At 38.7% G+C, this 56,794-nt stretch carries 55 protein-coding genes; 45 read left to right on the forward strand and 10 right to left on the reverse strand.

What is annotated here, in order from left to right; genetic code table 11:
- Positions 1 to 339: 339 nt before the first annotated feature.
- The 6 genes from HMPREF2634_RS10185 (at position 340) to HMPREF2634_RS04795 (ending at position 4,363) form a co-directional block, all read left to right on the forward strand.
- Positions 340 to 633, forward strand: coding sequence for a hypothetical protein (locus HMPREF2634_RS10185; protein ID WP_232043644.1), 294 nt, complete (start codon positions 340 to 342; stop codon positions 631 to 633).
- Between the two features lie 54 nt (positions 634 to 687).
- Entirely contained in the window at positions 688 to 891 is a 204-nt protein-coding gene (locus HMPREF2634_RS04780; protein ID WP_051148118.1) for a hypothetical protein, read from the forward strand.
- Positions 892 to 893: 2 nt separating this feature from the next.
- Positions 894 to 1,046 carry a hypothetical protein gene (locus tag HMPREF2634_RS10190; protein WP_232043643.1) on the forward strand — a complete coding sequence of 51 codons (153 nt, stop codon included), beginning with the start codon at positions 894 to 896 and terminating at the stop codon, positions 1,044 to 1,046.
- Positions 1,047 to 1,103: 57 nt separating this feature from the next.
- A complete protein-coding gene (locus HMPREF2634_RS10195) occupies positions 1,104 to 1,379 on the forward strand; it encodes a hypothetical protein (protein WP_021001849.1) in 276 nt (91 codons plus the stop codon).
- Positions 1,369 to 2,289, forward strand: a complete 921-nt coding sequence (locus HMPREF2634_RS10200) for a hypothetical protein (RefSeq protein ID WP_235044310.1) — start codon at positions 1,369 to 1,371, stop codon at positions 2,287 to 2,289. Before HMPREF2634_RS10195 ends, HMPREF2634_RS10200 begins: the two co-directional genes overlap by 11 nt.
- 382 nt (positions 2,290 to 2,671) lie before the next feature.
- Positions 2,672 to 4,363 (forward strand): phospho-sugar mutase, encoded by a 1,692-nt coding sequence (locus HMPREF2634_RS04795; RefSeq protein WP_021001847.1) that lies wholly within the window; start codon positions 2,672 to 2,674, stop codon positions 4,361 to 4,363.
- Between the two features lie 53 nt (positions 4,364 to 4,416).
- Here the strand turns inward: HMPREF2634_RS04795 and HMPREF2634_RS04800 are convergent, their stop codons facing one another.
- Positions 4,417 to 5,385 (reverse strand): NAD(P)/FAD-dependent oxidoreductase, encoded by a 969-nt coding sequence (locus HMPREF2634_RS04800; RefSeq protein ID WP_021001846.1) that lies wholly within the window; start codon positions 5,383 to 5,385, stop codon positions 4,417 to 4,419.
- Between the two features lie 126 nt (positions 5,386 to 5,511).
- On the opposite strand from HMPREF2634_RS04800, the gene HMPREF2634_RS04805 reads away from it, so the two are divergent.
- From HMPREF2634_RS04805 to HMPREF2634_RS04885, 17 genes are all read left to right on the forward strand, one after another.
- Positions 5,512 to 8,055 carry a M1 family metallopeptidase gene (locus tag HMPREF2634_RS04805; protein WP_021001845.1) on the forward strand — a complete coding sequence of 848 codons (2,544 nt, stop codon included), beginning with the start codon at positions 5,512 to 5,514 and terminating at the stop codon, positions 8,053 to 8,055.
- A 159-nt stretch (positions 8,056 to 8,214) separates the two neighbouring features.
- A complete protein-coding gene (locus tag HMPREF2634_RS04810) occupies positions 8,215 to 8,958 on the forward strand; it encodes a DeoR/GlpR family DNA-binding transcription regulator (RefSeq protein ID WP_041784124.1) in 744 nt (247 codons plus the stop codon).
- Positions 8,955 to 9,866, forward strand: a complete 912-nt coding sequence (pfkB, locus tag HMPREF2634_RS04815) for a 1-phosphofructokinase (RefSeq protein ID WP_070836363.1) — start codon at positions 8,955 to 8,957, stop codon at positions 9,864 to 9,866. The genes HMPREF2634_RS04810 and pfkB overlap by 4 nt, the downstream gene beginning before the upstream one ends.
- Positions 9,863 to 11,812: a PTS fructose transporter subunit IIABC gene (locus tag HMPREF2634_RS04820; RefSeq protein ID WP_021001842.1), complete on the forward strand. Its 1,950-nt coding sequence runs from the start codon at positions 9,863 to 9,865 to the stop codon at positions 11,810 to 11,812. Before pfkB ends, HMPREF2634_RS04820 begins: the two co-directional genes overlap by 4 nt.
- A 160-nt stretch (positions 11,813 to 11,972) precedes the next feature.
- On the forward strand, positions 11,973 to 12,347 hold the full coding sequence (locus HMPREF2634_RS04825) for a DUF1149 family protein (protein ID WP_003024043.1): 375 nt from the start codon (positions 11,973 to 11,975) through the stop codon (positions 12,345 to 12,347).
- 3 nt (positions 12,348 to 12,350) lie between these two features.
- Entirely contained in the window at positions 12,351 to 13,199 is an 849-nt protein-coding gene (locus HMPREF2634_RS04830) for a DegV family protein (RefSeq protein WP_021001841.1), read from the forward strand.
- Between the two features lie 10 nt (positions 13,200 to 13,209).
- Positions 13,210 to 13,977: a 4-hydroxy-tetrahydrodipicolinate reductase gene (gene dapB, locus HMPREF2634_RS04835; RefSeq protein ID WP_021001840.1), complete on the forward strand. Its 768-nt coding sequence runs from the start codon at positions 13,210 to 13,212 to the stop codon at positions 13,975 to 13,977.
- A complete protein-coding gene (locus HMPREF2634_RS04840) occupies positions 13,974 to 15,173 on the forward strand; it encodes a CCA tRNA nucleotidyltransferase (protein WP_070836365.1) in 1,200 nt (399 codons plus the stop codon). Before dapB ends, HMPREF2634_RS04840 begins: the two co-directional genes overlap by 4 nt.
- Positions 15,170 to 17,035 carry an ABC-F family ATP-binding cassette domain-containing protein gene (locus HMPREF2634_RS04845; protein WP_057489703.1) on the forward strand — a complete coding sequence of 622 codons (1,866 nt, stop codon included), beginning with the start codon at positions 15,170 to 15,172 and terminating at the stop codon, positions 17,033 to 17,035. Before HMPREF2634_RS04840 ends, HMPREF2634_RS04845 begins: the two co-directional genes overlap by 4 nt.
- A gap of 306 nt (positions 17,036 to 17,341) precedes the next feature.
- Entirely contained in the window at positions 17,342 to 18,388 is a 1,047-nt protein-coding gene (pheS, locus tag HMPREF2634_RS04850; protein ID WP_041331712.1) for a phenylalanine--tRNA ligase subunit alpha, read from the forward strand.
- Positions 18,389 to 18,392: 4 nt separating this feature from the next.
- Positions 18,393 to 18,920, forward strand: a complete 528-nt coding sequence (locus HMPREF2634_RS04855) for a GNAT family N-acetyltransferase (RefSeq protein WP_049517548.1) — start codon at positions 18,393 to 18,395, stop codon at positions 18,918 to 18,920.
- A 123-nt stretch (positions 18,921 to 19,043) separates the two neighbouring features.
- Positions 19,044 to 21,449, forward strand: coding sequence for a phenylalanine--tRNA ligase subunit beta (pheT, locus tag HMPREF2634_RS04860; RefSeq protein WP_057489702.1), 2,406 nt, complete (start codon positions 19,044 to 19,046; stop codon positions 21,447 to 21,449).
- 90 nt (positions 21,450 to 21,539) lie between these two features.
- Positions 21,540 to 22,322 carry a nucleotidyltransferase domain-containing protein gene (locus HMPREF2634_RS04865; protein WP_003024059.1) on the forward strand — a complete coding sequence of 261 codons (783 nt, stop codon included), beginning with the start codon at positions 21,540 to 21,542 and terminating at the stop codon, positions 22,320 to 22,322.
- 143 nt (positions 22,323 to 22,465) lie between these two features.
- Positions 22,466 to 23,017: a TMEM175 family protein gene (locus HMPREF2634_RS04870; RefSeq protein WP_041784122.1), complete on the forward strand. Its 552-nt coding sequence runs from the start codon at positions 22,466 to 22,468 to the stop codon at positions 23,015 to 23,017.
- 162 nt (positions 23,018 to 23,179) lie between these two features.
- Positions 23,180 to 23,335, forward strand: a complete 156-nt coding sequence (locus HMPREF2634_RS10095; protein WP_162490627.1) for a hypothetical protein — start codon at positions 23,180 to 23,182, stop codon at positions 23,333 to 23,335.
- A gap of 233 nt (positions 23,336 to 23,568) precedes the next feature.
- Positions 23,569 to 23,988, forward strand: a complete 420-nt coding sequence (locus HMPREF2634_RS04880; RefSeq protein WP_171004443.1) for a hypothetical protein — start codon at positions 23,569 to 23,571, stop codon at positions 23,986 to 23,988.
- Between the two features lie 31 nt (positions 23,989 to 24,019).
- Positions 24,020 to 24,709 (forward strand): pyrimidine 5'-nucleotidase PynA, encoded by a 690-nt coding sequence (locus tag HMPREF2634_RS04885; protein WP_021001833.1) that lies wholly within the window; start codon positions 24,020 to 24,022, stop codon positions 24,707 to 24,709.
- Between the two features lie 48 nt (positions 24,710 to 24,757).
- On the opposite strand, the gene HMPREF2634_RS04890 is transcribed toward HMPREF2634_RS04885, so the two are convergent.
- The 4 genes from HMPREF2634_RS04890 to gorA all read right to left on the reverse strand — a co-directional run bounded on the left by HMPREF2634_RS04890 (position 24,758) and on the right by gorA (position 28,252).
- Entirely contained in the window at positions 24,758 to 25,138 is a 381-nt protein-coding gene (locus HMPREF2634_RS04890) for an MFS transporter (protein WP_003024070.1), read from the reverse strand.
- 101 nt (positions 25,139 to 25,239) lie between these two features.
- Positions 25,240 to 25,713, reverse strand: a complete 474-nt coding sequence (locus HMPREF2634_RS04895) for a GNAT family N-acetyltransferase (protein WP_003024073.1) — start codon at positions 25,711 to 25,713, stop codon at positions 25,240 to 25,242.
- Positions 25,714 to 25,868: 155 nt separating this feature from the next.
- Positions 25,869 to 26,405, reverse strand: a complete 537-nt coding sequence (locus HMPREF2634_RS04900) for a biotin transporter BioY (protein WP_021001832.1) — start codon at positions 26,403 to 26,405, stop codon at positions 25,869 to 25,871.
- 497 nt (positions 26,406 to 26,902) lie between these two features.
- Positions 26,903 to 28,252, reverse strand: coding sequence for a glutathione-disulfide reductase (gene gorA / locus HMPREF2634_RS04905; RefSeq protein ID WP_021001831.1), 1,350 nt, complete (start codon positions 28,250 to 28,252; stop codon positions 26,903 to 26,905).
- A 259-nt stretch (positions 28,253 to 28,511) separates the two neighbouring features.
- Between gorA and HMPREF2634_RS04910 the strand changes: the two genes are divergently transcribed.
- From HMPREF2634_RS04910 to HMPREF2634_RS04920, 3 genes are read left to right on the forward strand one after another with little or no spacing between them, the layout of a single operon-like run.
- Positions 28,512 to 29,666, forward strand: coding sequence for an efflux RND transporter periplasmic adaptor subunit (locus HMPREF2634_RS04910; protein WP_021001830.1), 1,155 nt, complete (start codon positions 28,512 to 28,514; stop codon positions 29,664 to 29,666).
- Positions 29,650 to 30,342 (forward strand): ABC transporter ATP-binding protein, encoded by a 693-nt coding sequence (locus HMPREF2634_RS04915; protein ID WP_003024078.1) that lies wholly within the window; start codon positions 29,650 to 29,652, stop codon positions 30,340 to 30,342. The genes HMPREF2634_RS04910 and HMPREF2634_RS04915 overlap by 17 nt, the downstream gene beginning before the upstream one ends.
- On the forward strand, positions 30,342 to 31,619 hold the full coding sequence (locus HMPREF2634_RS04920) for an ABC transporter permease (protein WP_018543525.1): 1,278 nt from the start codon (positions 30,342 to 30,344) through the stop codon (positions 31,617 to 31,619). The genes HMPREF2634_RS04915 and HMPREF2634_RS04920 overlap by 1 nt, the downstream gene beginning before the upstream one ends.
- 103 nt (positions 31,620 to 31,722) lie before the next feature.
- Here the strand turns inward: HMPREF2634_RS04920 and HMPREF2634_RS04925 are convergent, their stop codons facing one another.
- Entirely contained in the window at positions 31,723 to 31,893 is a 171-nt protein-coding gene (locus HMPREF2634_RS04925; protein ID WP_003024081.1) for a DUF3042 family protein, read from the reverse strand.
- 77 nt (positions 31,894 to 31,970) lie between these two features.
- Between HMPREF2634_RS04925 and miaA the strand changes: the two genes are divergently transcribed.
- The 9 genes from miaA to recJ all read left to right on the forward strand — a co-directional run bounded on the left by miaA (position 31,971) and on the right by recJ (position 40,539).
- Positions 31,971 to 32,855: a tRNA (adenosine(37)-N6)-dimethylallyltransferase MiaA gene (gene miaA, locus HMPREF2634_RS04930; RefSeq protein WP_057489701.1), complete on the forward strand. Its 885-nt coding sequence runs from the start codon at positions 31,971 to 31,973 to the stop codon at positions 32,853 to 32,855.
- Positions 32,848 to 34,086 (forward strand): GTPase HflX, encoded by a 1,239-nt coding sequence (hflX, locus tag HMPREF2634_RS04935; RefSeq protein WP_003024084.1) that lies wholly within the window; start codon positions 32,848 to 32,850, stop codon positions 34,084 to 34,086. The genes miaA and hflX overlap by 8 nt, the downstream gene beginning before the upstream one ends.
- Positions 34,079 to 34,708, forward strand: coding sequence for a hypothetical protein (locus HMPREF2634_RS04940; RefSeq protein WP_057489700.1), 630 nt, complete (start codon positions 34,079 to 34,081; stop codon positions 34,706 to 34,708). The genes hflX and HMPREF2634_RS04940 overlap by 8 nt, the downstream gene beginning before the upstream one ends.
- Before the next feature lie 10 nt (positions 34,709 to 34,718).
- A complete protein-coding gene (rnz, locus tag HMPREF2634_RS04945; RefSeq protein ID WP_057489699.1) occupies positions 34,719 to 35,648 on the forward strand; it encodes a ribonuclease Z in 930 nt (309 codons plus the stop codon).
- A gap of 46 nt (positions 35,649 to 35,694) precedes the next feature.
- Entirely contained in the window at positions 35,695 to 36,303 is a 609-nt protein-coding gene (locus HMPREF2634_RS04950) for a histidine phosphatase family protein (protein WP_021001825.1), read from the forward strand.
- Between the two features lie 9 nt (positions 36,304 to 36,312).
- The gene (locus HMPREF2634_RS04955; protein ID WP_021001824.1) at positions 36,313 to 37,068 is read left to right on the forward strand and encodes an SDR family NAD(P)-dependent oxidoreductase; all 756 of its coding nucleotides are present in this window, start codon (positions 36,313 to 36,315) and stop codon (positions 37,066 to 37,068) included.
- A gap of 9 nt (positions 37,069 to 37,077) precedes the next feature.
- Positions 37,078 to 37,815, forward strand: a complete 738-nt coding sequence (locus HMPREF2634_RS04960) for a class I SAM-dependent methyltransferase (RefSeq protein ID WP_003024095.1) — start codon at positions 37,078 to 37,080, stop codon at positions 37,813 to 37,815.
- Positions 37,793 to 38,209, forward strand: a complete 417-nt coding sequence (locus HMPREF2634_RS04965) for a GNAT family N-acetyltransferase (protein WP_021001823.1) — start codon at positions 37,793 to 37,795, stop codon at positions 38,207 to 38,209. Before HMPREF2634_RS04960 ends, HMPREF2634_RS04965 begins: the two co-directional genes overlap by 23 nt.
- Before the next feature lie 95 nt (positions 38,210 to 38,304).
- Entirely contained in the window at positions 38,305 to 40,539 is a 2,235-nt protein-coding gene (gene recJ, locus HMPREF2634_RS04970) for a single-stranded-DNA-specific exonuclease RecJ (RefSeq protein ID WP_021001822.1), read from the forward strand.
- A gap of 135 nt (positions 40,540 to 40,674) precedes the next feature.
- On the opposite strand, the gene HMPREF2634_RS04975 is transcribed toward recJ, so the two are convergent.
- Genes HMPREF2634_RS04975 through HMPREF2634_RS04985 form a run of 3 tightly spaced genes read right to left on the reverse strand, consistent with a single transcriptional unit; the run spans position 40,675 to position 42,554 of the window.
- Positions 40,675 to 41,472 carry a hypothetical protein gene (locus HMPREF2634_RS04975; RefSeq protein WP_003024102.1) on the reverse strand — a complete coding sequence of 266 codons (798 nt, stop codon included), beginning with the start codon at positions 41,470 to 41,472 and terminating at the stop codon, positions 40,675 to 40,677.
- 17 nt (positions 41,473 to 41,489) lie between these two features.
- Complete coding sequence (locus HMPREF2634_RS04980) at positions 41,490 to 42,185, reverse strand: ABC transporter ATP-binding protein (protein ID WP_003024105.1); 696 nt, start codon at positions 42,183 to 42,185, stop codon at positions 41,490 to 41,492.
- Between the two features lie 3 nt (positions 42,186 to 42,188).
- On the reverse strand, positions 42,189 to 42,554 hold the full coding sequence (locus tag HMPREF2634_RS04985) for a GntR family transcriptional regulator (protein WP_021001820.1): 366 nt from the start codon (positions 42,552 to 42,554) through the stop codon (positions 42,189 to 42,191).
- A 155-nt stretch (positions 42,555 to 42,709) separates the two neighbouring features.
- Here HMPREF2634_RS04985 and HMPREF2634_RS04990 point away from each other — a divergent pair, with 155 nt between their 5' ends.
- The 7 genes from HMPREF2634_RS04990 (at position 42,710) to HMPREF2634_RS05020 (ending at position 51,441) form a co-directional block, all read left to right on the forward strand.
- The gene (locus HMPREF2634_RS04990) at positions 42,710 to 45,811 is read left to right on the forward strand and encodes a DNA polymerase III subunit alpha (RefSeq protein WP_070836367.1); all 3,102 of its coding nucleotides are present in this window, start codon (positions 42,710 to 42,712) and stop codon (positions 45,809 to 45,811) included.
- Between the two features lie 82 nt (positions 45,812 to 45,893).
- Complete coding sequence (gene pfkA / locus HMPREF2634_RS04995) at positions 45,894 to 46,904, forward strand: 6-phosphofructokinase (RefSeq protein ID WP_003024110.1); 1,011 nt, start codon at positions 45,894 to 45,896, stop codon at positions 46,902 to 46,904.
- Between the two features lie 58 nt (positions 46,905 to 46,962).
- Positions 46,963 to 48,465 carry a pyruvate kinase gene (gene pyk / locus HMPREF2634_RS05000; protein WP_003024114.1) on the forward strand — a complete coding sequence of 501 codons (1,503 nt, stop codon included), beginning with the start codon at positions 46,963 to 46,965 and terminating at the stop codon, positions 48,463 to 48,465.
- 153 nt (positions 48,466 to 48,618) lie between these two features.
- Positions 48,619 to 49,176, forward strand: a complete 558-nt coding sequence (lepB, locus tag HMPREF2634_RS05005) for a signal peptidase I (protein WP_021001818.1) — start codon at positions 48,619 to 48,621, stop codon at positions 49,174 to 49,176.
- 142 nt (positions 49,177 to 49,318) lie between these two features.
- On the forward strand, positions 49,319 to 49,960 hold the full coding sequence (locus HMPREF2634_RS05010) for an amino acid ABC transporter permease (RefSeq protein WP_041784120.1): 642 nt from the start codon (positions 49,319 to 49,321) through the stop codon (positions 49,958 to 49,960).
- Positions 49,961 to 49,969: 9 nt separating this feature from the next.
- Positions 49,970 to 50,599: an amino acid ABC transporter ATP-binding protein gene (locus tag HMPREF2634_RS05015; protein WP_003042623.1), complete on the forward strand. Its 630-nt coding sequence runs from the start codon at positions 49,970 to 49,972 to the stop codon at positions 50,597 to 50,599.
- A 38-nt stretch (positions 50,600 to 50,637) separates the two neighbouring features.
- A complete protein-coding gene (locus HMPREF2634_RS05020) occupies positions 50,638 to 51,441 on the forward strand; it encodes an amino acid ABC transporter substrate-binding protein (protein WP_070836369.1) in 804 nt (267 codons plus the stop codon).
- 259 nt (positions 51,442 to 51,700) lie between these two features.
- On the opposite strand, the gene HMPREF2634_RS05025 is transcribed toward HMPREF2634_RS05020, so the two are convergent.
- A complete protein-coding gene (locus HMPREF2634_RS05025) occupies positions 51,701 to 52,903 on the reverse strand; it encodes a cation diffusion facilitator family transporter (RefSeq protein ID WP_021001815.1) in 1,203 nt (400 codons plus the stop codon).
- Positions 52,904 to 53,056: 153 nt separating this feature from the next.
- Here HMPREF2634_RS05025 and pcrA point away from each other — a divergent pair, with 153 nt between their 5' ends.
- From pcrA to HMPREF2634_RS05040, 3 genes are read left to right on the forward strand one after another with little or no spacing between them, the layout of a single operon-like run.
- Positions 53,057 to 55,339 (forward strand): DNA helicase PcrA, encoded by a 2,283-nt coding sequence (gene pcrA / locus HMPREF2634_RS05030; protein ID WP_021001814.1) that lies wholly within the window; start codon positions 53,057 to 53,059, stop codon positions 55,337 to 55,339.
- A gap of 19 nt (positions 55,340 to 55,358) precedes the next feature.
- Entirely contained in the window at positions 55,359 to 55,757 is a 399-nt protein-coding gene (locus HMPREF2634_RS05035) for an NUDIX hydrolase (RefSeq protein WP_003032515.1), read from the forward strand.
- Between the two features lie 24 nt (positions 55,758 to 55,781).
- Positions 55,782 to 56,681 (forward strand): helix-turn-helix transcriptional regulator, encoded by a 900-nt coding sequence (locus HMPREF2634_RS05040; protein WP_021001813.1) that lies wholly within the window; start codon positions 55,782 to 55,784, stop codon positions 56,679 to 56,681.
- Positions 56,682 to 56,794: the final 113 nt, after the last annotated feature.

The following is a 56,794-nucleotide window of genomic DNA, read 5'->3' on the forward strand; positions in this document are numbered from 1 at the left end:
CTAAATGTGTCTACTTTTATAAGTATAATGCATAATAGTAAAAATGTGGAGGAGAATATGGAAAAGAGTACAGAAACTATTGAAGCTATTTTAGAGGCATATCAACAAGCTGATGATGATGCAACAGAAATTTTATCTTATATTTAATTCTATTTCTAAACCAGTGGAACTAAAAGAATCATCCTTACCCTCATTGGTTAAAAATCTCGAAAATAAGGAATCAGATGTTACAAAAAAATATATGAGTTATGCATCCATAGTCGGGGAACGGTCGCAGCAGCAGTAGGAACTTCGGTTACCACAGGAATGTTTTCCATCGGGCTAGCTACTGGAGGGACAATGGCAGTTGGCGGACTGGGATTAGGAATGATTACTGGATTAAATATTGTATCGATTCCAGCATTGGCATTGCCACTCGCATTAAAAATGTTAAGGAATGCAAAAGTAAAAAGATATCAAAAAGATAACCAAGAATCAATGAGGCAAAAGAAGAAACTTGAAGAAGGAAAAAAGAAACTTACCATTTGGATTTCTAATTTACAACAGCGTGTAACAGAATTAGATGAAATAATACATAAAGATATGAGTAATAAATTCACTGAATACAAAGAAAAAACAAAGAAATTTGCATAAGATATTTCAATACAGATTGATGATTTTCTTAATGTAGATGTAAATAAGAGAATTTTGAAATATAACGAAGTTATTTTGAAGCAGTATAAATTACAAAAAGACTTGGAAGAAAAAGTAGATTTTTTGTTTGATGCATATAATAAAATGCATACTGAAAACCAAGAGTTAGAAAGGCAGATAAATTGTTTAGTTAAACTCTTGAATGCTATAAATTGCCCAGCATCTGTAATCAATAAGGCCTTGAATGAGGAGACATAAATATGATTTCTTATAGAGAAAAAGAGATGATAATGGTCATGAAATTTATGGCTGATCATTCTAGTGATTTTGCAGAACAGCTTATGGATACTCATAAGAAGATGACTGGTAGCGAAGCGGTTGTCGAATCAATTAATATACTTCCTGAGATATAGAATTATGCCTCTTTAGTAGAGTATGTTAACAGCCAAGGGTATGATACGATTTTAAGAATGGAAGATTTGTTATCTGAGGAGGATCTGGCTCAACTTGAGAAAGAATACGATGATAATGAAAGTGAGTTCAAAAGTCAAACAGGTTTGAATAAAACTGATGCTCTTTTTATTCTTATTGCAGTAGTATTGCAAATGATTCGTCAATTCTTACAACCCTCTGTTAATTTTGATTTGTTCAAAAATAAGAAGGATAGACCGTCACACAATACTACCGCTGATGAGGCTAAGAAATCTGTATATGATAAAGACAAAAGCAAGTACTATGAAGAATAAGGCGGAGAGCGACAAAACAAAGGGCTCAAGATATTATCATGCCTCACTTCAAGAAATAGCAGATATAAATCATGTTCCATACGATGTGGTGAGTGGTACAAGAAAATTTAATGTGAAGCTTAGCGGAACGAATCATAGAGCCAAGACATTAGGACATGATCCTTGGTTGGGTTATTTATTTGGAACTTGTAATATTTTAACAAATACTATGTCACTTGGAAAAGACAATGCATTTCGTACATTACATGTAGGAAAGGACACATCGGGTAAGCCAGCTGCTATAGTTGAGGCAAATCCGATAAAGATGTTTGAATATACGGTAAAAAGATATAAAAAATCAAAGGCAACAATAGGTCTAGCATTTATTAAGCAAGCCTACCATATTAAATCTGACGAGTATTCGAAAGAAGGATTAAGCTTACCATTTTTGCAGTTGTTGGTAGATTCGGATATTATCAAGGAATTATGTGAGTCAGGAATAGACTATGCGAAATTGGATTTTTGGGGATCAGTCGGAGTTCAGATAGCATTAGCAGAGATGATTAATTACGTAATTTCTGTTGCTCACAGAATTACGATTATTTGCGAAGAAAATAAAAAGAATAACGAAACGATAACTAAAGATCAGTTACTTCAATCACTAAAGAAAAATGTAACTTTACATGAAGTGAGAACAAGAAAAGTTATTATAATTTCTGAAAGCATAGCGTCTTTGGTAAATGCTGGTATTGTACTTATTACAGTAAAGAGAGGAGCTGGAGATTTGGTGAAAAAGGTTGATATTGGGGGATATATTTCAACTATTTTTCACTTGTTTAATGATATTAGATTTATTACAAAAATAAAAAAAGATTTTATTGCAAAAGCTATTGAAGAAAATTATCAAGACAAATTAGTACAAGTTAAGTAGTTTCTAATATGTCTCCTGTAATATTGCTACTATGATATCAAGCTTTAGCAGGAACCAGACTATGAATTCGAGAAAGTTCATCCTGCAGTCTTGTTTTTACATGCGCATTACGTTGAGTCTGTTGATCTATTATCTAAGCTAGATGTTGCTTATCAGGATATTCTTGCATTAGATGAGAATGATATTCAATTTATTGATTAAAATTTACCTAATCAACAATCACCCACAGAGAGATAAAATCTGTGAAGTTTACATATAAATAACTGTTTTAAACAAAAAACTGCAAGCGTTTTAAAGAAAAATTGGAAAAAGGATTGATAAAAACGAAAAGGTAGTATAGAATGGAATTATTGAGAAATAATATATTAAAAGGAGTCGTTATATGGACTACAAAGAAGTTTATGAACAATGGCTAAACAATGATTTTTTCGATGAAGAAACAAAAGCTGATTTGTTATCTATTAAGGATGATGAAGCTGAAATTGAAGATCGATTTTATAAGGGACTTGAATTTGGAACAGCTGGTCTTCGTGGGAAATTGGGTGCTGGTACCAACCGCATGAATAAATATATGGTAGGAAAAGCAGCACAAGCATTGGCTGAAACACTAAAAGATCATGGTGAAGAGGCTGTTAAAAGAGGTGTTGCAATCAGCTATGATGTTAGATACAAATCAAAAGAATTTGCTGAACTAACATGCTCTATTATGGCTGCACACGGAATCAAAACATATATTTACAATGGCATTCATCCTACGCCAATGTGCTCGTATGCAATTAGAAAATTGCACTGTAAAGCAGGAGTTATGGTAACGGCTAGCCATAATCCACAAGAATACAATGGCTATAAAGCGTATTGGGAAGAAGGTTCACAGATTTTAGATGATATTGCAGGACAAATTGCAGGTCATATGGATGAAATTGTGAATTTTGAAGACATCAAATCCATTCCTTTTGAAGAAGCCTTGGAAAGCGGTCTTGCAAATTATATTGATCCATCTGTCGAAGAAGATTACTACCACGAAGTTCTCAATCTAACAATCAATGAAGATGTTGATAAATCTATCAAGGTTGGCTATACGCCTTTGAATGGTACAGGAAATATTCCGGTTAGAGAAATTTTAAAAAGAAGAGGATTTGAAAATATCTATGTCGTAAAGGAACAAGAATTTCCTGATCCAGATTTTACAACAGTTGGTTATCCCAATCCAGAATTTCCAAAAGCATTTGCCTATTCTGAAAAGCTTGGAAAAGAAAATAATTGTGATATTTTGATTGCCAATGACCCAGACTGCGATCGTGTTGCGCTGGAAGTAAGAAATGCAAACGGTGATTATGTCTTTTTAAACGGAAATAAGATTGGTGCTTTGCTTTCTTATTATATTTTCTCACAACGTTCTGCTCTCAATATTTTACCTGAAAATCCTGTCATGGTGAAATCTATTGTTACAGGTGATTTATCTAGAGCGATTGCGAAGAAATATGGTATTGAAACAGTAGAAACCCTGACTGGATTTAAAAATATTTGTGGCAAAGCCAACGAATATGATCGTACTAAAGAAAAAACGTATGTTTTCGGTTACGAAGAAAGTATCGGTTTCTGTTATGGAACATTTGTTAGAGATAAAGATGCTGTCAGTGCTTCTATGATGATCGTGGAGATGGCTGCTTACTTTAAGAAACAGGGTAAGACTCTGTTAGATGTTTTAAATGATATTTATGCAGAATTTGGTTTCTATAATGAAAGACAAGTTTCTCTTGAGTTAGAAGGTGTAGAAGGTCAAGAGAGAATCGCTCGAATGATGGAAGAATTTAGAGAACATCCGTTGACAACAATTGGAGCAATGGAACTTGAAAAAGTGATTGACTTTAAAGATGGCTATCTTGATTTTCCAAAACAAAACTGCTTGAAATATTACTTTAAAGATGGTTCATGGTATGCACTCAGACCGTCAGGGACCGAACCTAAAATCAAACTATACATCTATTCAATTGGTAAAGACGAAAAGGAAAGTGTTGAAAAACTTGACCTCATCGAAAAGGCTTGCCGAGAAAAAATGGATAGTGTGAAATAAGCACATATAAAAACATGAGGTTCTTCAAAAGAGAACCTCATGTTTTTTGCTTTTTAAAGACTGGTCGAATGTTTTGGCTGTATTTTTTGGTCGGGATAGATATAATTCATGGCGTTGTTGATAGCTGTAGGAGCTTCACCTAGCCCTGTGGCTATCAAGTCAATCTTTCCATCATAGCTACAGCAATCTCCAGCAGCATAGATACCTGCGACAGAAGTTTCTTGTTTGCTATTCACAATAATCTTGTGACGATTGAGCTCTAGTCCCCATTTTTTTAAGTTTCCAACAGATGATTTGAAGCCATAATTGACAAAAAGTTGGTCAAGTGGCAATATTTCTGTCTTATCGCTTTTTACTTTAGTGATTTCAAGATGAGTAAGTTTGTTTCCTTCACCGATAAGCTTGCTTGGAATAAATGGTGTTTTAATCGTGACAGTAGAAGCTTTTAGTTCATTGACACTGTGCTCTAAAGCACGGAAATTATCCCTGCGGTGAATGATGCTGGTCGGTGCAATCTTATCAAAAGCTATTGCCCAATCAACAGCAGAGTCGCCACCGCCTAGAACAATAATATTTTGCCCAGCATATTGATTGATATTTGATACGTGATAGTGAATGTTTTCAAATTGGTCTACATTTTCTAGTTCAAGCGGACGTGGTTTAAAGGCACCACCTCCCATAGCAATCAAAATGGCTTTTGAGATATGTTTCCCTTTGCTAGTTGTTAAGGTAAATAATTCATCGTTTTTTTCAATATCTAATACAGTCTCATTGAGATGTATGCTTGTTTCAAATGTTTTTACTTGATCAATCAAACGCTCAACCAATTCTTCTCCTGTTAGATTGGTAAAACCAGGAACATCCAGAATTTTCTTTTCAGGATAGAGAATAGCTGGCTGTCCACCGAGCTGAGGTAGCGAATCAATCAAATTCACTTTTGCTTGACGCATGTGAGCATAAAAAGCAGCAAAAAGACCCACAGGCCCCCCACCAACAATCGTAATATCAAAAATTTCAGACATGATTTCTCCTTAAAATAGTAACGTATTTCTATTTTATCACAAAATGAGGAAAACGATAGAGAAATTGTGTTAGGACACGTGAATTATGTTACAATAGTTACAGATTATATTATTAAGGAGATATACATGCAAGCAGTTGCACATTTTATTGAAACATTTGTTCCAGAACATTATGATATTTTTTTAGATTTGAATCGGGGGCAAAAAACATTCACAGGTAAGGTCAGCATTAGCGGAGAAGCAAAAGGTGAAAAAATTTCTCTTCATCAGAAGGATTTGACAATCCAGTCCGTTGAGGTAGCTGGCGAAGCTCGTCCTTTCTCTGTAGATAATGAAAATGAAGCAGTTTACGTTGAGCTTGGTCAAGCAGGAGTTGTTGAAGTAACGCTGACTTATACAGGTAAAATTACAGATAATATGACAGGGATTTATCCTTCTTACTATACTGTTGATGGAGTCAAAAAAGAAGTTCTTTCTACTCAATTTGAAAGTCATTTTGCACGTGAAGCCTTTCCAAGTGTAGATGAGCCAGAAGCAAAAGCTACATTTGACCTTTCTTTGAAATTTGACCAAGAAGCAGGAGAAATCGCACTTTCAAACATGCCAGAAGTTGATGTAGAAAATCGAAAAGCAACTGGCATCTGGAAGTTTGCAACGACTCCTCGCATGTCGTCTTATCTTTTGGCGTTCGCGGCTGGTGATTTACAGGGTGTTACAGCAAAAACGAAGAATGGTACCTTGGTCGGCGTGTACTCTACCAAAGCTCACCCTGTTTCAAATTTGGAATTTGCTTTAGATATTGCAGTTCGCTCTATTGATTTTTATGAAGAATACTACGGAGTAAAATATCCGATTCCTCAATCTCTGCATGTAGCTTTGCCAGACTTTTCTGCAGGAGCTATGGAAAATTGGGGCTTGGTCACTTATCGTGAAGTTTATCTTTTAGTAGATGAAAATTCAACTGTTACAAGCCGTCAGCAAGTAGCTCTTGTGATTGCTCACGAATTGGCTCACCAATGGTTTGGTAATTTGGTTACAATGAAATGGTGGGATGACCTTTGGCTCAATGAAAGTTTTGCTAATATGATGGAATATGTCTGTGTGAACGCTATTGAGCCGACTTGGAACATTTTTGAGGACTTCCAAACAAGTGGCGTTCCTCTGGCTCTAAAACGGGATGCGACTGACGGTGTTCAATCTGTCCATGTGGAAGTAAAACATCCAGACGAAATCAATACCTTGTTTGACCCAGCAATTGTCTATGCCAAAGGAAGTCGTCTCATGCACATGCTTCGTCGTTGGTTAGGAGATGAAGCTTTTGCAAAAGGTTTGAATGCTTATTTTGCTAAACACCAATACAGTAATACGATTGGTCGTGACTTGTGGAATGCTCTCGGTGCAGCTTCAGGACGTGATGTGGCAGCCTTTATGGATTCGTGGCTAGAACAACCAGGCTATCCTGTTTTGACAGCGATTGTGGAAAATGACACTCTCAAAATTTCTCAAAAACAATTCTTTATTGGTGAAAAAGAAGAAAAAGGTCGTCTATGGGTTGTACCATTGAATAGTAATTGGACTGGTATTCCAGATACTTTAGAAACCGAAACGCTTGAAATTCCAAATTATGCAGCTCTGGCAGCGCAAAATGAAGGAGCACTTCGTTTCAATACAGAAAATACGGCGCATTACATTACTGATTATCAAGGGGAATTGTTGGATAATATTTTAGCAACTATTACGGACTTGGATAATACAAGTAAGTTGCAAGTGGTGCAAGAACGTCGTTTGTTGGCTGAAGCTGGTTTCGTTTCATTTGCAGACTTGATTCCAGTGGTTAAAAAATTGACCAATGAAAGATCTTATCTTGTAGTATCTGCAGTGAAGTCTGTGCTAACTAGTTTGAAGACTTTTGTGGACGAAGGGACAGAAACAGAGGCAGCCTTTAAAAAATTACTCGTTAAGCTGAATCAAGCTAACTTTGACCGACTTGGTTTTGAAGCGAAAGACGGTGAAACAGATGAAGATGAATTGGTACGTCAAATCGTTGTGGCAAATATGATTGCAGCTGATGATGAACAAGCGAGCCAAAAAGCGAGCCAAATCTTTGAAACCTACCAAGAAAACATGGAAAAACTTCCAGCAGCCACTCGCTTGCAAATTTTGATTAACCAAATCAAACACCATGAGACAAAAGAATTGACCGATCAATATCTATCAACCTACATTACAACGGTTGACGGTAACTTCCAACGTCAATTGGCTTCTGCTCTATCTTATACGAAGAATGAAGCAACTCTAGCGCATCTTTTAGAAGAATGGAAAAATAAAGATGTTGTGAAACCACAGGATTTAGCAATGAGTTGGTATTTTACTTTCTTACAACATGATTTCACACAAGGAACTGTCTGGACCTGGGCGCGTGACAATTGGGATTGGATTAAGGCAGCTCTTGGCGGAGATATGAGCTTTGACAAATTTGTCATTTATCCAGCAAATATCTTTAAAACGCGTGAACGCTTGGCAGAATACAAGGCCTTCTTTGAACCACAATTATCTGATTTGGCAATTAGCCGTAACATCAGCATGGGAATCAAAGAAATTTCCGCTCGTATTGATTTGATTGACAAAGAAAAAGCAGCTGTTGAAGCAGCAATCAAAGCTACAGTATAACAGTATAGAAAAGAAAAGGTTGAATGCGAATTTCAGCCTTTTCTTATTGCATTTTGCTGTTTTATTAAAAAAGTGATAGTTTTTGAAAGAAAATGCTTGACTTTGAAATGAATTGGTGTATAATAAATCTGTAAACGATTGCAGGAAGAGGTGAGGTCTATCTTAAAATCAGAACGCAAACAGGTAATTTTAGAGGAAATCAATCATCATCAAGTTGTTTCTCTGGATAGCTTAGTTCGTTTGTTAAATACGTCTGAATCAACAGTTCGTAGAGATTTAGACGAATTGGAAGATGAAAGAAAGCTGCGCCGGATTCACGGTGGAGCAGAAAGCATTCATTTCCTTCAAGAGGAAGAAAGCAATCAAGAAAAATCTATCAAAAACGTTCAAGATAAATTGCGAATTGCTCAAAAAGCGGCGGAATTGATACAAGAACAGGATGTTATTTTTATTGATGCTGGAACGACAAATGAATTGTTAATCAATGAGCTTTCAAGCAAACATATGACGGTTGTAACCAACTCCATTCACCATGCTACAAAGTTAGTTGAGAAAAACATTCCAACGGTTATTATCGGAGGAGTTGTCAAAAGCTCAACAGATGCTAGTATCGGTGGTGTTGCTTTGAACCAAATCGGTCAGTTGAATTTCAATAAAGCTTTTATTGGTATGAATGGAATTGATGAAAATTTCTATACAACGCCTGATATGGACGAAGGAGCAGTCAAGCGAGCGATTCTTGAAAACGCCAAGCAGACCTACATCTTAGCTGATGCTTCAAAAATCGGTCATTCCTCTTTCGTGAAAGTCGCCCCTATCAAACGTGCTAGCATTATTACGAGTGCATGTGCCAATGAGCAATTGGAAAAGATAAAAGAAAAAACGGAGGTTATTGAAGTATGATTTATACTGTTACGCTTAACCCTTCTATTGACTATATTGTTCGTTTGGATAAGGTCAATGTTGGAAGCGTGAATCGTATGGAAAGCGATGATAAATTTGCTGGTGGCAAAGGCATCAATGTCAGTCGTGTGCTCAAACGTTTGGGAATTGATAACACAGCGACTGGCTTTATAGGTGGTTTTACTGGAAAATTTATTACTGATACCTTGGAAAATGAAGCGATTGCGACTAATTTTGTTCAAGTGTTAGAGGATACGCGTATCAACGTCAAGATTAAAGCAGATGCTGAGACAGAAATCAATGGAACGGGTCCGACCGTCTCACCAGAGCGATTGGCAGCATTAAAAGATATTCTTTCAGGGCTGTCAGAGAAAGATACAGTTGTCTTTGCAGGGTCAAGCAATAAAAATTTAGGAAATATCGTCTACAAAGAGTTAATTAGCCTGACGAGACAAACTGGAGCACAAGTCGTTTGTGATTTCGAGGGACAAACACTTATTGATTCACTGGAATTTCAGCCATTATTGGTCAAACCAAACAATCATGAACTGGGTGATATTTTCGGAGTGAAGCTGGAAAAGCTGGATGAGATTGAGAAATATGCTCGTGAAATTCTAGCCAAGGGAGCCCAACATGTCATTATTTCTATGGCAGGTGACGGTGCCTTGCTGGTGACTCAGGACGGAGCATATTTTGCAAAGCCAATCAAAGGAATCGTAAAAAATTCTGTTGGGGCTGGTGACTCAATGGTTGCAGGCTTTACTGGTGAATTTGTTCGTTCAGGAAATGCTGTTGAAGCTTTTAAGTGGGGAGTAGCTTGCGGAACTGCAACAACCTTCTCTGATGATTTGGCGACAGCCGATTTCATTAATAAAACGTATGAAAAAGTAGAGGTAGAAAAAATATGAAGATTCAGGACTTACTGAGAAAAGATGTAATGTTGCTTGATTTACAAGCGACTGGAAAAACAGCTGCTATTGATGAAATGGTTCATTGTTTAGTTGACCGTGGTTATGTGACAGATTTTGAAACATTCAAAGAAGGAATCTTGGCTCGTGAAGCTTTAACGTCAACAGGCTTGGGCGACGGGATTGCCATGCCACACAGTAAAAATGCGGCAGTCAAAGAAGCAACCGTTCTTTTTGCAAAATCAAACAAAGGTGTGGATTATGAAAGTTTAGACGGGCAACCGACAGATTTGTTCTTCATGATTGCTGCACCAGAAGGAGCGAACGATACTCACTTGGCTGCACTTGCAGAATTGTCACAGTACCTGATGAAAGATGGATTTGCAGACAAACTTCGTCAAGTAACTTCACCAGATGAAGTGATTGCATTATTTGACCAAGCATCTGAAAAAGCAGCAGAACCTACAACGGTAGCACCGGCAACCAAAGATGGTGATTTCCTTGTTGCGGTAACAGCATGTACAACGGGAATTGCACATACTTATATGGCGCAAGAAGCTCTTCAAAAGGTAGCGGCTGAAATGGGAGTTGGTATCAAGGTTGAAACCAACGGTGCTAGTGGTATCGGAAACAAACTGACCGCAGAAGATATTCAAAAAGCAAAAGCGGTTATTATTGCGGCTGATAAAGCTGTGGAAATGGATCGATTTGACGGCAAGCCATTGATTAACCGCCCAGTTGCTGACGGTATTCGTAAGACAGAAGAGTTGATTAACTTGGCATTGTCAGGAAAAGCAGAAGTATATCATGCAGCCAATAAAGCAGCTGCGTCCTCTTCAGCGAATGCAGCAGGCGGTTTCTACAAACACTTAATGAGTGGTGTTAGCCAAATGCTTCCATTCGTTATTGGCGGTGGTATCATGATTGCGGTGGCATTCTTGATTGACCAAGCAATGGGAGTACCAAAAGATCAATTGGCAAATCTCGGTACTTATCATGAGTTGGCAGCTATGTTTAAGAATATTGGTGGCTTGGCCTTTGGCTTTATGCTTCCTGTACTTGCTGGTTATATCGCTTATTCTATTGCTGAAAAACCAGGTTTAGCGCCAGGTTTTGTAGCAGGTAGTATGGCTTCAGCAGGTCTTGCTTTTGGTAAAATTCCATTTGCAGAAGGTGGGAAAGCAACTCTTGCACTTGCTGGTGTACCTTCTGGTTTCCTTGGAGCCCTAGTGGGTGGTTTCCTTGCAGGTTACGTTGTAAACTTCCTTAAAAAAGCCTTGAGTGGTCTTCCAAAATCGCTTGAGGGTATCAAGTCCATTCTACTTTATCCATTGTTGGGAACCTTGCTAACTGGCTTCTTGATGTTGTTGGTGAATATTCCAATGGCAGCTATCAATACTGGCTTGAATAGTTTCCTAGAAGGCTTATCTGGTAGTTCAGCTGTCCTCCTTGGACTCGTTGTAGGTGGTATGATGGCTATTGATATGGGCGGTCCCTTCAACAAAGCGGCTTATATCTTTGGTACAGGAACTCTTGCAGCAACTGTTTCAACAGGTGGTTCAGTTGTAATGGCAGCGGTTATGGCTGGTGGTATGGTTCCACCTCTTGCAGTCTTTGTCGCAACCCTTCTATTCAAAGATAAATTCACTGAAGAAGAACGCAATTCAGGCTTGACAAACATTGTTATGGGACTATCCTTCATCACTGAAGGTGCTATTCCATTTGGTGCTGCTGACCCTGCCCGTGCCATTCCAAGCTTTATGGTTGGTTCAGCTTTAGCAGGCGCACTTGTCGGCATGGCTGGTATTAAACTCATGGCACCGCACGGAGGTATCTTCGTTATTGCACTTACTTCAAATGCCCTTCTCTATATCATCTTCATCTTGATTGGCGCAATTGTAAGTGGTGTGTTATTCGGAGCACTTCGTAAACCATTGAATAAATAATGATGAGTTTCATCGTTCTAGGAGTTGGAGAATAATTCTCTAGCTTCTTTTTTAATCTAAAAGAAACATTGAAAGGAGATGATTTTCATACTGATTAAAATAGTCAGGCGCTGGAAAATATGTTATAATTTTAATAACGCATATTTTGAGGAGAAATGAAATGGAATTACAACGCGAAAAAGAATTTGTCAGTCAATATCACTATGATGCACGTAATTTAGAGTGGGAAAAAGAAAACGGAACCCCAGAAACAAAAGTGGATGTCAATTTTCAATTGTTAAATCAAGATCAAGAAGGACAAGTAACTTCTATCGTTGTAATTGTGAGTTTTATGATTGTCTTTGATGCTTTTGTAATTAGTGGAACAATTTCACAAGTCAACCATATCATGGGACAAATTGTCAATGAGCCAAGTGAATTTGAGCAGGACGAAGTGGAACAACTAGCTCGTCCAAGTTTGTCCGTCTTAAATCGTTTGACCTATGAAGTAACAGAAATCGCCTTGGATTTGCCAGGTATCAATTTGGAGTTTTAATGCATGAAATTAGCCGTAATTACTGATTCGTCAGCATATTTGGATAGCAAAGTCATCGAAAATGAGCATTTATTTGTCTTAGATATTCCCGTTAGTATCGACGGGATTGAGTACATCGAAGGAAAGAATCTTTCTGCTAGCGAATTTTATCAAAAAATGGCAGCCTCTAGTGAATTACCAAAGACTAGCCAACCGAGTATCGCCAGCTTAGTGAACACTCTGTCTTTAGTAGAAGGGCAAGGTTATACTCATGTTATTGGTCTGTTTTTATCGAGTGGCATTTCTGGCTTTTATCAAAATATCCAGTATTTGAAAGATGAATTTCCAAGTTTAGAAATTGCTTTTCCAGATTCAAAAATCACAAGTGCGCCGCTTGGAATGATGGTGGAGCATATTTTAAACTGGGCTGAACAAGGATTAGCGTTTGAGCAAATTCTGAGCAATCTTGACGTTCAAATCAAGGGAATTGGTGCCTTCATCATGGTAGATGACTTAAATCATTTGGTGAAAGGCGGTCGTTTGTCGAATGGCGCTGCAATTCTGGGAAACTTGCTCAGTATCAAACCAATTCTTTACTTTAATGAAGAGGGCGTCATTGAGGTTTATGAAAAGATTCGTACCGAGAAAAAAGCTACGAAACGCCTGATTGAGATTGTCAAAGAGCAAACTGCACAAGGAAATTACCAAGTGATGATTATTCATGGAAATGCACTGGAAAAAGCAGAACATTTACATCAATTATTGTTAGAAGATGGTGTTTCTGGAGAGATTCCGATTGCGACATTTGGTAGTGTGATTGGAACTCACTTGGGTGCTGGAAGTATTGCCTTAGCCTATATTCCGATTATTTAAGGAGGATTCCATGAGTATAAAGGTCATTATTGCTGGTTTCAAAGGAAAAATGGGACAAGCTGCTTATAACATGGTGACAGAAGATCCTGCATTAGAGCTCGTTGGATTGCTTGACCCACTTACTCCAGAAAAAGAAGTAGCTGGTGTTCCCGTTTTTAATCAGAAAGAAGATTTGAGTGGCATAGAAGCGGATGTATGGGTTGATTTTACAACTCCTAAAGTGGCGTATGAAAATACTCGTTTTGCATTAGAGCATGGTTTTGCACCTGTGGTCGGAACGACTGGATTTACATCGGATGAAATCAAAGAGTTAGTTGAGTTTTCTCGTCAAAAAGAGCTAGGAGGCTTGATTGCTCCTAATTTTGCTGTGGGAGCGGTTCTTTTGATGCAATTTGCAACGCAAGCAGCTAAATATTTTCCAGATGTGGAAATCATTGAATTACATCATGATCAGAAAAAGGATGCGCCGAGCGGCACAGCGATTAAAACAGCTGAATTGATCAGCAAGGTTCGCCCCAAGAAGCATCAAGGTGCAATGGACGAAAAAGAGTTATTACAAGGAGCACGTGGTGCAGAAATGGACGGCATGCGCATTCATTCGGTTCGTTTACCAGGATTGGTGGCTCATCAAGAAGTCATCTTTGGCGGTCAAGGTGAAGGACTGACACTTCGTCATGATTCGTACGATCGTAAGTCTTTCATGACGGGGGTGAATTTAGGTATTAAGGAAGTGGTCAAGAAAAAAGAGCTTGTCTACGGATTGGAATATTTGTTATGAGATTAAAAAATCTGCCTTCTGAATTTCAGGAGGCTTTACCAGTATTAAAGAAGATTAAGAATGCCGGTTTTGAGGCGTACTTTGTCGGTGGTTCAGTCCGCGATGCTTTATTGAATCGACCGATTCATGATGTGGATATTGCGAGTTCTAGTTATCCAGAAGAAACCAAACGTATTTTTGAGCGAACGATTGATGTCGGTATTGAGCATGGGACAGTTTTAGTCTTAGAAGATAATCATGAATACGAAGTGACGACTTTTCGGACAGAGGATATCTATGTAGATTATCGCAGACCGAGCCATGTCACGTTTGTTCGTTCTCTCGAAGAAGATTTAAAACGGCGCGATTTCACGATCAATGCTTTGGCTTTGGATGAAGCAAGGAATGTGATTGATTTATTTGAAGGGTTAGCTGATTTAGAAAATCAGATCTTACGTGCTGTAGGAATACCTTCGGAACGTTTCAACGAAGACGCCTTGCGCATTATGCGAGGATTTCGTTTTCAGGCAGCTTTAGGGTTTGATTTGGACACAGATACATTTCAGGCTATGAAACTGTGTGCACCACTATTAGAAAAAATTTCTGTAGAGCGGACTTTCATTGAATTTGACAAACTACTGACAGCGTCTTATTGGCGTAAAGGATTGAAAAGTCTGCTTGCCAGTGGTGCAACAGACTATTTGCCTGACATGCGCAGCAGCCAATCTCAGTTGGAAAAGATGTTTGATGTTAAAGCAGATTTTCAATTTACGAGTTCAGAGCAAGCTTGGGCTACTCTTTTAATGACTCTTCAAGTAAAAAATGTTAAAAAATTCCTCAAGCATTGGAAAACTTCAAATGAATTTCAAAAGCGCGTAGAGCAAATTGTCACGATTTATAATATTCGCCAAAGGCATTTTCTGGATAAGGAAGAATGCTATCGTTTTGAACTGGACCTGATGATACAAGCAGAAGAAATTCGTCAAGCACAGGGATTAGCTGTTGATTTTGAAAAGATTCATTCTACTTATGATTCACTAACGATTCATGATAAACATGAAATTGTCGTCAATGGTGGTCTGTTAATCAAAGAATTTGGCTTTAAGCCGGGTCCTGCTTTAGGACAGCTCTTGACTGAGATCGAGACAGCTATTGTGAATGGTACCTTGGACAACCGTCTGGAGGCTATTTTGGCTTTTGTAGAGGAGAGAAGATGAGTGACTTTATTGTTGAAAAGTTGACTAAAACGGTGGGAGATAAGACTGTTTTTAAAAATATTTCCTTTATTATTCATGGTTTGGATCGGATTGGCTTGATTGGGGTTAATGGAACTGGAAAAACGACCCTTTTGAATGTTCTGTCTGGAAAATCTGGATTTGATGGGGACGTTAATCCTTTTTCAGCTAAATCGGGCTATAAGATTGGCTACTTAACCCAAGAACCGCACTTTGATGACGACAAAACGGTACTAGATACGGTTTTATCAAGCAATCTGCGAGAAATGCAGCTCATTCGTGAGTATGAGTTATTGCTGTCTAACTATGATGAAAGCAATCAATCTCGTTTAGAGAAGATTATGGCTGAAATGGATGCTCTTCAAGCATGGGAAATTGAAAGTCAAGTTAAGACCGTTTTGTCTAAGCTGGGTTTGACCGACTTATCTGCTAAGGTCGGCGACCTGTCAGGTGGTTTGCGACGCCGAGTGCAATTGGCGCAAGTCTTGTTAGGAGACGATGACTTATTGCTCCTTGATGAGCCGACCAACCATTTGGATATTGATAGTATCGAATGGCTGACGAATTTTTTGAAAAATTCCCAAAAGACAGTTCTTTTTATTACCCATGACCGCTATTTTTTAGACCATGTTTCGACGCGGATTTTTGAATTGGACAGCGGAGATTTGCTTGAATATCAAGGAAATTATCAAGATTACGTCCGTTTGAAAGCAGAACAAGACGAGCGAGATGCTGCCTTTCTCCATAAAAAACAACAGCTTTATAAGCAGGAATTGTCCTGGATGCGTCGCCAGCCACAGGCTAGAGCAACCAAGCAGCAAGCTCGAATCAATCGTTTTCAAGATTTGAAAAAGGATTTGTCTGATCAAGCGACTCAGAAAGACTTAGAAATGAATTTCGAAACCAGTCGTATTGGGAAGAAAGTGATTGAATTTAAAGATGTGGGCTTTGCTTATGGTGACAAGAAGATTCTTTCTCATTTCAATTTGTTAGTTCAAAATAAAGATCGGATTGGGATTGTGGGGGATAATGGTGTTGGAAAATCCACCTTGCTCAATCTAATTGCTGGGAAATTAGCACCTCAATCTGGTCAACTGACCATTGGTGAGACAGTTCGTGTGGCTTATTTCTCACAGCAAATTGAAGGGTTGAATGAGTCCAAACGCGTTATCAATTTCTTGCAGGAGGTCGCAGAAGAAGTTAAGACATCTGCGGGGACGACATCAATTGCCGAACTCTTGGAACAATTTCTCTTTCCTCGTTCCACTCATGGAACTTTGATTGAAAAATTATCCGGAGGAGAGAAAAAGCGGCTCTATCTTCTCAAGTTATTATTGGAAAAGCCGAATGTTTTGCTGTTGGATGAGCCGACTAATGACTTAGATATTGCGACATTAACGGTGCTGGAAAACTTTTTGCAAAGCTTTGCCGGCCCAGTTATGACTGTTAGTCACGATCGGTATTTCCTTGATAAAGTAGCAGATAAGATTTTAGCCTTTGAAGAGGGAACTATCAGAGAATACTTCGGGAATTACACGGATTATTTAGATGAAAAAGCTTTTGAGCTAGAGAGCTCTGCCATTTCCCAAAAGTCGGAAAAGGAAAAAGTAGCTAAAGTGCGAGAAGAAAAGAAGCGCTTAAGCTACTTTGAAAAACAGGAGTGGGAGTCTATTGAGGGAGATATAGAGAAGCTTGAGGAGGACATTGCAGCTATTGAGCGGGAAATGCAGGAATATGCTTCGGACTTCGGTCGGCTCGCTGAACTCCAAAAAGAGTTGGATGGCAAAAACGATTTACTTTTGGAGAAATATGAGCGCTATGAATACTTGAGCGAGTTAGTATAGAATTGACTACTGTTTATAATGTGTGTCGAATACAATTGCATTTTTAAACAAGGTCTATTTACAAGTCCTATAAAATTTGGTATAATATCAACTAATTAAATAAGAATCCGCAAGACTAGTAGCTTAGGGGAAGTTTGACAGGGAGAAGAACCAGAGACTGAGAGTTCTTTAGATGAAAACTAGGTAAATTCACTTGCAAAGGGATTTAGAATTAAGGTCTGGAAAACCAGATGAAAACGGATGGTACCGCGTGTCGACGCTCCGCTTATGGAGTCTGATAAGCGGTTTTTTATATTTGGAGGAATTATGTCAACCATTGAAGAACAATTAAATAAGCTTAGAGAAGAAACTCTGGCGTCGCTGAAAAAAATTTCAACTGAAAATGAAAAAGAAATGCAGAATCTGCGTGTTTCTGTCCTTGGAAAGAAAGGCTCTTTAACAGAAATTTTAAAAGGTATGAAAGATGTCTCTGCTGATATGCGGCCGATTATCGGGAAACATGTCAATGAAGCACGAGATGTGTTGACTGCTGCTTTTGAAGAATCTGCAAAATTACTAGAAGAGAAAAAAGTTGCTAATCAGTTGGCGAGTGAGTCAGTAGATGTCACCCTTCCTGGTCGGAAAATTCCTACTGGGAATCGTCATGTTCTTAGCCAAACAAGTGAAGAAATTGAAGATATTTTCATCAGCATGGGCTATCAAGTCGTAGATGGTTTTGAAGTTGAAACAGACTATTACAACTTTGAGCGGATGAATTTACCAAAAGACCACCCAGCACGTGATATGCAGGATACTTTCTACATTACAGAAGAAATTTTGCTGCGTACTCACACCAGTCCTGTTCAAGCTCGTGCTATGGACGCTCATGATTTTTCTAAAGGTCCTCTGAAAATGATCTCGCCAGGGCGTGTGTTCCGACGGGATACGGACGATGCGACGCATTCTCATCAATTTCATCAAATTGAAGGTTTGGTTGTCGGGAAAAATATTTCTATGGCAGACCTTCAAGGAACATTGCAGCTCATTGTGCAAAAAATGTTTGGAGAAGACCGCAGTATTCGTCTGCGTCCGTCTTATTTTCCATTTACAGAGCCGTCTGTTGAGGTGGATGTTTCTTGCTTTAAATGCGGTGGGCAAGGATGCAATGTCTGCAAAAAGACTGGCTGGATTGAAATTATGGGAGCTGGAATGGTACACCCACGCGTCCTTGAAATGAGTGGCATTGATGCTGATGTTTATTCTGGTTTTGCTTTTGGGCTGGGTCAAGAACGGGTGGCTATGTTGCGCTACGGTATCAATGACATTCGTGGCTTCTATCAAGGAGATGTTCGGTTCTCAGAACAATTTAAATAAATGTATGTTAATAAAAGTAAAAGAAGAACAGGTTGAAGTTCTAAGAGCACTAGAAGTGCAGACTTATCTAGAAACTTTTGGCCCTTACATCAAGGCAGAAGACATGCAAGATTATTTTGCGCATGAGCTCTCACTTGAGCGGATTCAGAAGGATTTGGCACTGGTAGAGTCAGAGACCTATTTTGCGTTAGATGAAACAGAGAAGATTGTTGGTTTTCTCAAATTTAACTGGGGGCAGGAACAGACTGAACCAGTAGAGGCAGACTATTCAATGAGGAATGCTTTTGAGGTGCATCGTATCTATGTTTTGAAACCGTATCAAGGACAAGGTTTTGGCAAGGAAATGTTTGAATTTGCCCTGCAGGAAGCTATGAAACGAAAATGTTCATGGGTGTGGCTAGGCGTTTGGGAAAAGAATTTTAAGGCCCAAAACTTTTACTTTAAATATGGTTTTGAGCGTTTTAGTGAGCATGAATATGCGACTGGTGAAACGGTTGATATTGACTGGCTCATTCGGAAAGAATTAAATTAAGCGAAAAAGCACTTGGCTTGGGCACTTGTCCCAGCCTCAAAAAGAAAGGAAATAATATGAGGCAAAATTTTTGAGCAGAAACAGTAGTTCTCAAAGATTTCTATGCACTCATATAGATGAATTATGCTAGTAAGTTATAAATGGTTAAAAGAACTAGTTGACGTAACTGTTCTGAGTGAAGAATTAGCTGAAAAAATGTCAACGACAGGGATTGAAGTAGAAGGGGTTAGCTCTCCTGCTGAGGGGTTGTCAAAAATTGTAGTTGGTGAAGTGGTTAGCTGTGAAGAGGTTCCTGAGACGCACCTACATGTCTGTCAAGTGAATGTTGGCGAAGAAGCGCTTCGACAAATCGTTTGCGGCGCTCCAAATGTACGAACGGGAATCAAGGTTATGGTAGCTCTTCCAGGAGCTCGTATTGCAGATAATTACAAGATTAAAAAGGGAAAAATCCGTGGGTTAGAATCCCTTGGAATGATTTGTTCCCTTGGAGAATTAGGCATTTCGGACTCGGTTGTTCCAAAAGAATTTTCTGACGGTATTCAAATTTTGCCAGAAGAAGCTGTACCGGGGGATTCCGTTTTTCCTTATCTTGACTTGGATGATGAAATTATTGAGCTTTCTATCACGCCGAACCGTGCAGATGCACTTTCAATGCGTGGAGTAGCGTATGAGGTAGCAGCTATCTACGACAAGTCGGTTCATTTTAAAGATTTTCCGTTGTTGGAAACACAAGAGCAAGCTGGAGAACAACTTTCTGTTGCGATTGAAACGGACAAGGCTCCTTTTTATGCAGCACGTATTTTGGAAAATGTAACCATTGCTCCAAGTCCGCAATGGCTTCAAAATCTGCTTATGAATGCAGGGATTCGTCCTATCAACAATGTGGTAGATGTGACAAATTATATTCTACTTTACTTTGGACAACCAATGCACGCCTTTGATTTAGATACTTTTGAGGACAATCAAATTGTGGTGCGTGAAGCGTGTGCGGGCGAAAAATTAGTAACCCTTGATGACGAAGAGCGCGAATTAGAAACGAGCGATCTTGTGATTGCGGTAGCAGATAAGCCAGTCGCTCTTGCTGGTGTCATGGGTGGAGCTGCAACGGAAATTTCTTCTCAATCAAGCCGTGTAGTGCTTGAAGCAGCAGTTTTTGACGGAACTTCCATTCGTAAGACGAGCGGACGTCTCAATCTTCGTTCAGAATCATCCTCTCGTTTTGAAAAAGGAATTAACCTAGCGACAGTAACAGAAGCTCTAGATGCTGCGGCTAGCATGATTGCAGACCTTGCAGGTGCAACGGTACAAGCCGGTATCGTCTCAGCGGGTCAAGTGGACACATCAGATGTTGAAGTTGTTTCAACATTATCAGATGTCAATCGTGTACTTGGAACGGAATTAACCTATACAGATATTGAAGATGTTTTCCGTCGCCTTGGTTTTGGTCTTACTGGCGATGCAGAGAAATTCACGGTCAGCGTACCACGTCGCCGTTGGGACATTCACATTGAAGCAGACCTTTATGAGGAAATTGCGCGTATCTATGGTTATGATAAATTACCAGCAACTCTTCCAAAAGGTGACGGAACAGCTGGCCAATTGACAGAAACCCAAAAACTTCGTCGCAAAGTTCGTACAGTTGCAGAAGGTGCTGGTTTGATAGAAGTTATCACCTATGCTTTGACTACTCCTGAAAAAGCTGTGCAATTTAGCACTAATCCAAGTAACTTGACAGAGCTGATGTGGCCGATGACAGTAGATCGCAGCGTTCTTCGTCAAAATATGGTAGCTGGCATTTTGGATACTGTTACCTATAATGTAGCACGTAAAAATAAGGACTTGGCTCTGTATGAAATCGGAAAAGTCTTCGAGCAAACGGGGAATCCACAGGAAGAATTGCCAACTGAAATCAACAGCTTTGCCTTTGCTTTGACAGGTTTGGTTACTGAAAAGGATTTTCAAACTCCAGCTGTACCAGTTGATTTCTTTTATGCAAAAGGAATTTTGGAAGCACTTTTTGACCGTCTGGGTCTAAAAGTAGAGTACACAGCGACACAAGCATTAGCTGGTATGCACCCAGGTCGTACAGCGACTATTTCACTAGACGGACAAGTCGTTGGTTTTGTCGGTCAAGTTCATCCAGTAACTGCTAAGGATTATAATATCCCAGAAACGTATGTAGCAGAAATCAACTTGACAGCGATTGAACAAGTAATGCAACCAGCAAAACCATTTGTAGAAATTACCAAATTCCCAGCTGTAACACGTGATATAGCACTGCTTCTGAAAGCAGAAATCAGTCACAAAGAAGTCGTTGAAGCTATTGAGGCTGCTGGTGTGAAACGCTTGACAGATATCAAATTATTTGACGTCTTCTCAGGTGAAAAACTGGGACTCGGCATGAAATCAATGGCTTACACCTTAACTTTCCAAAATCCAGAGGATACTCTGGAAGATGAGGAAGTAGCTCGTTATATGGAAAAAATCCAAAAGTCTCTTGAAGTAACGATTGGTGCAGAAGTGCGGTAAGACATGAAAAGCTCCTAAATTGAAGTTTAGGAGTTTTTTCTTGTAGTAATATAATGTATAATAAGGAAAAGTTTTATATCGGAGGAGAAAATGACAGTTTTTACACAACTTTGGAAAGCATTTTCCAATTTACCAGAAGTGATAGCGATTGCCTTAGGCGGATCTCGTAGCGGAGAAACTTATGATGAGACTTCGGACTATGATTTATATATTTACTGCACGAGCATTCCAGATGAAGACAGTCGGAAGTTGATTTTGACCCAATATTGTTCTTATATGGAAATAAGCAATCAATTTTGGGAATTGGAAGACGACTGTACCTTAAATAATGGCATTGATATTGATATTCTTTATCGGAATATTCGTGATTTTGCGCGAGATATTGAAAATGTTGTCGAAAAGCACCAAGCAGGAAATGGCTACACCACTTGCTTTTGGCACAATTTAAAAACCTGCAAGATTCTTTATGATGCTAATGGAGAGTTCGGAAAATTGAAAAAACGGTTTGACATTCCTTTTCCTCAAAAATTAAAAGACAATATCATTTCACGAAATTTTAGTTTGTTAACCGGACATTTGCCGTCCTACGATATGCAGATTTTAAAAGCAGCAAAACGAAAAGACTTTGTCAGTGTCAATCATCGTGTAGCAGCCTTTTTAGAATCCTATTTTGACATCATTTTTGCAGTTAATGAATTGACCCACCCCGGCGAGAAGAGAATGATATCATATGCAGCAGCGCATGCGAACCTTCTTCCTAATCAATTTGAGCAATCTTTAAATACTTTACTAATGAGCATTACTGCTAGCCCTGAAATTCTTGAAAAACAATTAAAAGATATGATTGCAAATTTAGCAGAAATTTTATCATAAAATTCTCTGCAAATTGAATTGTTGAGGACTAAAAAACGGCTTAAGCCGTTTTTTAATGCTTTTGATTTACAACTGTAAAAGTGGTATAATGTCACATATTTTAAAGAACTATTTAAAAGGAGAGAAAAATGAATCGTCAAGTAATGGGTAAAGAGCGTTTGGGAGCTTTTATTGATGCGGTGATTGCTATTATTATGACCATTTTGGTATTGGAACTGGAAAAGCCGAAAACCTTTGATTTACAAGGTCTATGGGAGTTCCGAACTAATTTTTTTGCCTATGGATTGTCCTTTTTCTGGCTTGGGGCTATGTGGACAAACTTTCACTCTTCATCGCAGGTAGTGGAGAAAATTAGTCAAAAAACAGTCTGGACTGCTATAATCATGCTTTTCTTTTCATCATTTTTCCCTTATACAACAAAATTAGTGGCTTCAAATTTTAACAATGCTACTATGCAAGTATTTTATGGAGTCTTTGTTCTGTTGATTTCATTCTCAGTCCTTTGGTATTATCACACATTGGTCGAAGTCAATCAAACAGCAGAAATTGAACAATTGAATATCAGTTGTTTGCATTGGATGAAGTGGGACATTGCAATTAAGATTTTAGGAATCATTCTTTCGTTGACGATTTTCCCAGCTGCAGAAATTTTTTCAGTGCTTATCACTCTTTGTGCACTTGTCATTCCCAATTAATTTAGATTATAAATGAAGAGAGTGTTGTTCCAGCTTTTTTCTAATAAGCCCAAAATTTGAAGATGAAGTAGCTGATTATGAAAAACACTGTTTGTTAATACTGTATGATATAATAAGTCTAGCAAATTATAACTAGGAATAGTGTGGAAGTTCAAGATAACAATGGAACAAAAAGAAACAATTATTGAGCTCTTGAAAAGTAGGTCAATGAAACAACGTGAACTTGCTGAATCTATCTACGGAGAGGAAAATCACACATTGAATATCTTAGATGAATTAAAAAAAACTAGAGACAGAAGAAATTATTATTCGTCATGACGATAGACATACCTATGATTCTTTAGCAGACTCTGCTCTTTCTGTTTTACAGACTTCTCGAAGTACCATGCTTGTGCCTAGACCAACTGTCATGGAAGTTGAAAAGTATTTGCAAGAGTGGGCTAACCTTGAAAGCTATAAATTACAAGAAACTGCATTAGATCGCTTGTTTTTTGAACTATCACCGAAAAATACAGATATTTCAGATATTCTGTTAAAGGTTGCAACACTAAATGACTTTTATAGTACTAATATTTTTTTCAATATTTCCTGTAGCAAAACATATTTTATCACTTGACATTGATGAGAGGTTAAAGAGTGGTGATATTTTTCTAGTAAATGAAATTCAAAATATAACCATAAAAGAAGGTGTGCAGCGAAAATTCTATTCTTTTGCAACTAAGCATTGCTCGCATCACAATCCTTTAGCGTATCCCATATACGATAGTTATGTTGAAAAGGTGTTGAAGTACTTTAGAAAAACAGATTATTTTGCAAAGTTTAAGAATGCTGATTTAAAGGATTACCAGCAATTCAAGAACCTAATTCTGACCTTTAGAAGTTATTACGGACTAGAGCAATTCAATCTTAAACAGATAGACCAATATTTATGGCAGCTGGGAAAAGAATATTTTCCAAATAATTATAAATAGTTTGTATCCCCTAGAAAGGAAAACGACAAAATTGTATTATAAATATCTACTATTTGATCTTGACCATACCTTGTTAGATTTTGATTTGGCGGAGGATTTGGCTTTGACTGCTTTTCTAAAAGAGCAGAGTGTGGCTGATATTCAGGCTTATAAAGACTACTATATTCCTATGAATAAAGCTCTTTGGCGGGACTTGGAACAGGAAAAACTGACCAAATCTGAACTGATTAATACGCGCTTTTCTCGTCTCTTTAACCACTTTGGTATGGATAAGGACGGTGCCGAGTTGGCTCTCCATTACCAGCAGCATATTGCCCAGCAAGGTCAGACCTATACTGGAGCTAGTGAGCTCTTGGATGTTTTGACAGAGGCGGATTATGAACTTTACGCTGCTACCAATGGTATCGGCTTCATTCAGACTGGTCGACTGTCTCACTCGGATATCTCCCCCTATTTTAATCAGATTTTCATCTCTGAGCAACTCCACACGCAAAAACCCGATGCTCTATTTTTTGAAAAAATAGCAGAGCTAATACCAAATTTTGATAAAAATCGAACTCTAATGATTGGAGATTCTTTGACAGCAGACATAGCGGGCGGAAACAATGCAGGCATTGATACGGCTTGGTATAATCCTAAAAGTTTGAGTAATCATACGCAAGCGAAACCGACTTATAATTTTCAGTCCTATCAAGATTTGTTGGATTTGCTGATAAAATAATGAGACAGAGATCATACCACCTCTGTCTTATTATTTTATAGTTTATTTTCATGCTATCCAAGCCATTAGAGTAGAAGCTAGAATGGCTAGAAAAATAATGACTACCATGGCTTTAGGAGTGCCATCTGAAAAAAGAGCGAGGAGCAAGGAAGAAAGAATCCCACTTCCGTATTGGAGAGAGCCAAGGAGAGCGGCTGCTGAACCTGTCATCGAATCCTCTGCGCTATTGAGAGCTGCGGCATTTGAACATGCTGCAACGATACCATTGGTACTAAAAATGAGAAGCATAGGAAAGACGACTGCCCAAAGACTACGAAAATTTCCAATATTAAACAGTAGTAGTAAAAGAGCAAAAGCAAGAGCACAGCTAGTGGCAATGTGCAAGAGATTTCGTAGAGAAAAACGATCAACTAACCGACGATTAAGCATACTGATGATTGAAACCCCGATAATATTGATACCGAAGAAAAACCCGTAATGTTCTGCTTTGTCGCCGTTTTCTTCTCTTCTCTCTTACTCATGAACTTTTCCTATTTTTTAAAAACTTTTTCCATGATAGTTTCTTGTGGTTTAAAACCTTGATGTTCATAAAACCGTAAGGCACCAGCGTTATCATTCCATACATTAAGGGTTAAGTTGTAACAGCCCATTTCTTGGGCAAATTTTTCTGCAAAATGGCAAAGCTGCTCACCAATTTTTTGACCACGAGCATTTTCATCAATACAAAGGTCTTCAATGAAAAGTGTTTTGATAGGTGTCAATACGAGACTGTGTGGTTCTTTAATGATGCAAAAGAGGTGACCCAAGATTTTACCTTCTTCATTTTCATAGACAAAGATTGGTGTATGTTCTTGAGACATCAGTGTTTTCAATTGTTCATCGTTGAATTTGCGACCACTCTCTTGGAAAATGTCTGGTCGGACGTTGTGATGAACAAGCAAGATTTGCTCTAAGAGATTATTGAGTGCTGGAATATCGCTTGGGACTGCTTTTCTAATAGGCATGGTGAGCTCCTTTTGGTGACCGTCGGTTATTTTTTTTTAAAATATAATAGGACTGTTGGTCATTTTTGTCAAGAAGAAAATGAAAAAATCTTTTTGAGCAATGTAAAAAGAACCCACAACACGTGAGTTCTAATAATGGGAGTGAGACAACTTTATCAATTTTTAAAGTAGGGATGATCTTTTAAGCTTTTAAAAATAGGTCTACTGATAAAGCTAATTGCAATCAGTTTTATGAAATCTGGTAAAATGAAGGGGATGACTCCGACTGTAATAGCTTTATCAAGTTGAAAACCTGCTAGAAACATTAAACCAAGTACACCACCGACAAAAACCAAAGCATCTCCGAGTAGATTTGATACGAATATCGTTAAAAAGCTGCTATTTTTGGAAGTTAGACTAGCTGTTATTAGGGCGTAGAACAAATAAAACCAGAGATAACCTGCATTGGGACCGACAAGTGCTTGAAATCCACCGCTTCCTCCTGCAAAAACAGGAAGACCGATAGCGCCTAAGAGAAGATAAAGAGCGACTGCTAATAGAGCTTCTTTTCGATGAAAAATAGTAGCCACTAAGCCAATTGCCATATTTTGCAAAGCAAAAGGAACTGGACCGATAGGAATAGTAATCTGAGCAAAAACGGCTATCAAAGCTGCGCCAATTGCTGGTAAAACGAGTGTAAATGATTTTTTCATAATTGTAACCCTTTATTTTATGATATGGTAACTATTATAAAACAAATAAGAGAAATGTCAAGGGTTAAATAAAAAGGCAAAAGCATAGACTGAATTCACCTTTTTATCAAAATATTTACTTTTTCCGCGATATTGCTTTCCTTTTATGTTTACTGCGAAGGAATAATATCAAAAATGCAATTAGTCCAAAGACATTTAAAAAGATAAGTAAGACAGTTGTCAGAATTGTTTTGGTCTTTTGCATAAAAGTACCTCCTCGTAAAATCGCTTTAATATTATCATAACAAACTGTACCTCTTTATTAACTAAAAAATCACAGGAAAAAGGAATCTTACAAAAATGTAAGATTAGCGGATAAAATGAAAGAATAAGTTATGGAATGAGAAGAAGTTATCGTGTAAACTAAAATAGTCAGAGACGTTGGCAGCCATTCTGACTATTGAGATAAAATTGGAAAAACTCTGGGAGGAAGATATTTATGAGAAGCGTCTCTACGATTAACGCATGGTGACAAACTCTTCTGAACCGGTTGGGTGAATGGCGACAGTCGCATCAAAATCTGCTTTGGTAGCTCCCATTTTGATAGCAACTGCAAAGCCTTGAATCATCTCATCAACTCCATAGCCAATTCCGTGGAGACCAATGATTTTCTCATCTATCCCCATTGTAATGAGCTTGAACTTGGCTTGTTGTCGGTGTTGGGTGACAGCTGAATACATGGAAGCAAAGTTAGAAGTGTAAATATGGATACTTTCTGCTCCGTATTGTTGAATCGCCTGCTCTTCGGTCAAGCCAACTGTACCAATCGCTGGGTGAGAGAAGACAACAGTTGGAATGTTAGAATAATCCATTTTAGCTTCAGTTTTTCCATTAAATAAGCGTTCGGCTAAGGTACGACCTGCTTTGATAGCAACAGGGGTTAATTCTTTTTCGCCTGTAACATCTCCTAGAGCATAAATACCCGATGTTGCTGTATTTTGAAATTCGTCAACTGCTATAAAGCCACGAGAATTTAGGGTAACACCAGCCGCCTCTAAATTCAACCCTTTGGTGTTTGCAGTCCGCCCAGTTGCCCAGATGACGTGTTGAGCGGTGTGGCTCGTTCCGTCCTCGAAGGTAATGCGAATCGCTCCGTTTTCAAGTTTTTCAAGCCTTTCTGGTATTTTGTGCGTATGTAGAGTAGGACCTGATTTCTTCATTTCTTCCACAAGACCATCGATGATATAAGAATCAAAATTGCGGAGAGGACGATCTCGACGAACGAAAAGGTCTGTTTTTACACCCAGAGCATGAAGAAGTCCAGCTAGTTCAACTGCGATATAGCCGGCACCAAGAATGGCAACGGATTGAGGGAGTTTTTCCCATGCAAAAACATCGTCAGAGGTTTCACCGAATTCTGCTCCGGATACTGCTGGAATATGAGGGTGAGCACCAGTTGCGATGACAATATGCTTGGCTTGGATAAGCTCGCCGTTGACTTCAACTGTATGGCGGTCTATGAATTTGGCGCGACCTTCAATCAACTCAACGCCATTTCGATTGAAACTATTATTGTAAGAATTGCGGGCACGATCAATATAGGCTTCGCGATTCTTCCGAAGCGTCTTAAAGTCAAACTGCTGATTATCCGAAGTAAAACCATAGTCTGGTCCATAATCACGAATGGCTTCGGCAATCTGGGCGCCATACCACATGATTTTTTTAGGAACACAGCCGCCGTTGACACAGGTGCCCCCTAATTTCTTTTCTTCAATAACGGCAGCTTTTGCACCGTGTTCTCCAGCGCGATTCATGGTTGCAATTCCTCCGCTACCGCCACCAATAGCAATTATGTCAAATGTTCTCATACGAGTCTCCTTTTATCTGTAATATGAAATTATTGTAACGTTTTTGGAAAATGATTGCAAAAATCTGCTACAAAAATTGATGAAAGGCTTGATTATTTGATTGTATTATTGTATTATATATTTAATACAACACAAAATAACTAGAAAGAAGGTAGATGAATGTTAAAAGAGTAAAGGATTTCTTATAGACGTTATCTTATTTTTAATCGTATGTGTTATAATATAAAAAATAGACCGTTTTCATCAGGAGGAGAAAGAGATGAAAAAATTGAAAAAGTGGCAGTTGTACAGCTTGATTGGTGTAACTGTGGTTGTCGTTTTAGGAGCGATAGGTACGATGTTATTGTTTAATGGTAATAGTACTGCTGATAAAGATAAAGAAGAAACGATTCAAGTGCAGAAAGCAAAAGAAGGGTCAGTTGCTTCATCTGTTTTGCTGTCAGGAAATGTTGCAGCTAACAATGAGCAATATGTCTACTATGACGGGACAAAGGGCGATTTGGATAATGTTCTTGTAAATGTTGGAGATCAAGTTACAGCCGGACAAGCTTTAGTTCAATACAAGAGTGTTGAAGCACAAGCTACATATGATGCTGCTGTTCGTGCTTTAAACAAGATTGATCGCCAAATTTATGATTTGAAAACGTATGGAACAACTGTTGATGTGACGGGTGATGAAGCGGCAGATAATAAAACAACTGCGTCTGCACAACGTTCGGTGGATTCTCAATTAAACGATTTGCAGGACAATCGCGCAGATGCTGTGGACAATATCAATAAAGCACAGGCATTACTAGATGCAACGACTGTCACCAGTACAAATAATGGAACTGTAGTAGAAGTCAATCGTGATGTTTCTAAATCTACGACAGGTACTAATCAAACACTCGTTCATATTGTCAATAACGGCAACCTCCAAGTGAAGGGAGAATTATCTGAGTACAATCTGGCAAATCTTTCAGTCGGACAAGAAGTGACGATTACGTCCAAGGTCTATCCAGATAAGAAATGGACTGGGAAAATCAGCTATATCTCAAATTATCCAAAAGACAGTCAAAATACAGCAGCAGCTGGTGCAGGTACTGCAAATTCAGGAGCAAAATACCCCTATACAGTAGATATTACAAGCGAAATTGGTGATTTGAAGCAAGGATTTTCCGTCAATGTTGAAGTAAAAAACAATACAAGAGGGATTCTCGTGCCGGTCAGCAGCGTTGTTTCTGAAAACAATAAAAACTATGTTTGGACACTAGAAAAAGGAACTGCAAAAAAAGTGCAAGTGACACTAGGAAATGCAGATGCTAAAAATCAAGAAATCTCATCTGGTTTGACAAAAGATAGTAAAGTTATCACCAATCCAACAGATAGCTTGAAAGACGGTCAAGAGGTGAAATCGTATGAAGAAACTCATTGATTTAAAAAATGTTAGCAAAAGTTATCGCAATGGAGATCAGGAGCTTCAAGTTTTGAAAGATGTTCATTTAGAAGTTGAAGAAGGTGAATTTGTTGCGATTATGGGGCCTTCTGGCTCAGGAAAGTCAACCTTGATGAATATCATTGGTATGTTGGATCGCCCAACGAGTGGTGAATATTACTTGGAAGGTGAAGAAGTTGCCAAGCTCAGTGAGAAAAAGCTAGCCAAAGTGCGTAATCAGCAGATTGGCTTCGTTTTCCAACAATTCTTCCTCTTGTCAAAATTAAATGCTCTTCAAAATGTAGAACTTCCTTTGATTTATGCAGGGGTTTCTCAATCCAAACGGAAAGCTTTAGCAGAGCAATATCTTAAAAAAGTTGAGTTAGAAACGCGGATGCACCATTTACCATCAGAACTTTCTGGTGGGCAAAAGCAACGGGTGGCTATTGCGCGTGCCTTGGTCAATCATCCCTCCATTATCTTAGCAGATGAGCCGACGGGAGCCTTGGATACCAAGACGGGTGAGCAAATTATGGAATTGCTGACGGAGCTAAATCGTGAAGGAAAAACCATTATCATGGTCACTCATGAGCCTGAGATTGCAGCCTTTGCAAAACGACAAATTGTTATTCGAGACGGTGTCATCTCATCAGACAGTAAGAAAGGAGAAGCATGATGCAGAATTGGAAATTTGCAATCAACTCCATTATGGGGCATAAAATGCGCTCTTTCTTAACGATGTTGGGCATTATCATTGGTGTTATGTCTGTTGTGGTTATTGTGGCTCTAGGAAGTGGTATGTCCAATGCCTTCACAGATGTTTTGGGTGGTGCACAGCAAGATGTTTCCTTATTTTACTCACACAAGAGAAGTAAAAACGGTGATGGTGTTATGACGTATCAAGAGATGCGTGACGATGCTGAAAGTGGAAATGGTGATGAGACAGTTTCGACAGAAGAAGAGCCTCAAATCCAAGAAGTTTGGGTCAAGCAAGCGGTTAATGATATTAGCGGAATTGACAATTATTATGTTACAAATAACACAACCGCTACAGTAAATTATGGTAAGAAAAAGGCGGACAATATTCCTATAACAGGTATCAATTCCACTTACTTTACGGTAAAGAAATACCAAATCGTTGCAGGACGGACATTGAAATCAAATGATTATCAAACATTTGCAAGAGTTGTATTACTGGATACGAAACTAGCTGATATTCTTTTTGGAGGTGCAGATAAGGCGCTCAATCAGATTGTCCAGCTGGGATCTAATAATTACCGTGTGATTGGGGTTTATAAAGATCCGAATGAAACGCGAAATCGCTTAGCCAATATGAACAACGGAAATTTACTAATGGCTAACACTCAGTTGGCAGCTGAATACAATGTTGCTGAGATTATGAATGTCGTGGTACATGTTAAAAAATTAGATGATGTGCTGAAAGACGGAAGCGCAGCTGCGCGCTTGATGACAAAATTGTCTGGTGTGAGAGAAGGCGAGTACCAGATGTTTGATCAAGCCAGTCAATTGGCTGCGATCCAAAGTCAGGTTGCCATTGTGCAAGTGGTTTTTGGAGCGATTGCCGGGATAGCACTTCTCGTTGGTGGTATCGGTGTCATGAATATTATGCTTGTATCGGTAACAGAACGAACCCGTGAAATCGGTCTTCGGAAAGCCCTTGGAGCCACACGTGGTAATATCTTGATGCAATTTGTCATTGAGTCAATGGTGTTGACAGCGATTGGCGGTTTGATTGGGCTTGCTTTAGCAGCTCTTATCGTGGCATCTATCGGTCATAGTTTGGATGCATTTTTCGGAGCTCCACCTACCATTACGACAGTATCTGCTGTCGGAAGTGTGCTCTTTTCTGCAACTATCGGGATTGTTTTCGGTATTTTGCCGGCTAATAAGGCTTCTAAATTGGATCCGATCGAATCCTTGCGTTATGAATAAAAAAACTGTCTTTTATAGTATGAGAAAGAACGTGTAAAAAAACTCCAACAACTACTCATCTTTTAGTGAGTTACTCGTTGGAGTTTTTATAATATATAAGCTATTAGTGTGATACACGTTTGCGAGCTGCTTTTTTACGGTTTTCTTCGATGAAAGCTGCTTTCTTTTCTTCAGGTTCAATCACTTTTTTCTTGAATGTATAAACTGCACCTGCAACAGCAGCAACAGTACCAGCTACGCCAGTTACAACACCTTTAACAAATCCTTTAGCCATGAGATTTCTCCTTTTCTGAACTTTATTTATGTTATAATATATAGTAACGAAAAATTAAATTTTTTTCAAGGGAAAAGATGAAAACTAAGATAATTGTAATTGTAGGACCAACTGCTGTCGGAAAAACAGCTCTCAGCATAGACCTCGCAAAACGTTTCAATGGTGAGATTATTAGTGGTGATAGTCAGCAAGTTTATAGAAAACTGGACATCGGAACGGCTAAAGTCACTCCAGATGAGCAGGAGGAGATTCCTCATTATTTGATAGATGTACGGGAAGTGACCGAGTCTTATTCGGCTTTTGATTTTGTAAAGGAGTCCGAGGCTGCTATTGAGATGATTGTAGCAAAAGGGAAACTGCCGATTATTGCAGGCGGAACAGGACTTTACATTCAAAGTTTGCTGGAGGGCTATCATCTGGGGGGGTCAGCTTCTCATGAGGATATTTTAGCCTATAGAGCTGAACTAGATACCTTGGCTGATGAGGAATTATTTGGCAAAATAGCAGAGCTTGGATTGGAAATTTCCCAGATTAACCGCAGGCGGGCTATGCGAGCGCTGGAAATTGCTCATTTGGGGAATGAACTTGAAAACAAACAGCCTGACTATGAAGCCCTGCTGATTTGTCTGGACGATGATCGAGAGATTCTCTATGAGCGTGTCAATCAGCGAGTGGATCTAATGCTAAAGGCTGGACTTTTAGAAGAGGCGAAGTGGCTCTATGACAACTATCCACATGTCCAAGCCAGCAAAGGAATTGGCTACAAGGAACTTTTCCCCTACTTTGCCGGAGAGTTGGCCTTGGAGGAAGCTATCAATAAACTTAAACAAAACACTCGCCGCTTTGCTAAACGTCAGCTAACTTGGTTTAGAAATCGCATGAATGCTACTTTTTATCAGGTTTCAGATCCGAATGTCAAAGAACGGATTATGCAGGATATAGAGGAATTTTTGAATGATTGAAACAGAAAAACAGCAGGAACGAGTGATCCTTATTGGAGTGGAATTGCAGGGAATAGAAAATTTCTCCATGTCTATGGAAGAATTAGCCAGTTTAGCCAAGACTGCTGGCGCTCAAGTGGTTTCCTCTTACACTCAGAAACGAGAGAAGTATGATAGCAAGACTTTTGTTGGTGCTGGAAAATTAGAAGAAATCAAGCGTATGGTAGAAGCAGATGATATTTCCACCGTCATTGTCAATAATCGTCTGACACCTCGCCAGAATATCAATTTGGAAGAAATTCTAGGGGTCAAGGTTATTGACCGCATGCAATTAATTTTGGATATTTTTGCTATGCGGGCTAGGAGTCACGAAGGAAAACTTCAAGTTCACTTGGCTCAACTTAAATATCTCTTGCCTCGCTTGGTCGGGCAGGGGATCATGCTCAGCCGTCAGGCTGGGGGAATTGGTTCCCGCGGTCCTGGTGAAAGTCAGTTGGAACTCAATCGTCGTAGTGTTCGCAATCAGATCCACGATATCGAGCGCCAACTCAAAATTGTAGAGAAAAACCGCGCAACTGTACGGGAAAAACGTTTGGATTCTAGTGTTTTTAAAATCGGTCTGATTGGTTACACTAATGCTGGAAAGTCTACCATTATGAATGCCTTGACCAACAAGAGTCAATATGAGGCGGACGAACTTTTTGCTACTTTGGATGCGACAACTAAAAGCGTCAATCTGACAGGCAGATTCAATGTAACATTGACGGATACGGTCGGATTTATTCAAGACTTACCAACCGAGTTAATATCTAGCTTCAAATCCACTTTGGAAGAGAGTAAAAATGTGGACCTTTTAGTTCATGTGATTGACGCCAGCAACCCTAACCACGAAGAACATGAAAAAACGGTCTTGGCTATTATGAATGACTTGGATATGCTAGACATTCCTCGCTTGACCCTCTATAATAAAGCAGACAAAGCAGAGAACTTCACTCCAACCTTAACTCCCTATGTCCTGATTTCGGCGAAAAATGAAAATAGCAGAACAGTTTTGCAGAATGCTCTGTTGAATAAGATGAGAGAACTTTTTGTCCCTTTTCGTATCAGGGTTAGTCCTAGCAAGGCTTATAAGTTACATGAATTGGAAAGTCTGGCAATCATTGATAAGAGAGAGTATCTGGAAGAAAGTGAAATGATTTCTGGCTATATAGCAGAAAAAAATAAATGGAGACTAGAAGAATTTTATGACTGATTATATCAATTTAGCGCTTAAATACGGTGGCTTTACGAGTTTAGACCGTATTTACCTAGAAAAGGTTCTGGACAAGCTGTCCGATTCGCAAAAAATGACTTTTATCACGCCACCGCCAAGTGTTATCAATGCGTATTTTTCGGAACTCTATCAAAAAAAGAGTCCGAAAGCTGCAACAACTTATTTTCTAGAACTAAATAAAGAATTGGCTCTTTTTAACGACCATCCTAGCTTTGAGGAGGAAAAACCTTTTATTCGCCTGAATCTTTCAGGTAAATCTTATGGTTTTTGTTTTGAAAACGAAGATGGAATTGGATTAATGTTTCCAGAAATTCCAGAGGTGATTGAACCGGATTTACTCTTTGAAATTGCTCAGCTTTTCCCTCATTATCTCGTTTATGAAGAGGAAAATGTCATTCGGATGGTGCCAGCAATTCCTGAAGAAGTAGTCCAAAAGCAGCCGCTCTCTGCTCTGACAGATCTTTATAAGCTAGCAGATGGTCGCCTGAAACTGGAAGGGTACAATCAGGAAGAGCTGATTCAGTTGGCTCAAGACTATGCTGGTCAGCTTTATTATCGTTCTCAGAATCGCTCTGCGATGATTTATATTAAGAAAAAATAGAAAGAAAAAGATGCAACTACAATTTTTAGGTACAGGAGCTGGTCAGCCTTCTAAGGCTCGGAATGTTTCTAGTCTGGTTTTGAAACTATTGGATGAAATCAATGAAATTTGGATGTTTGATTGTGGTGAAGGAACCCAGAATCGCATTTTAGAGACGACGATTCGTCCCAGAAAGATTAGAAAGATTTTTATCACTCATTTGCATGGGGATCATATTTTTGGTCTACCGGGCTTTTTATCCACTCGATCATTTCAAGCTAATGAAGAGCAAACAGATATTGAAATATATGGACCGGTCGGTATTAAAAGTTTTGTCATGACGAGTCTTCGTGTGTCAGGGTCGCGCCTGCCTTATCGGATTCATTTTCATGAATTTGACGAAAAACACTTAGGGAAAATTTTAGAAACTGATAAATTTACAGTTTATGCAGAGAAACTAGATCATAGCATTTTTTGTGTGGGTTACCGCATTATGCAAAAAGATTTGGAAGGTACGTTGGATGCTGAGAAATTGAAAGTCGCAGGTGTTCCTTTTGGCCCTCTCTTTGGTAAGGTGAAAAATGGAGAAGATGTAGTACTGGAAGATGGGACGAAAATTATAGCAGCAGATTACATTTCAGCTCCACGACCTGGCAAGATTATCACTATTTTGGGGGATACGCGTAAAACGCATGCCAGTGTGCGACTGGCTGTGAATGCAGATGTTTTGGTGCACGAGTCCACTTATGGTAAAGGGGACGAGAAAATCGCCAAGAACCACGGACATTCTACTAATATGCAGGCAGCAGAAGTTGCTAGAGAAGCTGGTGCCAAGCGTCTCCTTCTCAATCATATTAGCGCACGCTTTCTATCAAAAGATATAGGTCAAATGCGCAGAGATGCCAGTTCCATTTTTAAAAACGTTCACTTGGTCAAGGATTTAGAAGAAGTAGAACTATGAATTTTTGGCAAGGATAATTCTTAAAATTTAAAGGAAAGAGGAAATCATGAACATATTATTTGTCAGACATGGGAAAGATTCTGATCAACACAGAGGTGGCTGGAGTCAGCTCGATTTGCTTCCTGAAGGGAAAAGAGAAGCAAAAACGTTAGCAGATTACTTAGTCCAACACAAAGAAGACTATCATTTTACGAAAATGATTACGAGTGATTTAAAAAGAGCTGAGACAACTGCAACAATTTTAGTGGAGGCGCTTCAACTGCCGTTGGAGAAAGAAAGCAGCTTACGAGAAACGAATAATGGTGATTTAGCAGGAATGTTAAATAGTGAAGCTGATCAAAAATTTCCTCGTCTTTATTTTAGAAGTCTTGCAATGGACGAGCATTATCCAAATGGAGAAAGTCCGAGAGAATTTTATCAACGGATAAAAACTTGGTTTCAACGCTTCTTGCAGGAAAATAATAATTCAGATGAGACACAAATTGTGGTCACACATGGTGGAGTGATTAACATTATCTATCATTTAGTGAACCAGATAGAATGGACGAATAAAAGCAATCTATTCCACGTTAAACATTGCAGCATTAGTCTATTGAATACAAAAACGCTTGTTTTTGAGGTTGAAAACCAAACGGATTTTTTAGAAGAAAAATAAGGAGGACACATGCGAACAATTGTTATTACAGGGGCTAGTGGCGGTGTCGCTCAGGAAATGGTGAAGTTGTTGCCAAATGACCAGCTGATTTTAGTGGGACGCAGTCAAGAAAAATTAACAAAACTTTATTCAAATCATACGCATTGCGAATTCGTTGAGTTGGATATTACAGATTACAAAGCTTTAGAAACTTTTACTGAAGAAATTTACCAGAAGTATGCTCAGGTGGATGTTCTAGTCAACAATGCTGGTTACGGGATTTTTGAGGAATTTGACAAGATTAGAAACGAGGATATTCATGCCATGTTTGAGGTCAATACGTTTGCTCTTATGAATCTGTCTCGTCTTTTCGGAGAGCGGATGAAGCAAGCGGGTCATGGGCATATTGTCAATCTTGTTAGTACAGCTGGGCTGATTGCCAGTTCCAAATCCAGTCTTTACTCGGCTACCAAGTTTGCTGGAATTGGCTTTTCTAATGCTTTGCGCTTAGAGCTCATGCCGTACAATGTCTATGTGACCACCGTTAATCCGGGGCCAATTAAGACGGCTTTCTTTGACAAAGCTGATCCTGACGGCAGTTATGTTAAGGCAGTTGATAAGTATATTTTAGAAGCAGATGTCGTCGCTAAGCAAATTGTGGACAATTTTGGGAAAAAGAAGCGGGAGCTGACGATGCCTTTTGCCCTGAAAGCAGCCCACAAACTTTACACACTTTTTCCAAATATTGGTGACAAACTAGCTAGTAAAATGTTTAATTATAAATAGGAGAAATTTATGGATGTGACAGCTTACAAGGCATTTGTAAATCAACCATGGGGCAAGCTTTATTATGAGATTCTCTTTGCTCAGCTAGCCCATATAAAAAATAAGGAAGTACTGGATTTCGGTAGTGGTTTTGGTCTGGTGGCGAATTTTTTAGCACAAAACAATCAGGTAACAGCCATAGAACCAAATGACGAGATGGTTGCAGAGCGGAAGCAGAATTTTCATTATCATCAACTACAAGGCAGCCTAGAATTGTTGAAGGAAATTCCAAGTGCTCGTTTTGACCTTATCATTTGTCACAATGTTCTGGAGTATGTGGATGAACCAGCTCTTTACCTAGCTGAATTTAGCAGAGTGCTAAAAGAAGGCAGACAGATTTCTCTCATCAAGCACAATGAAGTGGGGCGGATTATGCAGACTGTTGTGTTTGCAAATGATACAAATTTAGCATTGGATTTATTATTAAGTAAGTCCTATCAATCACATACAATGGGGCAAGCAACCTATTATGAAATAGCAGACTTATTACAAAAAGTTGACATTGAACTGACTGTTCAGGACTATCAAGGAATCCGAATTTTCTATGGCTTGCAAGATAATGCAGTGAAGACTGCTGATGACTGGCGGGAAAAGATGTTGGAGATAGAGCTTGCAGTTTGCCAACAGTCTCCTTATCGGGACATTGCGGCTTTTCAGCATATTTGGTTGCAAAAAGGAGACAAGAATGATTCGTTACTTTGCAAATAGACAAATTGCTATTGAAGACTTGCTTCCGCTTTACCAATCTGTTAGCTGGACTAACTATACAGAACGAGCAGATATGTTAGAGCAAGCATTTCAGCATTCACTGTTTACTGTATCAGCCTATGATGGGGAACAGTTAGTTGGTCTCCTTCGAGCAGTCGGAGACGGATTTTCTAGTGTTTTCATTCAGGACTTGTTAGTTTTTCCGTCTTATCAGCGCCGAGGTATAGGTCGAGAATTGGTTCGACAAACGCTGGAGACATTTGCAGATGTTTATCAGATTCAGCTAGTAACAGAGCAGTCAGACAAAAATTTAGCCTTTTATCGCTCTTTAGGATTTCGGGAACTGTCGGATTTGAATTGCACGGGTTTGATTTATAGAGGTAAAAGCTATTAGATAAATGCTTGTGTATAAAATTGGAGGTTTGGGCTAGTGAAAGCTAGTCTTTTCGTGTTATAATAGACTTTATATTGCAACAGAAAGATAAAAGCATGATTACATCAAAATATGATTGGCAGATTGCCACAAATTTTTCAGATGAGAGCTTTATTAAAAAAGCTAAAAAACTTGGCTTGGAGGCTTCGGTAGCTAATCTGGTCTACCAGAGAGGAATCCAGACAGAAGAAGCACTGCGAGATTTTCTAGAGCCTAGTTTGGACCAGCTGCATGATCCTTATGAGCTGCATGATATGGATAAGGCAGTGACGCGCATTCGTCAAGCGATTGAAAATTATGAGCAGATCTTGATTTATGGAGATTATGATGCGGATGGCATGACTTCGGCTTCTATTGTTAAAGAAGCACTAGAACAACTTGGAGCAGAGTGTCAGGTCTATTTGCCCAATCGATTTACAGACGGTTATGGCCCTAACGCGAGTGTTTACAAGTATTTTATTGAAAATCAGGGAGTTTCACTCATCGTTACAGTGGATAATGGAGTTGCAGGACATGAAGCAATCGAACTAGCTCAGTCTATGGGAGTGGATGTCATTGTGACGGATCACCATTCTATGCCAGAGGTACTTCCTGATGCTTATGCAATTATTCACCCAGAACATCCGGAAGCTGATTATCCTTTTAAGCATTTAGCTGGTTGCGGTGTAGCTTTTAAGTTAGCGACTGCTCTTTTAGAGGAAGTACAAGTAGAGTTGCTAGATCTAGTCGCTATTGGAACTATTGCAGATATGGTCAGCCTAACAGATGAAAATCGCATTCTGGTCAAATATGGGCTAAGTGTCCTCAAAAACACTCAACGAATCGGCTTGCAGGAGCTTTTTAAGATTGCAGGTATTCAGGAAAATGAAGTGGATGAAGAAACAGTTGGTTTTCAGATAGCCCCTAGGCTCAATGCTCTAGGTCGACTTGATGATCCAAATCCTGCTATTGAACTTCTGACCGGCTTTGATGAGGAAGAAGCGCGTGATATTGCCCTAATGATTAACCAGAAAAATGAAGAACGCAAAGAAATTGTTCAGAAGATCTATGATGAAGCCAAGACCATGGTTAATCCCGATAATCCTGTTCAAGTTCTAGCTGGTGAAGGTTGGAATCCAGGTGTCTTGGGAATTGTGGCAGGGCGGCTTTTGGAAGAATTGCACCAGCCAGTTATTGTCTTGAATATTGAGAATGGATTAGCAAAAGGCAGCGCCCGCAGCATTGAAGCAGTTGATATTTTTGAAGCGTTAGACCCTCATCGAGATTTATTTGTGGCTTTTGGTGGGCATGCAGGGGCAGCTGGGATGACTCTAGAGGCCAGCAAGTTAGAAGCACTCAGTCAGGTTTTGGTAGCATATATTGAGGACAACAAGCTGGATTTGTCTACTAAGAATGATCTCTTTTTGGATGAGGAATTATCCTTGCCAGATTTGACACTAGAGACCCTCAAAAACTTTGAAAAGTTAGCTCCTTTTGGCATGGACAATAAAAAGCCTGTTTTTTATTTGAAAGATTTTAAGGTTGAAAATGCCCGCACCATGGGAGCAGGGAATACTCACCTTAAGCTGAAAATTTCTCAGGCTGACGCAGTTTTTGAGGTCGTAGCTTTTGGTCTGGGTGATCTTGCGACAGAATTTTCCCAAACTAAAAACTTAGAGCTGGCGGTTACGCTGTCGGTTAATAAATGGAATGGTCAGACCAGTCTCCAGCTTATGCTGGTGGATGCTCGGGTCAATGGGATTCAGCTCTTTAATATCCGAGGTAAAAATGCTCCTTTACCTGAAAATGTGCCCGTCCTGCGTTTTTCAGAAGAAATTCCTAATTTTGAAAAGAGCAGAGCAGTTGTAGTGTATGACTTGCCTGAACGCCTAAATCAGCTCAAAGCAATCATTCAGCAAGGACATTTTGAAGCAATTTACTTTAAAAATGAGATTGCTCAGCCCTATTATCTGACAGGTTTCGGAACGAGAGACCAGTTTGCAAAACTCTATAAAACAATTTATCAATTTCCAGAGTTTGACATTCGTTATAAGCTCAAAGAACTAGCTGCTTATCTCAAGATTGACCCAATTCTACTCATAAAGATGATTCAGATATTTGAAGAGCTGGACTTTGTGACAATTCAAGATGGAATGATGCAAGTAAACAAAAAAGCAGAAAAAAAGGCTATTGAAAACAGCCATATTTATCAAGAACTGAAGAAAACAGTCAAGGAGCAGGAGCTTATGGCTCTAGGAACGGTGCAGGAAATTTATGATTATCTGATAGAAAAAGATGAATTTTCAAACTAAATTTTAGATGAACTATTTATTTGTCTCGCACTGAAGACCGCGAGACGGACTGAAAGTCATATAATAAAAAAGTCATGAGTAAGATGAATCTCATGACTTTATTGTTTATCTAAGTATTGCTACAGCTTGTGTTACCTACTGCAAATTCACTTTATTTTTGAGGATGTAATACGTTCCAGTATAGTAGATAAGCCCCAAAAGAAGAGAGGTTATGACTCCGCTCACACTACCTAAAGAAGTTGAAAGCGACGGGAAGGCTGAAACATATAGATTAGCAGCGATAATCAGAGCAAATTGAATTCCAAAATAAGCTAGAAAAGCTATAGCGGCGCGGTGGTCTTGGGAAAGTTGACCAATAGAGATAGAAAGATAAATCAATAGGATATTTGGAATAAGGGCTACAAGATAGTATCCAAATGATTTCAATAGTTCACTAGCAATTTCCCAAAAGTGTTTACCAAGTAATCGAACAACTATTTCAATTTCAGATTGTGTATGAAAAGCAGTTCCCACAATAAGAACAATGATTCCAAAACTAAGAAACAATGCAAGTGTGCTAAGAATCGTCCATATAACAGCACCGAGTAATTTTGAGAGGATAATTTGATGTTCATTAACTGGTAAAGTGAGCGTTAGATATCCTTCTCTTTCATAAACACTATTTTTAAAGCGACGAATAATCAGAAAGAGTGTTGAAATGGCAAGTGCCACAAGGAGACCTGAGAAAATCAGCATTGTAAAACCGAAGAAAGTACTTGTCATACTCCCTGCTTCATTAGTAGAAGACTGCAAACGGTCGAAAAAGTTCCTTCCATTTGCAAAATGCCTTAGCCAAAGCCCGATACTAACGGATAAAAATAGCACGATTCCGTATAAACCTAAATACCACTTGTTCACATTTTTAAATTCGTATTTTAATAAATTCCAAAACATAGTCAATCTCCTTTGTTCTAAGCCTTAAATTCTTGGCGGAAGAGCTGGTCAATAGATTCACCAGACTCATAGCGAATATCATCTACATTCCCTTGTCGAACAATCTTGCCATTATCAATAAAGATGATTTCATCTAGGATTGGTTCAATATCTGAAATCAAATGTGTTGAAATGAGAACAGAAGCGCTAGGAGAGTAATTGTTGATAATCGTCTTTAGAATGTAGTCCCGCGCTGCTGGGTCAACCCCTCCAATAGGTTCATCCAGAACATACAGTTTGGCTTGGCGGCTCATGACTAAAATCAACTGAACTTTTTCCTTGTTTCCTTTAGACAATTTTTTGAATGTCAAATTTTCGTCAATATGAAGATCTTGCAAGAGTGCCTGTGCACGCTCTATCTCAAAGTCTGCATAGAAAGATTGAAAATACTGCAAAGCATCTTTGACTTTCATATTTTCGTTTAGGTAAGTTGTATCTGGTAAATAAGATACGATTTTCTTAGTTTCTGAAGACGGTTGAAGCCCGTCGATGAGGATTTTTCCGTCATTTGGTTGAAGTAAACCGTTGATTAGTTTTATCATGGTTGTTTTTCCAGAGCCATTTGGACCAAGTAAGCCGATAATTTTTCCGGCTTCAATTTCAAAATTGATATGCTCTAAAGCCGGTGTGCTACCGTATGATTTTGAGACATTTTCAAATGCAAGTAATACCATTTCCTAAACTCCTTTTATATAATCTGCAATGATAGTTGGTAGTTCTTCTTTGTGATAGCCGAAGCGAGTCATATTGTTTACAAAATTTTTCACTTCCTCCTCAGAAAGTTTTTGTCTTGCTTGTAAAATCAAGTCGCGATTATCTGTAACGAAACGTCCTGATGTTCGTTGAGAATAGACAAACCCTTTCTTTTCCAAGTCAGATAAAGCACGCTGGATTGTATTTGGATTGACCCCCGCTTCAGCAGCCAATTCTCTAACAGCAGGTAGCTTTTCGCCAGCATGCAGTTGATTGGAGATGATTTGTAGTTTTATCCTGTCCATGATTTGCAAATAAATGGGAAGATTATTATCAAAAGTCCAACTCATAATTTCTCCTTCCTTCTGTATTTTTGTACCAATTAAATAATACAATATTTTTTTAAAAATAGCAAGCCTTTAGAAAAAACTTCTATTATTTTTTCTTTAGCAAGCAAGCCAGAAATTTAGTATAATAGAAAAAAGAAGGATCAAAGGAGGATGCCGTGGTTGCTCAATTAGATACCAAAACTGTTTATACATTTATGGATAGTTTGATTTCTATAAAAAAATATGTAGAAACAGCTAAAAATTTAGGTTATCAAACTCTAGGGATAATGGATATTGACAATCTCTATGGGGCTTATCATTTCATGGAAACGGCGACCGAGCAAGGGATTCAGCCGCTTTTAGGCGTGGAAATGACCTTGGATTATACTGGACTTCCTCTTAATCTTCGCTTTCTAGCTCTTGACAGTCAAGGTTATCGCAATTTAATGAAACTTTCTACATTAAAAATGATAGGAAAGAGCAAGTGGGAAGAATTTCAGCACTTATTGGAAGGGATAGCGATTATTGTGCCTGTGTTTGAGGACATTGAAGCCTTAGACTTGGGACGAGAGTTTTATATTGGCGTATTTCCTGACACTCCTAAGAAGGCATTTTCTCATGCAACCTTACCTTTGCAGACAGTTCGCTATTTTGATGCAGGCGATTTAGAAACCTTGCAAATGCTATGTGCCATTCGTGAAAATAGTAGCTTGCGGGAAGTTGGAAATTTGCCAAATCACGAGTATCTCTTATCATCTGAGCAATTCACACAATCCTTTCAAGAAAATTATCCAGAAAGTCTGGATAATTTAAAGCGGCTAGTTGCAGGCATTCATTACGAAATCAATACAGAGTTGAAATTACCACGTTTTAATCCAGAACGACCAGCAGCAGAAGAATTACAAGAACGAGCAGAAGCAGGGCTAGAGAAAAAAAGGCTAAATAGTCTGGTTTATAAAGAGCGATTGCAGAAAGAGCTGTCTGTCATCCACCAAATGGGTTTTGACGACTACTTTTTGATTGTCTGGGATTTATTGCGTTTTGGTCGTAGTCAGGGCTATTATATGGGTATGGGGCGTGGGTCTGCAGTTGGAAGTCTGGTTGCCTATGCGCTAGAGATTACAGGGATTGATCCTGTTGAGAAAAATCTTCTTTTTGAGCGTTTTTTAAATGTAGAACGTTATACTATGCCCGATATTGATATTGACATTCCTGATGTCTATCGTCCAGAATTTATTCGTTATGTCCGCGATCGTTATGGAACCATGCATGCAGCTCAAATCGTGACCTATTCGACCTTTGGAGCTAAGCAAGCGATTCGTGATGTTTTTAAACGCTACGGGGTGCCAGAATATGAATTGACTAACATTACTCGTAAAATCAGTTTTCGTGACACATTGACTTCAGCTTATGAAAAAAATATGTCTTTTCGTCAGATTATTAACAGTAAGTTGGAATATCAAAAAGCTTTTGAAATTGCGAAAAAAATCGAAGGAAATCCTCGTCAGACTTCTATCCATGCAGCAGGTGTGGTGATGAGTGACAATGATTTGACAGATCACATTCCACTTAAATACGGGGAAGATATGTATATCACGCAATACGATGCACATGGTGTTGAGAGTAATGGTCTGCTCAAGATGGATTTCCTTGGCTTGCGCAATCTGACTTTTGTTCAACGAATGAAAGAAGCAGCTTTGGAGAAATACGGTGTCGCTATTGACATTGCAAAGATTAACTTAGAAGATGCAGCAACCTTGCAGCTTTTTGCTGCTGGCAGAACCAAAGGGATTTTTCAATTTGAGCAAGCAGGTGCCATTAACCTTTTGAAACGGGTGCAGCCTGTGCAATTCGAAGAAATCGTCGCCACTACATCACTCAACCGTCCAGGAGCTAGTGATTATATTGATAATTTTGTAAAAAGAAAGCACGGACAAGAAAAGGTAGAAATGCTGGATCCAAGTTTGGAAGACATCTTGGCGCCAACTTACGGTATTATGCTCTATCAAGAGCAAGTAATGCAAGTGGCGCAACGATTTGGAGGATTTTCACTGGGGAAGGCTGACATTTTACGTCGTGCTATGGGGAAGAAAAATGTTGCCGAAATGCACAAAATGGAAGCAGAATTTGTCACAGGAGCTCTCGAACTTGGGCATTCTGAAACTAAAGCAAAAGAAGTATTTGCAGTTATGGAAAAGTTTGCAGGTTATGGCTTCAACCGCAGCCACGCCTATGCCTATTCTGCACTTGCTTTTCAGTTGGCTTATTTCAAGGTGCATTATCCTGATATTTTCTTTGATATTATGCTGAATTATTCAAGCAGTGATTACATCACAGATGCGCTAGAATTCGACTTCCAAGTTGCTTCTTTAAATATCAATAACATTCCTTATAGAGATAAGTTTCAAGATAAGCAGATTTATTTAGGATTGAAAAATATCAAAGGTTTACCACGAGATTTTGCTTATTGGATTATTGAAAACCGCCCATTTACAAATGTGGAAGATTTTATTATGAAGTTGCCAACGCAATATCATAAGATTCAGTTGATAACCCCTTTGGTACAAGTCGGTTTGTTTGATGTATTTGAAAAGAATCGTCAAAAAATCCTACAAAATCTTCCGAACTTATTTGTCTTTGCAGATGAGCTGGGCAGTCTTTTTGCAGATACAAATTATAGCTGGACAGAAGCAGAGGATTATACTGAAGCAGAAAAATTCGAGTTAGAAAAAGAAATCATCGGTGTCGGTTTGAGCGAGCATCCTTTGGTAAAGCTTGCAAAAACTGCTACTCAATCCTTTACCCCTATTCAAGAGCTAGTTGAAAACAATCATGCAACGATTTTAGGAGAGATTTTGTCCATTCGTGTCATCCGTACCAAAACGGGGGAAAATATGGCCTTCTTGCAAGTAAGTGATGCTAAAAGAAAAATGGAGGTAACAGTCTTTCCAGACGCTTTCAAACAGTTCAGCAAAGGTTTACATGAAAAAGGCTTCTATTATCTGACTGGTCGCGTTCAAAAACGAGAGGAGCGTTTGCAGTTAATTTTAAATGATTTGCAGGAAGCTATCACCGAACGTTTTTGGATACAAGTAGAAGATCATGAAAGTGATGCAGAAATATCCGCTATTTTACGGCAATTTCGAGGAGATATTCCAGTCGTTATCCGTTATGAAAATGAAAGAAAGACAGTAGCAATTCCTCAATATCGTGTTCAAAAATCAGATAAATTACAAGAAGAATTGAAAAAAATAACCATGAAAACGATTTATCAATAAAAAATTAGGAAAAAAGAAGAATTTTGATTTTGATTGTGGTATAATCAAGGGTGAATGTAAAAAGAAAAAGGAGCACAAACGAATGAAACGTATTGCTGTTTTAACTAGTGGTGGAGACGCCCCTGGTATGAATGCTGCTATCCGTGCAGTTGTTCGTAAAGCAATTTCAGAAGGAATGGAAGTTTACGGTATCTATGACGGTTATGCCGGCATGGTTGCTGGTGAAATTTATCCGCTTGATGCCGCATCAGTTGGAGATATTATTTCACGTGGTGGTACTTTCCTTCACTCAGCTCGTTATCCAGAATTTGCCCAATTAGAAGGACAATTAAAAGGAATTGAGCAACTTAAAAAACATGGCATCGAAGGAGTCGTAGTTATCGGTGGTGACGGTTCTTACCATGGTGCTATGCGTTTGACAGAACATGGTTTCCCAGCTGTTGGACTTCCTGGTACGATTGACAATGATATTGTTGGCACAGACTTCACGATTGGCTTTGATACTGCTGTAACAACTGCAATGGACGCCATTGATAAGATTCGTGACACATCATCTAGTCACCGTCGTACTTTTGTTGTTGAAGTCATGGGACGTAATGCTGGAGACATCGCTCTCTGGGCTGGTATTGCTACAGGTGCTGATGAAATCATCGTTCCTGAAGAAGACTTCAAAATCGAAGATATCGTTGCAAGTATTAAACGTGGCTATGAAGAAGGTAAGAAACATAATATTATTGTTCTTGCAGAAGGTGTCATGTCAGCGAATGAGTTTGGCAAGAAATTGAAAGAAGCTGGTGATGTGAGCGATCTTCGTGTGACCGAACTTGGACATATCCAACGTGGTGGCTCACCAACTGCTCGTGACCGTGTTCTTGCTTCACGTATGGGGGCGCATGCTGTTAGCCTTCTTAAAAAAGGTATTGGTGGTGTTGCAGTTGGTATTCGCAACGAACAAATGGTTGAAAATCCAATCCTCGGTACAGCAGAAGAAGGTGCTTTGTTTAGTTTAACAGAAGACGGTAAGATTATTGTTAATAATCCACATAAAGCTGACCTTGATCTCGCTAAATTAAACCGTAGCATTTCAATGTAATTTTAATTTGTTATCCTGGTCATAAAGACCATTAAATAAAAAGGAGTTTTCATATATCATGAATAAACGTGTAAAAATCGTTGCAACTTTAGGTCCTGCGGTAGAAATCCGTGGTGGTAAAAGATTCGGTGAAGACGGATATTGGGGCGAAAAGCTTGACGTTGAAGCATCAGCGCAAAATATCGCTAAATTGATCGAAGCTGGAGCTAACACTTTCCGTTTCAACTTCTCACATGGTGACCACGCAGAGCAAGGTGACCGTATGGCTACTGTTCATCGTGCTGAAGAAATTGCTGGTCAAAAAGTTGGTTACCTTCTTGACACTAAAGGTCCTGAAATCCGTACAGAATTATTTGAAGGCGATGCTAAAGAATATTCTTACAAAACAGGTGAAAAAATCCGTGTTGCAACTAAACAAGGTATCAAATCAACTCGTGAAGTTATCGCATTGAATGTTGCTGGTGCACTTGATATCTATGACGATGTTGAAGTTGGAAAACAAGTTCTTGTTGATGACGGTAAACTTGGTCTTCGCGTTATTGCAAAAGATCCTGCTACACGTGAATTTGAAGTAGAAGTTGAAAACGACGGTATTATCGCTAAACAAAAAGGTGTTAATATTCCAAATACAAAAATTCCTTTCCCAGCACTTGCTGAACGCGACAATGACGATATTCGTTTTGGTCTTGAACAGGGAATCAACTTTATCGCTATTTCATTCGTACGTACTGCAAAAGACGTTAACGAAGTTCGCGCAATCTGTGAAGAAACTGGTAATGGACATGTGAAACTGTTCGCTAAAATCGAAAACCAACAAGGTATCGAAAACTTGGATGAAATCCTTGAAGTAGCGGACGGTATCATGATTGCTCGTGGTGACATGGGTATCGAAGTACCATTTGAAATGGTTCCAGTTTACCAAAAAATGATTATCACAAAAGTCAATGCTGCAGGTAAAATTGCGATCACAGCAACAAACATGCTTGAAACAATGACTGAAAAACCACGTGCGACTCGTTCAGAAGTATCAGACGTATTTAACGCTGTTATTGACGGAACAGATGCAACAATGCTTTCAGGCGAATCTGCAAATGGTAAATACCCACTTGAATCTGTAACAACAATGGCTACAATTGATAAAAACGCTCAAACTCTATTGAACGAGTATGGACGCTTGTCATCAGTTGATTACGCACGTAGTTCTAAAACAGAAGTTGTGGCATCAGCTGTTAAAGATGCTACAAACTCAATGGACATCAAATTGGTCGTAACAATGACTGAATCAGGAAATACAGCTCGTTTGATTTCTAAATATCGTCCAGATGCTGACATCTTGGCAATTACATTTGATGAATTGACACAACGTTCATTGATGTTGAACTGGGGTGTTATTCCAGTAGTAACTGAAAAACCTGCATCTACTGATGATATGTTTGAAGTTGCTGAAAAAGTTGCTCTTGAAAGTGGTCTTGTGGAATCTGGCGACAATATTGTGATTGTAGCTGGTGTTCCGGTCGGAACTGGTGGAACAAACACAATGCGTATCCGTACAGTGCGTTAATCTATTTCATTCAGAAAACTAGCCTATCAATCCAACGATTATCTGATTGATAGGCTTTTTAGTTGTAAATGGGAGCAGAGATAAGAGTTGACTTTCCTACCTTTGTTTATTTTCTGAAAACATGATATAATGAGTAGAAGAAGAGGAGAGACTATGGTTAAAAGAGATTTAATTAGGAATGTTATTTTTTTATCTATTGTTGTGATAATCATTGCTTGTTTGCGAATTTTTATTTTTACACCATACAGGATTACTGCAAAAGATGCGAATCATTTTTTGCAAGATAAAGATGTTGTTATTGCCAATAAAAATGAAGCAATCAAAAGAGATGATTTTGTCTTGTACGAGGTGAAGGGAAAAGAGCATGTCGGACGTGTCATTGGTCTAGAAAATGACTCCGTTGTTTATATGGATGATGTTCTTTACTTAAATAATAAAATCAAGTCAGAAGATTATTTAACGAAGGCTAAGGAAGAGTACTTAGCAAAAGCTACTAGTACGGGTTATTTTACTCATGATTTCACCATTCAGACATTAACTAAATCGAATGCAAATAAAATTCCAGCGCAGTCATATCTGATTCTGAATGATAATCGGCAAGATATGGAAGATAGTCGGAAGTTTGGCTTGATTACAGAGAAACAAATTAAAGGAGTCATCTCATTTAGAGTACTCCCGCTTAATCAATTTGGATTTATTAAAACAAAGTAGTTCAACTATTTTGTTTTTTTATTCTTTAGAAAAGGAAGTTTTTGCGGTAATTATTAAATTTTTATGGATATATTTGCAAAAAGATGTTGAAAATATAAAAATTTTTGATATAATGATAAATATTTATTTAGGAGGTGTACGCATGAACTATATTTTTGAAGTTTTACCAAGCTTATTAAATGGCGCATTGGTGACTTTGCAAGTATTTGTTTTAGTCTTAGTTTTATCCATACCACTTGGAATTGTGATTTCCTTTTTAATGCAAATCCACTTTAAGCTGCTTCATTGGCTTATAAATATTTATATTTGGATTATGCGCGGTACACCTCTTTTGTTACAACTAATTTTTATTTATTATGTTTTGCCAAGTATTGGTGTACGTTTGGATCGGCTTCCAGCAGCTATCATAGCATTCACGCTAAATTATGCTGCTTATTTCGCCGAAATTTTCCGTGGTGGGATTTTATCTATTCCTGCAGGACAATATGAGGCGGCTAAGGTTTTGAAGTTTACACCATTTCAAACGATACGGTTTATCATTTTACCGCAAGTTGTCAAAGTGGTGCTTCCTAGTGTCTTTAATGAAGTAATGACGTTGGTAAAAGATACATCCCTTGTTTATGCGCTTGGTGTTTCCGACTTAATCTTGGCTAGTCGGACTGCAACCAATCGTGATGCGAGTTTAGCACCGATGTTTATAGCGGGGGCTATCTACCTTATCTCGATCGGTCTTGTGACGATTGTATCGAAGCAAGTTGAAAATAGATATAGCTATTATAAGTAGGAGGCGCTTATGTTAGAATTAAAGAATATTAGCAAAAGGTTTGGCGAAAAGCAAATTATTTCCGACTTGAATTTAAAGGTGCCAGAAAAGCAAATCCTTGCCATTGTAGGACCGTCTGGCGGCGGGAAAACGACATTATTGCGGATGTTAGCTGGCTTGGAAACAATTGATTCGGGTGACATTATTTATAATGGAGAAGAGCTGCCCTTGGATGAACTTGAAAAACGTAATTTATTGGGATTTGTGTTTCAAGATTTTCAGCTATTTCCACATTTAACGGTTCTTGAGAATTTAACTTTATCACCCATTAAAACAAAAAATGTCGCAAAAGAGGATGCAGAAAAGAAAGCAATTAGCTTATTGACCCGATTGGGGTTAGCAGAACATGTAAATGCTTATCCTTATTCTTTATCAGGTGGTCAAAAACAACGTGTAGCATTAGCTCGTGCGATGATGATTGACCCAGAAATTATCGGTTATGATGAGCCAACTTCCGCATTGGATCCGGAATTGCGTCTTGAAGTTGAAAAGTTGATTCTTCAGAATCGTGAGCTAGGAATGACGCAAATTGTAGTGACCCATGATTTGCAGTTTGCGGAAAATATCGCAGATACGATTCTTAAAGTTCAGCCTAAATAGGAGGAGAATATGAAGATAAAACGTTATGTTCTTGCGATCTGTGGTTTGATTCTTTTTTGCTCCTTACAGCTTGTAGCAATGTTAGCAACCCTAAAGTAGATAATTGGTCAAAATACCAACAAAAAAAGAGCATTACTATTGGTTTTGACAATACATTTGTTCCTATGGGATTTGAGCGAAAAAATGGTCAATATGCTGGTTTTGATATTGATTTGGCAAATGCTGTTTTTAAAGAATATGGGATAAAAGTGAATTGGCAGCCGATTGATTGGGACATGAAAGAAACTGAGCTCACAAATGGAACGATTGATCTTATCTGGAATGGGTATTCGGCAACTGATGATCGACGAAAGAAAGTACAGTTCACCATTCCTTATATGAAAAATGAACAAGTACTGGTTACTAAAAAATCATCGAACATTGCAAAAACAGCTGACATGAAGGATAAAATTCTTGGTGCTCAGACGGGTTCTTCGGGTTACGATGAGTTTGAAGCTCATCCGGATCTTTTGAAGAATCTAGTTAAAAATCATAAAGCTGCTCAATATCAAAGTTTTACAGAGGCGTTGATTGATTTGCAAAATAGCCGGATTGATGGATTGTTGATTGACCGAGTTTATGCCAATTATTATTTAAAAGAAGAGGGGATTTTGCAGGATTATTATGTTTTCCCAGCCGGATTTGATAGCGAATCATTTGCGGTTGGTGCTAGAAAAACGGATAAGCAGCTCGTTGAAAACATAAACCAAGCATTCAAAAAATTATATCAAACAGGTCAATTTCAAAAAATAGCAAACAAATGGTTTGGTGAGGATATTGCGACAGATGAAGTCAAAAAATGAAAGAACATCTGATTGTTGCATCAGCCCCCACAGAAGAAGTAAAGATAAAACCCAAAGTTTTCACTAGTAGTATCATCTTAGTGAGGGCTTTGGGTTTTATGATTTATTGATTGTGAGAAACGGGGGACAAATTAGTTTGCTTTACTGATAAATTCCTAAAAAAATAGGCTGAGAATATTTTTATCTCAGCCTTGTTTTTTATAGCAAAACTCCTTGTTAGCCTTGTGGGAGTGAAATAACAAAGCCGATTTCTATGGAATTACGACTGTTGTTCGCTCTCGTTTTTTCGTGTTTCCTGGTGGAAAATATTTTGCCATGTTTCGTGACGACGCCAAAGGCTGGTATGAATAATCCCGTCTTCTTCGTAGCAAATTAGTTTGGTTTTTTGACTGATAGAAGTTAATTGGAAATTTTTGATAGGAGATTGCTTTCCTTTTTCGATTTGAAATTCTTCTTTGTTCATTTGGCAACCGTCTTGGGAAATGTACACAAATTCAGGCGCTAGTAAGTCCTCTAATTGGCTTCCCTGCTCAACCAATTGTTCTCTCATAAATAACTTTCGATAAACATTGTCCAATATTTCATCTTCAGGGATAGGAGCAGGTTCAATGTGGATGTCAATATCAAAGACACCAAAGCGTTCTTTGAGCATATTTTCAACTTGATCGGCAATTTCGTGACTTTCATAGACAGATAAGTCAGGATTCATTTCTAAAATGAGGTCAAGGTAGATGTTGCTACCGTAAGTCCGCCCTCTTTGAGATTTAACACGGGAAATTTTGGGAATTTCTAAAATGGCTTCTTTGTATTCTTTTAAAAGATTTTCATCAAAGCCGTCTGATAAACTAAAAGAAGATTCCATGAAAATTTCGTAAGCTGTTTTAAGGATGAAAAAGGTAATAACGATAGCGACCAATTTATCTACAATCGGGAAATTTAAAGCGCTTGCGATGATTGCAATGGTTGTGCCAAGCGAAGTAATAGCATCAGATAAATTGTCTTTGGCAGCAGCATCAAGCGCTTTAGACTGTGCTTTTTTTGCTAAAGCTTTATTGTAAAAATACACTCCTGTCATGACTAAGGCGGAAATAATCCCGACGATAGCGCCTAAAGGATCAATAGTTGTTTCTTGGCGAGAAATAATTTTTTGAACGGTATCAATCAAAACATCAAATCCGACAAAAAACATGATAAGAGAGGTGACAAGACTAGCTAAGTCTTCAATTTTCCAGTGACCAAATTTGTGGTCCGTGTCAGCTGGCTTGCGTGCCATACGAAGTCCTATCAAAACGGCAATATTAGCAACAATATCCGAAACATTATTAAAACCATCGGCTGTCAAACTGGAGGATTGTAAGACAGATCCGGCAATGATTTTAGCAATGGATAAAACGATATAGGCTAGAATGGCTAAGATAGCGCCACGCTCTGCGAGTTTAAGATTCTTTGTTGGATTATTCATGCGTTTTCCTTTCAGAATGTTTATTATAACGCTTTTTTATTGATTTTTCAAACGTTTATAAGGGAAGAAATGATAGAAAGTCTCTCCTTTCTGGTTTAGCTTATGGATGATTTTTGTTATAATAGAGTCATTGACTTTGAAAGAGGAAAAAAGATGAATCCCTTATTAACTGGTATGAATGACCGTCAGGCGGAGGCAGTTCAAACAACGGAAGGCCCTTTGCTGATTATGGCAGGAGCTGGGTCTGGGAAAACCCGTGTCCTAACTCACCGTATTGCTTATTTGATTGATGAAAAGTTAGTCAATCCTTGGAATATCTTGGCGATTACTTTTACCAATAAAGCAGCTCGTGAGATGAAGGAGCGTGCTTATACTCTCAATCCAGCAACAGAAGATTGCTTGATTGCGACTTTTCACTCGATGTGCGTGCGGATTTTGCGTAGGGAAGCTGACCATATTGGCTATAACCGCAATTTTACGATTGTCGATCCTAGTGAGCAACGGACTCTGATGAAACGAATTCTTAAAACGCTCAATTTAGATCCTAAAAAGTGGAATGAACGAGCTATTTTAGGCACGATTTCCAATGCGAAAAATGATTTGATTGATGAAGTGGCCTATGCAGCTTTAGCAGGAGACATGTATACAGAGATTGTGGCGAAGTGCTATGAGATGTACCAAAAAGAACTCCGTCAGTCAGAAGCGATGGACTTTGATGACTTAATCATGCTGACCTTGCGCCTTTTTGATAAAAATCCAGATGTGTTGACTTATTACCAGCAGCGCTATCAATACATCCATGTGGACGAGTATCAAGATACGAACCACGCTCAGTACCAACTAGTTAAACTGTTGGCTTCACGCTTTAAAAATATCTGTGTAGTTGGTGATGCCGACCAGTCTATTTATGGCTGGCGAGGTGCTGATATGCAAAATATCTTGGATTTTGAAAAGGATTATCCTGAAGCTAAAGTTGTTCTTTTGGAAGAAAATTATCGCTCAACTAAGACCATTCTGCAAGCTGCTAATGATGTGATCAAAAACAACCGCAACCGCCGTCCAAAGAATCTCTGGACACAAAATGCTGATGGTGAAGATATTGTTTATTATCGGGCTAATGATGAGCAAGACGAAGCTCTCTTTGTAGCTAAAACCATTGATGAACTATCTAGCACATCTGACTATGTCTATCGGGATTTTGCTGTTCTTTACCGAACCAACGCCCAATCTCGGAATATTGAGGAAGCTCTCCTCAAAGCTAATATTCCTTACACCATGGTGGGGGGGACTAAGTTTTATAGCCGTAAGGAAATTCGGGATGTCATCAGCTATCTCAATCTTATTGCTAACACTAGCGACAACATTAGTTTTGAGCGCGTGGTCAATGAGCCCAAGCGGGGAGTCGGACCGGGTACAGTGGAGAAAATTCGTAATTTTGCAGCTGGTCAAGAGATGTCTCTTTTGGATGCTTCTTCGCAGATTATGCTCTCACTTGTTAAGGGGAAAGCTGCTCAGGCTGTTTTTGACTTTGCCAATCTCATTTTGAATCTGCGCGAGCAATTGGACGAATTGACCGTGACAGAATTGGTAGAGCTGGTGCTTGAAAGGACTGGTTACACCGAGCAATTAGTAGCTCAAGCTACGCTGGAAAGTCAGGCTCGGATTGAAAATATCGAAGAATTTCTTTCTGTTACTAAGAATTTTGACGAAGATTCAGAAAATGATACTGAAGAGACTGGTTTAGACAGACTTAGCCGTTTTCTCAATGATTTGGCTTTGATTGCGGATACAGATGATGGTGATCAGGAAAGTTCGGAAGTGACACTTATGACACTGCATGCTGCCAAGGGGTTAGAATTTCCAGTGGTTTTCATTATCGGTATGGAAGAAAATGTCTTCCCACTTAGTCGCGCGGCTGAAGATGAAGACGAGCTAGAGGAAGAGCGTCGATTGGCTTATGTTGGAATTACTCGTGCTGAAAAAGTCTTGTTCCTAACCAATGCAAACTCGCGCCTACTATACGGAAAAACCAACTACAATCGTCCAACTCGTTTTCTCAATGAAATTAGCTCAAGCTTGCTAGATTATCAAGGCTTGGCTCGACCTGCTAATACATCCTTTAAAGCTTCCTATGTGAATGGCAAAGCTGTTCAGTTTGGTCAAGGAATGAGTCTCGCTCAAGCATTACAAGAACGCAAGCGGCAAGCTGCACCGAGCAGCATTTCCTCTAGCCAGTTGCCATTTGGTAAGAATGTAGCTGCTAATCAGCCGACTATTGATTGGGCTATCGGTGATATTGCTCACCATAAAAAATGGGGAGACGGAACGGTATTGGAAGTGTCAGGCAGCGATAGTAGCCAAGAATTGAAAATCAATTTCCCAGAGGTTGGATTAAAGAAACTGTTGGCAAGTGTTGCACCAATTGAGAAAAAGTGAAATCTAAGGGACTACTGCGATGAAATATTCCATTGAAGCCTGGATTTATAACCCGATTGCTAAGGAAATTTTGCTCTTAAAAGTTAAAACTGAACAACTTTCTTTCTGGCAACCGATTACTGGTGGCATTGAAAATGGTGAAAGTTCTGAAATAGCTTGTATTCGTGAGATTTTTGAAGAAACTGGACTGGAAATCGAGCTAACAAAACTGTTGCAAGTCGGTCATCACACAGTTGTTATTGATGAAGACTTGACCATTTTTAAAACACTTTTTCTTGTGGAAACAAAGCAAAAAGATATTCGTATTTCTGATGAGCACATTGATTTTATGTGGACAGAAGTTAAAAAGGTGCCTGATATATTATACTGGCAGAGCAATCAAGAGACTTTTCAAAAGATTTTAGAGAAATTGAGATAAGGTGTTCATGGAAAGGCACGGTCTATGACAGAGAGTAGATTATTTAGAATAGTGTATGTTCTTTTAGAAAGGGATAACGTTACAGCGAAGGAGCTGGCAGAACAATTTGAAGTATCTGTTAGAACGATTTATCGAGATGTTGACCGACTTAGCAGCGCAGGTATTCCAATTTACACGACACAAGGCAGAGACGGAGGCATTCGACTGACGGAGGATTTTGTCCTAAATAGTTCTTTGCTTAATCAATCGGAAAAAGAGCAACTGTTGGTTGCTTTACAAGGATTAGGGGTTACGGGTCTTCTGCATGAAAACGAGCTTTTGACCAAACTATCGGCTTTATTTAAATTGAACCAACCAAACTGGATAGAAGTAGATTTTACCAGCTGGTCCAATAGCAAGAAATATGAAGAGCTATTTCAGAATTTGAAAAATGCAATCATCAGAAAGCAAGTGATTTCCTTTTCGTATGTTAGCAACAAAGAAGAGTGCACCCAGCGTCAAGCAAAACCAGTCCGCCTGCTTTTTAAAGGACAATCCTGGTATCTTTATGCATTTTGCTTAGTCCGAAATGATTTTCGTTATTTTAAACTTTCTCGCATAAGCCAGCTAAAGCTTTTACCACAACATTTTGCAGATAACTTTGACAATGTTAGCTTGGGAAAAGAAGCGCGATTAGAAGAGGTCGTACGAGTCAAGCTGAAATTTAATAAAAAAGTTGCTTTTAGAGTATATGATGAACTGGATTGTCCAGTCAAAGAAGATGAGCAAGGAAATTTGTATGTAGATATAGAAATTCCAAATGATTATAGTCTGTACTGCTATATTCTCTCTTTTGGAGACAATGTGGAAGTGCTGGAGCCAACAAAGATTCGTGTGCAAATAACAGAAATGATTGAACGTATGGCACAAAAATATAAAAACTGATAGCAGTGTCTACTTTTTCGGTCTACATTGAAGCAGAGACAAAAGTGCTCAGCTTTGTTTACATAGTCATGATTATAAGATGCAGTAGTTTGGAGAAGCTCTATTGACTTTAG

Origin of the sequence: Streptococcus sp. HMSC034B03 (assembly GCF_001838575.1) — a bacterium.
Taxonomy (GTDB): domain Bacteria; phylum Bacillota; class Bacilli; order Lactobacillales; family Streptococcaceae; genus Streptococcus; species Streptococcus anginosus.

Bases quoted from the DNA above. Each gene is read 5' to 3' on its own strand.
- gorA (WP_021001831.1), bottom strand. From the start codon at position 28,252: ATGAGAACATTTGACATAATTGCTATTGGTGGCGGTAGCGGAGGAATT.
- HMPREF2634_RS04980 (WP_003024105.1), bottom strand. From the start codon at position 42,185: ATGGTATTACTTGCATTTGAAAATGTCTCAAAATCATACGGTAGCACA.
- HMPREF2634_RS04865 (WP_003024059.1), top strand. From the start codon at position 21,540: ATGACAGTTTTTACACAACTTTGGAAAGCATTTTCCAATTTACCAGAA.
- HMPREF2634_RS05040 (WP_021001813.1), top strand. From the start codon at position 55,782: ATGACAGAGAGTAGATTATTTAGAATAGTGTATGTTCTTTTAGAAAGG.
- HMPREF2634_RS04820 (WP_021001842.1), top strand. From the start codon at position 9,863: ATGAAGATTCAGGACTTACTGAGAAAAGATGTAATGTTGCTTGATTTA.
- pfkA (WP_003024110.1), top strand. From the start codon at position 45,894: ATGAAACGTATTGCTGTTTTAACTAGTGGTGGAGACGCCCCTGGTATG.
- HMPREF2634_RS04950 (WP_021001825.1), top strand. From the start codon at position 35,695: ATGAACATATTATTTGTCAGACATGGGAAAGATTCTGATCAACACAGA.
- HMPREF2634_RS10185 (WP_232043644.1), top strand. From the start codon at position 340: ATGGCAGTTGGCGGACTGGGATTAGGAATGATTACTGGATTAAATATT.
- HMPREF2634_RS04855 (WP_049517548.1), top strand. From the start codon at position 18,393: ATGTTAATAAAAGTAAAAGAAGAACAGGTTGAAGTTCTAAGAGCACTA.
- HMPREF2634_RS04925 (WP_003024081.1), bottom strand. From the start codon at position 31,893: ATGGCTAAAGGATTTGTTAAAGGTGTTGTAACTGGCGTAGCTGGTACT.
- hflX (WP_003024084.1), top strand. From the start codon at position 32,848: ATGATTGAAACAGAAAAACAGCAGGAACGAGTGATCCTTATTGGAGTG.
- HMPREF2634_RS04985 (WP_021001820.1), bottom strand. From the start codon at position 42,554: ATGAGTTGGACTTTTGATAATAATCTTCCCATTTATTTGCAAATCATG.
- pfkB (WP_070836363.1), top strand. From the start codon at position 8,955: ATGATTTATACTGTTACGCTTAACCCTTCTATTGACTATATTGTTCGT.
- HMPREF2634_RS05010 (WP_041784120.1), top strand. From the start codon at position 49,319: ATGAACTATATTTTTGAAGTTTTACCAAGCTTATTAAATGGCGCATTG.
- HMPREF2634_RS04840 (WP_070836365.1), top strand. From the start codon at position 13,974: ATGAGATTAAAAAATCTGCCTTCTGAATTTCAGGAGGCTTTACCAGTA.
- HMPREF2634_RS04955 (WP_021001824.1), top strand. From the start codon at position 36,313: ATGCGAACAATTGTTATTACAGGGGCTAGTGGCGGTGTCGCTCAGGAA.
- HMPREF2634_RS04800 (WP_021001846.1), bottom strand. From the start codon at position 5,385: ATGTCTGAAATTTTTGATATTACGATTGTTGGTGGGGGGCCTGTGGGT.
- HMPREF2634_RS04900 (WP_021001832.1), bottom strand. From the start codon at position 26,405: ATGAAAAAATCATTTACACTCGTTTTACCAGCAATTGGCGCAGCTTTG.
- HMPREF2634_RS10190 (WP_232043643.1), top strand. From the start codon at position 894: ATGATTTCTTATAGAGAAAAAGAGATGATAATGGTCATGAAATTTATG.
- HMPREF2634_RS04830 (WP_021001841.1), top strand. From the start codon at position 12,351: ATGAAATTAGCCGTAATTACTGATTCGTCAGCATATTTGGATAGCAAA.
- HMPREF2634_RS10200 (WP_235044310.1), top strand. From the start codon at position 1,369: ATGAAGAATAAGGCGGAGAGCGACAAAACAAAGGGCTCAAGATATTAT.
- rnz (WP_057489699.1), top strand. From the start codon at position 34,719: ATGCAACTACAATTTTTAGGTACAGGAGCTGGTCAGCCTTCTAAGGCT.
- HMPREF2634_RS04920 (WP_018543525.1), top strand. From the start codon at position 30,342: ATGCAGAATTGGAAATTTGCAATCAACTCCATTATGGGGCATAAAATG.
- HMPREF2634_RS04915 (WP_003024078.1), top strand. From the start codon at position 29,650: ATGAAGAAACTCATTGATTTAAAAAATGTTAGCAAAAGTTATCGCAAT.
- HMPREF2634_RS04890 (WP_003024070.1), bottom strand. From the start codon at position 25,138: ATGCTTAATCGTCGGTTAGTTGATCGTTTTTCTCTACGAAATCTCTTG.
- lepB (WP_021001818.1), top strand. From the start codon at position 48,619: ATGGTTAAAAGAGATTTAATTAGGAATGTTATTTTTTTATCTATTGTT.
- HMPREF2634_RS04895 (WP_003024073.1), bottom strand. From the start codon at position 25,713: ATGCCTATTAGAAAAGCAGTCCCAAGCGATATTCCAGCACTCAATAAT.
- HMPREF2634_RS04910 (WP_021001830.1), top strand. From the start codon at position 28,512: ATGAAAAAATTGAAAAAGTGGCAGTTGTACAGCTTGATTGGTGTAACT.
- HMPREF2634_RS05035 (WP_003032515.1), top strand. From the start codon at position 55,359: ATGAAATATTCCATTGAAGCCTGGATTTATAACCCGATTGCTAAGGAA.
- miaA (WP_057489701.1), top strand. From the start codon at position 31,971: ATGAAAACTAAGATAATTGTAATTGTAGGACCAACTGCTGTCGGAAAA.
- pyk (WP_003024114.1), top strand. From the start codon at position 46,963: ATGAATAAACGTGTAAAAATCGTTGCAACTTTAGGTCCTGCGGTAGAA.
- dapB (WP_021001840.1), top strand. From the start codon at position 13,210: ATGAGTATAAAGGTCATTATTGCTGGTTTCAAAGGAAAAATGGGACAA.
- HMPREF2634_RS04805 (WP_021001845.1), top strand. From the start codon at position 5,512: ATGCAAGCAGTTGCACATTTTATTGAAACATTTGTTCCAGAACATTAT.
- HMPREF2634_RS10095 (WP_162490627.1), top strand. From the start codon at position 23,180: ATGGAACAAAAAGAAACAATTATTGAGCTCTTGAAAAGTAGGTCAATG.
- HMPREF2634_RS04960 (WP_003024095.1), top strand. From the start codon at position 37,078: ATGGATGTGACAGCTTACAAGGCATTTGTAAATCAACCATGGGGCAAG.
- HMPREF2634_RS04795 (WP_021001847.1), top strand. From the start codon at position 2,672: ATGGACTACAAAGAAGTTTATGAACAATGGCTAAACAATGATTTTTTC.
- HMPREF2634_RS04940 (WP_057489700.1), top strand. From the start codon at position 34,079: ATGACTGATTATATCAATTTAGCGCTTAAATACGGTGGCTTTACGAGT.
- HMPREF2634_RS05015 (WP_003042623.1), top strand. From the start codon at position 49,970: ATGTTAGAATTAAAGAATATTAGCAAAAGGTTTGGCGAAAAGCAAATT.
- HMPREF2634_RS04975 (WP_003024102.1), bottom strand. From the start codon at position 41,472: ATGTTTTGGAATTTATTAAAATACGAATTTAAAAATGTGAACAAGTGG.
- HMPREF2634_RS04825 (WP_003024043.1), top strand. From the start codon at position 11,973: ATGGAATTACAACGCGAAAAAGAATTTGTCAGTCAATATCACTATGAT.
- pheS (WP_041331712.1), top strand. From the start codon at position 17,342: ATGTCAACCATTGAAGAACAATTAAATAAGCTTAGAGAAGAAACTCTG.
- recJ (WP_021001822.1), top strand. From the start codon at position 38,305: ATGATTACATCAAAATATGATTGGCAGATTGCCACAAATTTTTCAGAT.
- HMPREF2634_RS04845 (WP_057489703.1), top strand. From the start codon at position 15,170: ATGAGTGACTTTATTGTTGAAAAGTTGACTAAAACGGTGGGAGATAAG.
- HMPREF2634_RS04870 (WP_041784122.1), top strand. From the start codon at position 22,466: ATGGGTAAAGAGCGTTTGGGAGCTTTTATTGATGCGGTGATTGCTATT.
- pcrA (WP_021001814.1), top strand. From the start codon at position 53,057: ATGAATCCCTTATTAACTGGTATGAATGACCGTCAGGCGGAGGCAGTT.
- HMPREF2634_RS10195 (WP_021001849.1), top strand. From the start codon at position 1,104: ATGGAAGATTTGTTATCTGAGGAGGATCTGGCTCAACTTGAGAAAGAA.
- HMPREF2634_RS04880 (WP_171004443.1), top strand. From the start codon at position 23,569: ATGACTTTTATAGTACTAATATTTTTTTCAATATTTCCTGTAGCAAAA.
- HMPREF2634_RS05025 (WP_021001815.1), bottom strand. From the start codon at position 52,903: ATGAATAATCCAACAAAGAATCTTAAACTCGCAGAGCGTGGCGCTATC.
- HMPREF2634_RS04965 (WP_021001823.1), top strand. From the start codon at position 37,793: ATGATTCGTTACTTTGCAAATAGACAAATTGCTATTGAAGACTTGCTT.
- pheT (WP_057489702.1), top strand. From the start codon at position 19,044: ATGCTAGTAAGTTATAAATGGTTAAAAGAACTAGTTGACGTAACTGTT.